The following is a 42,399-nucleotide window of genomic DNA, read 5'->3' as shown; positions in this document are numbered from 1 at the left end:
GTTCTAATTTTTCGAATCCTTCAATTGTATTTGAGAATGTAAGATGTCGCTTACTAAGTACGATACCGCGAAAATTAGTTGCTTGTGCTACATGAGTCTCTTTGGCGATATCTATACCCACAACAAGATGAGATGTAGAAATTCGTTCAATGCGTTGATTTTGTCCGTCTGTTTGTTTAAACTTCATAGTAAGAGCGCCTCCTTGATGTATTGGGTTAAAACCCTTCGACAAATCCATCATACCGAGGTGCTCCTTTTTTAACAAAGCCCAAATCTTAGGCCTTACAGGAATGTTTAGCTTAATAGAAACAAGGAGCAGTTATTGTGATATATATCTACTCTTTGTTTTTTTCAACTATCAATTACATTTTCCTTCTCTCTGATCGGATAGGTACGTACTATCTCCACAATCACTTTCCCGAATGTGATCAGAATAAACAAGCCGGTAAGCAGGAAGAAGGATGCGAAAAACTGCCGCTTCAACGCCTCGATGTCACCAAAGAGCAGATCCAAAGGAAACTGGCCGACCAAGAACAAGCCTACGGAAGGTATCGAACTTGTATTTAATATATGGGTCCGATTGCGATCGACATAGTAAGGCTGTTTGCCTTCGTCCAAGGAGTGGACGATCTTTAAAATGTCACTAGGCACATACGTATCCGAGCGGCTTTGAAAAACAACTGAACCCTGACTGTCAACAATGAAGTACTCTTGCTGAATCAGGAATTGACTGACGCTCGAGCGGAGCCATGACTGATAATCGAAATGTACCGCCACGATTCCTTCCGGCAGTCCCGTCTCGTCGGTCAACGTCATATAGAATGCCAGCTTTGGTTGCTTACGCGGGGCCGGCTGCGGCTGCACTCCATCTTTGTTCTCGGTCGCGGTTTCCCACACATAGGACGCCTCCCCATTCAAAAGAGACCGCACAATCACAGGATTCAGCGCGGTATCGGCAGATGCGCTATTCGTATCGACATATTTTCGCCCGGATAGATCAGACAACGTATAGTTCACAAAAGGACTTGCCAATCCAAAGTCGTTCTTTATTGATTGCAAGGTCAGCATGATCGGATCGATGGTTGGCGTTGCTGTCGTCGGGTTGGTTTGCAGCAAAGACGGATTGCGAAGCCGATCACGAATCGAGGGCTCCTTCTCCAACCGAAGCGAACTGTAGAACATCAACGATCGAATGCGTTCGAAATTGTCCTTCACCTGATCGAGCTGGTATTGATTCTGCTCACTAATTCTCTTAACGTATACGCTTTCAATCGTCGAGTAGCTGCGAAGCTGCAGAAGAGAGAAGGGAATTAGGATGAGAATGAGAAACGACAAAAACAATTTATTCTTTATCGTCTTGGGCAACAGCTTCCGCCATGTGAATCGCATATCTATCCTCCTATCCCGCCATTCCTAACCTTCAAAGTGTTTCAATGGCAATACGGTATTCCCAGCGTAAAAGGCCCCTTGAACAAAGGTATGCTCATAAGGCTTGGATGGATTGGCGAGGCGCCATAGCATCCGCTCGGCCGCACGGGCTCCAGCCTCGCGGACAACAAGAAACGGTCGGGTCAAGCCGGGCAGAAGTTCGTTGAGATCATCCTCCAAACTGATCAGCGAGCAGTCACCGGGAATGCTTCGTCCTGCTAAACTACAGGCGTAATAGATCCAGGCCAAGTCGTATTGAACGGCGCTTAAGATTGCCGTCGGCTTGGTCCGCTTCAGTTTTTCCCCCACTTCCGCAATCCATTGCTCTTTATCGCTGATCGCGCCAATGACATGATCTTCCGAATTTACGTTTTGCCCTGCCTCCTCCATCGCTTCCTTGAAAGCCCGCCAGCGGATGGAGAACCCACGGTGCCTTACCGTATCACCAATGTACAAAATTCGGGTATGCTTCATCGATGCCAAATAGCGAACGGACTGCCAGATAGCGGCTCCGACATCCCAGATGACGCTGTCCACCTTTTCGGCGGGCATTGGGAAATTAATCATGACACGGGGAATCTTCAAAGAAAGCAGCAGCCGCTCCAGCCCCGGCTTGATCGCTGGAGGAATGAAGACTCCATTCCAGTAAGCAACGTTCTGCTGTTCCAGCCACTCCTCGATGACGCCTGCTTCATCGCTCTCCGGAGCGATTAACGTTTGAACCGTATGTCCGAATTCCTGAAGCGTTTCCTGCAGTCCCTGCAATATCAATTGATGCAACTTGGAATGCAAAATGTTGCCGTTTATGATAAATTTGAACACCCGCGGACTCGCAGAGAAGATCGGGATATGTTCGACAGCCAAGCCACGTTCCTGCTCCTTGGTGCGGTAACCTAATCTTCTCGCCGCTTCCAATACAGCCCTTCTTGTTTCTTCGGACATGCCAGGAAGTCCCCGCAGCGATTTAGACACGGTATGGATCGTTAAATTTAACTCCGAGGCAATGTCTTGGAGCGTTACTTTCTTCTTGATCGGCATAATGACTCCCCTCCATCATCAATCATTTCAACTAAAATCGTAACTTAAAATGTAACAAAAATGAAACTATAAATTAATGCTTTTTTATAACTATACTGAAAGCAAGGCAATTCTACAACTACAAAGAGGTGATCGATATGTTGGATTTTAGCAAAATTAAGTACTACGAGCCTTTGGCGTCATCGTCCGATGCAGCCTACAAGACCGATCTATGCATCTACGGCGGTAGCTCAGCCGGAGTAGCAGCAGCCGTGCAAGCTATACGCATGGGGTTAAAAGTCGTGCTCGCAGAATTCGGACACAAGCTGGGAGGCTTGTCCTCTGGTGGTCTTGGCCAAACCGATATCGGCAACAAAGCCGCGATCGGAGGTATCTCACGTGAGTTTTACCAAGCAATGGGGCGTCACTACGGAAGTCTCGAAGGAGACGGCACGCAATGGAACTTCGAACCTCACGTAGCAGACCGTATTTTCCAGGAGTGGGTCGAACAAGATGGGATCACAGTGCTGTATGGCCAACGCTTGTCGACTGTTCGTAAGTCGCAAGGCAAGATCAAGAGCATCGTGATGGAGAGCGGCGTTCAGATTGAAGCCGACATGTTTATCGACGCCACTTACGAGGGGGATTTGTTGGCTGCAGCCGGAGTCTCGTATCATGTAGGCCGTGAAGCAAATTCGGTGTACAAGGAAACGTTGAACGGCGTTCATTTCGGCCATCCGAATCATAATTTCAAAGCATGGGTCGATCCCTTTGTTATTCCGGGCAAGCCGGACAGCGGCTTGCTGCACGGCGTATCCGATGCGGCTCCAGGCTATCAGGGCCAAGGAGATCACTGTGTTCAAGCCTACAACTTCCGCATCTGCCTGACGAATGATCCTAGCAACCGCATGCCGTTTCCGGAACCTCCGAACTACGATCCCGAGATATTTACCCTGCTGGCTCGTTATATCGATGCAGGTGTATGGGACTCCCTTCAGCTTCACTCATCGATGCCGAAGAGCAAAACAGATCTCAACAACTTCGGCGGGGTGTCAACCGACTATATCGGAATGAATTATGAATGGGCTGAAGGGAGCTACTCCAGACGCGAGCAAATATTCCAAGATCATTTGACTTATAATCTGGGCATGCTGTATTTCCTTTGCAACGACAACCGTGTGCCCGAGGCCATCCGCCAAGAAGCACGGAAATGGGGGTTGCCGGCTGACGAATATACAAATTTCGGAGGATGGTCTCCACAACTTTACATTCGCGAAGCGCGAAGAATGATTTCGGACTTAGTGATGACCGAGGACGACTGTCGTGGCTACCGCAAAGTATCCGATTCTGTAGGGCTCGCCGCCTATCAGATGGACTCTCACAACTGCCGACGCATCGTCATTGATGGCCGTTGTATCAATGAAGGCAACGTTGAGGTTCGGCCTTCCGGCCCCTATCCGATTTCGTACCGATCCATCATTCCTAAGGGTGAAGAGTGCCTCAACTTGCTGGTGCCTGTCTGCCTCTCCTCCTCCCATATCGCGTATGGCTCGATCCGGATGGAGCCGGTGTTCATGACCCTAGGACAATCGGCTGCCACCGCAGCGGCGTTAGCCATCCAGCACGGCACATCAGTTCAGGATGTCGATTATGCCGAATTGCGCAATCGCCTGTTAGAGGACCGACAAGTATTGGAAAGCTAGTTGCGGCTTGAACGAAAAGAAAAGAGGCTATTCCAGAAGCAATTTTCTGCTTTTGGGATAGCCTCTTTTTATGCTATTTAAAATTCTTTTTGTTGCTCAGGTAACCTCCGCCAATCTCAGAATCTTACGTCAAATGGATCTGGCTCCCGCCTTTTATTTCAACAATCTGATTGTCGACTTGAAGCCATACGGATAATGCGGAGGGATTATACACGAATTGACATGAAGCGGAGAATTTGAGATTTTGAAAGGCTTTCAGATAATCCACGATCTCGATGTTGGTCGCATACCAGATATCCAACCTGTTCCCGATAAACGCACAGAAGCCTTCTATCAATGGCCAATTCTGATCATGATCGAACTCATAGCTGTGCCCCCATACATACATCATGTACAGATATTGTTTTTTATTTAAGTTTACAAAGGTTTCCGCCACATTCATCAAGTCCCCATTGTGATGGCATGTGGGCTTCCACTCGAACAAATCGTCTGGCATCGCAAATTGCCCTGTACTCTGTGCAGTTCTTGCATACTCCACTCCCAGGTAAGGCAGCATCTCTTTTATTGCCTTGTTGTAAGAACCATTAGGATATGACATGCCTCTTACTGTATAGCCAACCAAATGCTCCAATCTCTTTCTGTCTTCGAAGATTTCTTCCACGATTTGCTCCTTCGGGCACCATGCAATCGTAGGATGCGTCAACGTATGTGCGGAAACCTCATGTCCACGATACAGCGCAGCAACCTCCTCTTCAGCTATACGGCCATCTGTGCCAAGCATCCCCGAGTTCAGATGGAACGTTCCTTTCATGCCATACTTATTGAAAATTCCCACTAACTTGATGTCCGCGGCTTGACCATCATCATAACTCACTGTCAGTACTTTATGCTTTCCCCCAGGAAAAGCCATCATGATTTTAGGCATATTTACATCCCCTTTCCCTTCATTAATTAAACTCTCCAATTGTTACTGGATTACTGGTCGCAACTGCAATACAACGAAATTCATATTGTCCTTCAAATATTTCCAGCTTTGTCAGGTCTCCTTGTTTATAATACCTGCAAGCGCAATAAAAATGATATAGAATTCCATCCCAATAGATGACATTAGACTTATGGGCATGGATTTCGTCAAGTTCCCCTTGTTCCCCGTACGGAATTAAAGGATGTTCCCCACAGCTCCAAACCGTTAAATCGTTGGATACCGCCAGAGCTCCCTGTGCATGATTGCCATCAAAACCAAACGCGAAATTCACCCACTGCTGACCATCATGCTTAATACACGGATCGCTGATGAATTGACTGTAAAAGCTCCCTTCCTTTACCTCAAGTACGGGGTTCTTCTCATAACGTTCCCAATGGATCAAATCGTTCGAGAAGGCAAGCCCCGTCTCTTCTTTCCACGGCCACTTCTCATCTCTCTTCGCATTGTAGAACATCCAGAACCTCTCTTCATGCTCGATGACACAACTTTTATATAACCCTGCCTTTTCCCAGTCTGCTCCATCTTTAGTTGTAAAGACAGGCTGATCCAGCCTATGCCATTCCAGTAAATTCTCATCCTCTGTCCATGCCAGTCCCATCACGGCTCCGCCTGCTTCATAACCCTTATCCGGATAGGAGTGGTAGATCATCCAATAGCGATTATCTAACTTTTTGAGTCGCGGCAGGTCGTGCAAACCATTTGATTCCAACAGCATCCAAGACCCCGCAGCACCGACATGATCCCATCTTTCATCCGTTTTCAATCGCGGGAGGATAATCGCCTTATGCTCCCATTCCAATAAATTGGAGCTGGTTGCTAGTGCGGTCTGATAGCCCATTCCGTCAAATCCGACATACATCATATAGAAGCAATCCTGATGGACAAAAACAAAGGGGCAATCGACGGCTTGCGAATCAAAATTGCCTTCCACTCCCGATCCACTCAGCACCTGCCGCTCGCGCTTAAAAGGTGTATGCAGCTGTGTAAACTTCTCAATTTGGGTTTTCGACATCATGAACCACCTGACTTTCTTATTTTGTAAAAACACCTGCTCCCATTGTGGGAGCAAGTGTTCAGGACATCTTGTTATCACTTCAAATCATTGATAAGCTTCAACAAGTAATTTGCCGCTTCTTCGGAAATTTTCTTGCCTTTCTGTGCATGAACTTCGTTGATGAAGGCGTCAAACTGTTCATGCCGGAGCTTAGTTTCAAGCGAGTTAACAATACCTTGGCTGCCATTGCCGGTGACCCAAGCTTCGATGAGCCGGATCAGGCTATCCAATGTTACCTTGACGGTAACGGTGGTTGCCGCCGTTCCGGAATTGCCGGCAGCATCGGTCGCATGTGCCGAAACGACATTGTCTCCCACGTTCAACAGATAGGCCGGGCTGCTCAATAAAGGAGCCGAGCATGAGCTGTAGACAACGCCGGATACGGTATCCGTAGCTGTGCAGGTAACGATTACCGTTTGATCGACGGTATACGTCCCCCCTCCGCTGATTTGAACAACCGGCGGGGTCTGATCGATTGTGAAGGATACCGTTTGTGACTGTTCCTTATTACCAAACTGATCGGTCGATCGGAACGAAATCGTATGGACTCCATCTTCTTTAAAAACAAGCGTGTTCTGATATTTCGTCCAAGTGGCGCCTCCATCCAGGCTGTATACGGTTTCCGTAACGCTGGACTTGTCATCCGTAGCGCTTAGATTTACTTGGACATCGGAGACGTACCAACCGTTCTGCTTCGTCCCTTCCAAAGCGGCGACGGTAACCGGAGGTGTATCATCCGTTATGATCCACTGAACAGTTCTGAATTTTTTGGGATCTTTCGTTTCACCAATCCCGGAGCCCCACTCGATATACCCTTTACGACCGGTGCCATCGTTATCATTAACAAGCAGCGAGAAGCTGATGGCTCCGTTCTTTTCCGGTTTGATCGGCGCAAGCTCAGACCAAGGAAGTGCAAGTTCATAAACCGTAACCTTCTGTGCCTCATCTCGCGATACCTGCAAGGAACCGTTCGTTACAAGCTCCCTGACGCTGGTATTAGGCGACAACCAACGAAAGATTTGCGGCCCCAGAGGCGTCTGGGAAATGCCAAACTCATAGGAAGCCAGATTTTCACCGGGGATACCCGCCATTGCAGCAAACTGGAGGCTGTCATTTTTCCAAATATCCGCTCCGCTTGCAGGCGTGTAATGAACATCGTCTTTAATTATCGCGGTCAGATTGAAATGATCCTGGTCCCAATTCACCCATACGCTGCCATCCAAATCCGATGGACCCGAATAGTTTTGCATTTTTACCGTCCCTTGCGACAATTGAGCGACCGGTGGCGACGCTATGATCGATGGGTCTGCCAAACCGTCAATCTGTACCGTTCCGGGAAGGATCGGATTGAAATCCAGCTTCCCTCCATAAACGAAAGGTTGTTTTCCGTCAAATTGGACAGTCACTTGCGCTTGGTTGCTGACACCGTAATTAAAGCCGCTGAGTGGAATATCAAACGTCTTGATGGTGTCCGGAGGAATCACATAGGTCAAATCTTGTGTGCCTGACTGGGTACCGAATTGCCAATCCGCTTTTCGGACGATTAGACCTAGCTGCTTGGAAAAGTTCTGAATTTGAATCTTCAATGCTTCAGCTTTCGTACTCACATCCGTAATAACAGGAATGATTCGCGCACGGTATGAAGGGAGGGTCTGAATCGCATGCTTCAGTCTTCCGATGCGGTTCCCACTCACGGTCAAATCACCTGTTACATAGCGAATGCCTTCCTGGCTCAATCCAGGCAGGGCAAATGGCTGCGACGTCTTCTGACCGGCTCCCGCGTACAAAGGATATGTCGAGCCTTCCACCATGAATGAAGCAGCGAGAGGCGATGCGGATGTATTATTTGCTTCTACCTTTAGCGCAACAGGCTCGCTGGTTACCGCCTCAGCCCCAGTCACAGCGAACGTCGAATCAACCGCAATGCCGTCAATGTCGCTTTGGATGTAGATGGGTTCCGCGGTTAGTGTCATATACACCTTGCCATGAAGCGGCGTGAAGGTTTCCGTGTTCCCCATAATATCCGTGACCTGAATCGGCGAATTCGTTTGAATGGCTGCCTGCACAGGGGTATTAGCCCAAACAACCCTTAGCTTCTGGCCGTTTTTATCAAATCTGTAGCTGGTAATGCCCGTGCCGACTGTTTCCTGTTCAACGAATGAAGCGCCTAGCAATTCTCGGGTCATCGCCCCGTAAGCCGCATAGGCGGGTTTCGGCGTGAACTGGCCTTTGGGGTCGTCCTGATGGCGAATGAGGCCGAAATTATTTTCGCCATAGTCGGCTTGCATGCCATCATTCATCAAATCGTACCAGAATACTTTCTCGACACCGGCACCCAGCGCTTGCACATAAGCACGCACCAAGTAATCTGCTTGCGTTTTTTCGACTACGCCCGTGGCGCCAATATGAGTCGGCCAGCCGACTTCCGTAATCCAAAGCGGTTTGTCTTGACCCTGGTTATAAGTCCGAATCAAGTTTTTCGCATCAAGGATGGCTTGCAGCATGCCATCCGACGTTCGATTGTACGGATGGATGGAAACAGTGTCCATGTATTGGAGTCCGCCAAGCTTAAACACTTCTTCCATCCAAGGTATATCTACAGCCGTTGCCATTCCGACAACCGTGACGTCCGGTCTGGCGGCTTTCACCGTCTCATAGGTCTTCTTCAGCAGCTTGAAATAATAGTCCGGACGTGAATCTGCTGGACCGTTCCCCCGATCGCCGAACCCACCGTTAAACTCATTGTAGACTTCCACCCATTCCATCTGATTGCCGTATAAGTCCAGCAACGCCTTACCATAATTGGCAAACCCCTGACGGCCATCATCTGAATAGGGCGTACTATCCTGATCGTAAAACGGATTGGTGAAGTCGAGGGTGATGAACGGCTTCAGTCCATCTTGCTGCGTTTTCCGCATAAAGGCATCGCGGCCCGTCGGCTTCTGGTATTTCCCTTTTTCGTATTCAACATCTACCCATGTGATTTCGTCACGGAAATTTTTGGATCCGGCACGTTTCAATAATGTACTTAACTCAGGTGTCCATCCGGCGCTTGTTCTTGCAAGATGAGTGGCTACCCCGAACGGAGAGTTGTTCACTAAGGTAGGATCATCAGCGGCTAAGCGGGCAAACGAAACATCCGCACTCTTAATCGTTTGACCGTCCTTCTTCGCAGCAAGCGATAGCTTATAATAACCAAGCTGCTGTATAGGAACCGTCAAATTCAACTGCCCATCCTGCACCCCCTCACTGCCTGCCAATACTTGATGATCCAAATGATCATATACACTCCAACTTACAGTGTCTCCCCTAGTTGCAAGAGGAAAGGCTGCAGACTCATTCGCCAAGAAGACATTCCCCATCCGGGACTGCTGGATGGACAAATCCGGGAAGGAACCGGTCGCAACGACATTGTCGAAGCGGATATCCCCGCTTGTTTTGCCGCCGACCAGACCGGACTTCTCCACCAAGAGCCCGATTGCCTGGGCGGGACCATGCCATACCCCGTCGTTTGCCCCGTTATAATGAAGATAGCTCGTGCCGCCGTTAAACTTGAACACTTCTATTTTCTGCCAATCCCCGGTAGGTGCCAAGGCAATTTTCTGCTGATGCACCTGCCCGGTCGAATCCTTCATCAGAAGCAGGACCACAGCATAATCGGCCGTTTTGACCCAAAACGCCAGTTTCTTCATATCCATAGGCGTAGAAAAGCTTCGTCCGAGCGAAACATTCAGCCCGCCGGCGCTGAAATTCCCGCTCATCTTGCCTGAGTAAGCCCCCGACTTGACCTCGGCCGTATCCCGTATATATTCGCCCTTGGCTCCGCCTTGCGAGGCCAGCGTCCATATGTCGAAGCCGTTCTCGAAGGTGCCGATGGTGTTCTCCCATACGGTCTCCTGAGGCGGCGCAGTTACCGACACATCGTCGATCCAAGCGTCTCCGCTCGTTTTGCCGCCGATCAAGTTGGACTTCTCCAGCAAAAAGGAGATGCCAATAGCGGGACCGTGCCATTTGCCGTCGTTGGCGCCGCCGAAATGGAGATAGTTCGTGCCAATGTTGAAGGTGCTGATCTCGATCTTCTGCCAATTGGCATTCGCCAGCGCGATCTTCCGCTGATGCACCTGTCCGGTCGAATCAGTCACCCGAAGCGTGACCGCGGAGGCGTCGGCCGACTTAAGCCAAAACTCCAGCTTCCGCATATCCAAGGGCAGAAAATTTTTACTGATGGCCACATATTTGCCGCCCGTACTGAAATCACCGTGTAGCTTCCCCGAAAAGGTCCCAGATCTCGGAGCCGACGCATCCCGTACATACTCACCTTTGGCTCCGGGAAACTCGGTGCCCAAGCTGAAATTCCAAAGTTCTTCATCGCTTTCAAATCCGCCAATCGTTGCATTTTGTAATGTGTCTGCCGCATAAACGGTCGTGTTGTCTAATGATCGTAGTCCAAACAAAGGTGAGGTAAACAATAACGAAATCAGCATAAGGCTTAACATCCATTTTTTTATCACCAAGTAAACTCACTCCCTCTCATTTTTGAAAGCGTTTTCACTAATATGCCAACACCGGCAGCCTAACTATGCTTGCTCATCTCCATCCCCACACCTGCATGATTCTCGATCATGCAGGCCTATCATTGTGCTTTAACGCAATCGCCACTCGCGAATACTCACCTAGCTACAATCGGTCGCTAATGTCCATAATCCCGACATGGAGCCGATCATGCTCATCCGAAAATGTGAAGGTAACCTTACGGCTGTCCGGACTAAACGATGGATGCGGGTGTCCAGGATGCATCCCACGGCAAGGCAGCTCGCATAACAGCTCGGACTGTTTCGTAGCCGTGTTGATGAGCACGATTTTGGAAATACCGGGCTCCTGCGTATCCGCCACCGCATATCGGCCGTCGGGACTGATGCCGACATGCCAATATCTGTAGTCTCCGTTAATGAACTCGTGCCGCTCGCCCTGACGATCTACGAAATATACGCCTGTCGGTTTATCCGGACTATGCGGATATTTTACGAAGTACAGTCCACTGCCGTCGAACGCCCAAATTTCATGCCCAACATACTCGACTGGCCGTCCGCTCTCCTCCCTTTTCTGCGAAAAGAGGTTGCGCATGTCTCCGGTTCGCGTATCGACTACCCAGAGCCGATCCGGAATTTGCTCCGTAGCACCTTCATGGGAAAAGAACACTTGCTCTGGATCAACCGGGTTGATCATAGCATGATTGGCTACCGGATGAGGCTCCTCAAACAAAGGACGGGCTGCTTCGCATACTTCCCCGCTCGACGTATGAACGGTGCCAATCACCCAATTAGCCTCCCGCGACGCATTATCCTCGGATCGAAGAAGCTGCTCCTTCCAGTAGACACCAAGCACCTTGCCATCGTTCGTAATTGATAACGGCCCAAAGAACGTGCAATGCTCTTCCAGCTTGCAAATCGTACGCCGTTCCCCGCTCCACGCATCAATTGCGTATAGCTCATTCTTGTCCAATAAATATAAGATATCATCGCACGAAACGACCCCGCTTCCCCAAGTCAGGCCTTCTTCCAGCACCTGCACATCACCCGTTTCCGTATCGAAACGCACGATGTTACCCGTCCACTTCTCCCGGTCCATGTCCGTGTGCACAATTAGATGTCGGCTGTTCGACAACCAGGACATCGCCGTAAAATAAAGATGACCTGTATCGCCTACTTCCGAGCCAAGTGCGAGGATCGGCAGCCCCGTGATTGTATCTGTAAACGATGTACACTTCAGCATCGTCCATACCTCCTGTTGCATTCTTATTCGGCATCATCGGTATCATTAGCACCGTCGGCTTCTCTTAGCGACGCTTGCTCCCGCTCCCGATATTCACCTGGGGTAAATCCGGTACTTTTCTTAAAAATTCGCACGAAGCTGTTGACGTTCGTGTAGCCGACCGCCCCCGATACATCGCGGATCAGCATATCGGAACCGGCGAGCAACTCCTTCGCTTTCCTCATGCGAATATCCATCAAATAATCAATGAAATTTCTTTCCGTTTGCTCCTTGAATATTCGGCTCACATGCGACACGCTCAGCTTGAACTCGCTTGCCAAATAATTCAATGATAAATCGCTGTGCATATAGTGGGCATCAATAAAAGCGGTAATCCGCTCGACAACGTCGTTTCGCTCTCGATTGCTTCGTCTCTCCTCAATTAGCCCTGCGTATCGGCCAAGCTGCTCGATGACGTAATCCGATAACTCATGGATGCTTTCATACTGGCTCAGCAGATCGAATAGTCGATGCGATGGCGCCTCTTCAAGCAGTGCCGGATCGATCTCGCCTACCGCTTTAGCTGCCTTCATCATAAAATGAACAACAAGCTGGCGAATCATATCAGGTGCAGCGCCGCTACCAGCCATTTCGCCGAACCAACGCTCCGTCTGCTTCGTCATCTTCTCGCCATCTGTCATCCGCAGCGAGTCAACAATCCCATCCGTCATGCCAAGCAAGCGCATAAACTCCCCGCTCGCAGGTTCCCGAATATCTTCGCTGGAGATAATTGTGTTGCCGCCGAGAATCATTTTGTACGACAGCGCCGACATCGCGTCGTGATACGAATGCTGAAGCGCGCCCAAATCTTGCGTCATGCGGCCTAGTCCAATCGAAATCGTCTGTTTGAACTGTTCTTCCACGTAGCTCTTGATCATCTCGGCAACCGCCAGCGCCCGCAGTAGATTCGCTTCCCCGTCTTCATCGTCAAAGCTGATTACAATAACCACCAGGCCGTCCCGCGCTTCAATGGCGATCCCTCGGTACTCGGTGTTGATCATCTCCTCCGCCACATTGCATAGCGCGTAGCTATATAAATGAAGATCCTGCGGAGTGGCAATCCCCGACTTTCCATCGAACTCGGCAGCCATCGCGATATACTGCATCGCATGCAGCGGAAATCCGATCGCTGCAAGGCTGGGCAACAGCTCGCCCGGATTTTTGCGAGCCCCGATCAGCGCATCCATCACAAGCCGCCATTTGATAACCGGCTGTGTTTCACGCATTTGCCTGTACATGCGACTGCTGTCCGCCAAAATGTACGACAAGGAAACTTCGATGCCGCTGAATTCGTCGTCTGCCGTATGCTCATCTTTTCTTTCATATCCGCCATACGCCTGCAGCTGTTTCGTCACATTCGAGAGAACCCGATTCACAGGCCGGAACATCCAGCTGTTTAACACCACTGACATACCGCCTGCAAGAAGCAGAAGAACGATCGAAATGCCAAACAATGTGTTTCGCACCTGTACCAGCGGCTTGCTGAGCTCAGAATCAGACACCACGCTAATGATTTCCCAACCCGTATACGGACTCTTCATGTAAAAGACGGTTCTGTTGATCCCGTTCATTTTCGTACGGAACATCCCTTCATCCCGCTCGTTCATTTCTTTGGACCAAAGCAGCTCTTCTGTTTGCGTGCCGATCAACGATTTATCAGAATGACTAAGAACCGTTCCCTGCGCATCAGCTAGAAACAAGTAGCCGAGAGAAGGATCAATCGCATTTTTGATCAGATTGTAAATGGATCGTTCATCGACATTGAAAGCAACCGCACCTTTCCGGTATCCTTCCCCGTGTGTAAGCGGATAGGAGCGAATGAGCGTCATGACGTTGTGCCGAATGTTACCCGAATCGTCGATGGACAGCTTGCGCGTGCCGACCCACTGATAAAAGCCTTTGTATCGCTCAAACGCACTAATCCATTGATAATCGGGGCCTGGTTCCGGCGTCTGAAACGGGTTCGTCTGCGACCAGCGCTTCTTCGCATAGGAATACAGATCGATTGAAAAAATGGTATCATTGCTCAGCAGCATATCGGCGATTCGCGTGTTGATATTGATCGTGTCCTGCTGATCAGCAGCATCGTCCTCCATAAAGGTCCTCATATCACGGCTGCGCAAAAATTGCATCGTTTCCGAGTCGATCGCCTTCAGCACCAACAGCAGTTTACCGTTTACCTCGTGGAGCAGCGACATGTTCGTTTGCTCAACTTCTGCCTGCAGATGATCGGTCGTGATGAAATAAGACAGGCTAGCCGTCGAAACAATGCATAGGCTTAAAAAAAGCAAAATAATCGACATTGCTCGCTTCGAACGGCTTCTCTTTTGTCGCCAAAACATGCCTCTGCCCCCTTGAATTATCGATAAACGAGGAAATAACGGGACCAATAAGACCCCATTTATTCCCACATTGAGTTATTTGAAATTCGCTTTATTCTTTTCGTACCATTCTTGCGCGATTTGATCTGCCTTGTCTCCGCCAGCGTTCTTGTACTCTTTACGCATCATATCAAGCGCTTGCTCTGGCGTGATGTCTCCTTTGATGATGGCTCTCGTGCGGATCTCGGTCAACTTCGGCGCAATGCTCGCAAGCACATTGCTGATTTCCGGCGAGTTTGGCGAAAACGGAATATCCCGACGGAACGGTACGCTAAGCGCCGTCTTCATCGCTTCAGCATTCAGCTTCGCCCAGCGCTGCGAAAGCGGATCCTGTGCGGCTTTGATCATCAAATCCTCCAGCTTAAACGTCTTGGCATCGTTTCTTAAGATTGCATATTCACCGGCATACGCAACTTCCTTCTTGACTTTGTCAGAATCCAGCACCTGTGGAACACCATTCACCAATTTGAAATGCGTATTCTCCGTGCCGTTTAACAGTGTATACCAGCCTTTATCGAGCATCCAGTCAAGATATTGGATCGCTGCCTTCGGATTTTTCATATTTTTATTGAACGCGACATAAATACTTGCTTGCGTTTCCTGATAGGCTCCAAACTTGCCATACTTCGTCGAGAAAGCAGCTAATGGCACCGGATTCGCATCTGGGTAATTCTTCATCAAATCCTTCATATAAGTGTCAATGCCATTGCCGACGGTGCCGATCAGGATGCCTGTTTTACCTTGCGCCCAGTCAGCCATCATCTTCTGGCTATTTTTATCTGTCAAATATTCCTTATCGATATACCCGTTCTCGTATAGCTTACGTTCAAAAGTAAGTGCACCAACGTTGCGGTCAACGAGGTTCGCATTCATCATTTTACCCCCATCGAGGTACCACTGCGTGCTATGTGTCGCATAAAGACCAGCGATCACGTTAGGCCAGACAAACATGGAAACAACAGGTGCGTTCGTATTCCCGGATAAACCCTTTTCCTTGAATGCTTTCGTCACTGCAAAAAATTCTTCCTCCGTCGTCGGCGCCTTCATGCCAACCTTGTCCAGCCAATCCTGCCGGATCCACATGCCACCATTGGCTAGGCCGTTTAATGGCCGTTTTGTTGTGATCCCATATATTTTACCGTCGAATGTCATCAGCGGCTTTAATTCCGGATTTTCGTTGATATAATTCTTAATTACCGTACTGTATTGGTTGATGTAGTCATCGATCGGTTGGACGACGCCCTGTGAGACGAGCGTACCGATATAATTGCGGTCATAATCCCAGATCAGATCCGGCGCTTCGCCAGAGGCAATCAGCGTATTCAGCTTATCCTGCGCCTGGTTGCGGGGAACCGGCACATACTTGACCTGAACGCCTGACTGTTCCTGAATCCACTTGGTCCAGCGATTCTGTTCGTAGGACCCTTCTTCTGCGGCGACTGCGCCTCGATCGTACATGGAAACGCTAACGCTCCTCGGCAGCTTATCGTACTTGTCCTCCGTCTTACTTGCTGCTGACGGGGCTGAACTGCTGCTGGCTCCTTGCTCCGTTTTACTGCAGCCAGTTAAGGCTGCTCCCAGCGTCATTGCCAAAATCGTTGAACCTAACACCCATCGTTTTGTTCTCTTCATACTCTTCATACTCTTCATACGATGACCTCCCACATGGAATAATTATATCACAAGGCGTTTAGCGCCATTATGAACGGAGCTAATAACTGACGTTAAATAAGCTAGCCTTTGACGGAGCCCATTAAAACGCCCTTCACGAAATATTTTTGCAGAAACGGATAAATAATCAGAATCGGCAGAGAAGCCAGCATAGCGGCTCCCGCACGCACACCTTCCGGCGGCAGCGTGTTGTTCGCGTTCGCAGAATCCCCGACCAGCAGTGCCGGATCGAGGTTATCGATCATCTGGTAAAGCTTCACCATCAGAGACATTTGGGTTGAGCTTTTAATAAAAATGAGCACGTTGTAATATGCGTTCCACCACCCCACCGCGTAGAAGAGCGTCAATGCTGCGATAACCGGAAGTGCCAGCGGAAGAACGATCCGCACAAGCACGACCCAGTCCTTCGCCCCATCGATGGATGCCGATTCCTCAAGCTCACTCGGCAGCCCTTCGAAGAACGTCTTCAGGACGAACAAATTGTACGTGCTGATAAGGCCAGACAACCAAAGCGACCAATACGTATTCATAAGTCCCAAGCTTTTAATGAGTAGAAACTGAGGGATCAGCCCTCCACTGAATAGCATCGTGAAAATAATCATACCAAGGACAGGACCCCGTCCACGCAAATCCATTTTCGACAGCGGGTAAGCCGCCATGATCGTAACCAGCATGTTTAGTGATGTGCCTACAACGGTCATCACAACCGTATTTTTCATCGCTACGAACAGCTGCCCGTCATCAATCAAGTTGCGATAGGCATCCCACGTCAAATGTCTTGGCCATATCGAAACGTTGCCGGCACGTATGGCTTCGCCTGAGCTAAGGGAAACCGCCAGCACATTCAGAAACGGGAATAACGTCGAGAACGTGCATATGGCTAAGAAGAGGTAGAGTAGTAAGCGGGGCACGCGCTCTTTCCAAATGTCCATCCGCAGCCCCTCCTTTCGGTGATTGAATTTGCCTCCAGCTGCATCCTTCGCTACCATAACGCCCGCTCTCCCATCGCCCGAATGATGCGATTCACCGAAAGCACGAGTATCAAGCCGACGAGGGATTGCACCAATCCAATCGCAGTTGTGTAGCTGTATTGCAGGTTGACGAGGCCAAGTCTGTAAATGTAAGTACTCATCACGTCAGAAACGCTGGTCACCATTGGATTAGTCAGCACCCAAACATGCTCGAAGCCAACGTCGAACATACGGCCCATTTGCAGAACAAGCATTAGCGCTATCGTACTTCGGATGCCAGGAAGCGTCACATGCCATATTTGTCGCATCTTGCCCCCACCGTCTATTCGGGCAGCTTCATACAGATGCGGATCAATGCTGGACATTGCCGCCAAATAAAGAATGGTGCTGAAGCCTGCATCCCGCCATATGCCGGAGAACACATAGACAAGAGGCCACCAAAAGGTGTTTCCCATAAAATAGATCGGCTCAAACCCGAACGCCTTCAAGACATAATTGATAAACCCACTGCCCGGGGAAAGTAGTCCGATGACGATCGTGCCGAGGATAATCCACGATAAAAAATGCGGCAAATACAGTAGGTTCTGCACAACTCGCTTGTACCATTCCACACGAACCTCGTTCAGCATGATGGCGAGCACGATCGGCACAGGAAAACCAATGCAAAGTCCATAAAGATTTAATAGGAGCGTGTTGCGAACGATCTTGAACAGATCACTGCTGTGCAGCAGCCGATTGAACTGCTCCAGCCCCACCCATTTACTGCCCCAAATACCGTCAGCCAGCCGAAACTCCTTAAATGCAATGATTTCCCCGTATAAGGGAAAGTACTTGAAAACAATGAAGTAGGCGATAACGGGGATAAGCAGCATATAAAGAAACGGCCGGCGCTTTAGATCCCTCCATAACGATCTTCGTGAAGCCTTCCCTTCAGCGCTTCCACGGATTCCAGCTTTGGCGATTGGTTGTGAAAGCATGCATGGCTCACCTTCCTTTCTGTTGTTAGCCTCTTGTGATTCGGCTTGAACCCACCATACCAACCGCCGTTTTATATGGATAGTCTCACTATTTGCTGTTCTCCGCTTCTTTTGCTTCGAGGACTACACATTTTTTGCACGGATATTCTTTTCATGATAAAACCCGGACGCTGGGCACCCGGGTTGGAAGTAAATCTCTATATATTTTTAAGGTGATAACCGCAGCGCGCTAATGCATAATAAATATGCCATCATTGATGGGCAAAAGGTAAGTAACCATTAACACATCAACCGGAAGCTTTCCAGTTGAAGTTTATTTTGCACCGGAAGATAATCCGATTCAACCGCTCATTGATGTTGAGAACAATGCCAAATACAACTTATACTTCGATTATTTTTCCTTTACAGATGATAACCTAAGAACGGCGATCATTAATGCTAAAACTCGTGGAGTTAATGTTGAGGGTATTTTCGATGCAAGTGCGAATGCCAACGACACGAACAGTGAAAATTTAATGATTATTCATGACAAAGCAACGGCGGACAAATATTATGCGGAATTCGTGCGTATTCGCGGCTCTTATGGCAGGGGTACAGCATCCATCGATAAAATTACGGTTCCAGCGGCAACTTATCTTTTTCCGGTAATTATCTGTATTTAAATAATGCTGGACTTAGCGGGAATCAGAGTGTGACTTTTACATTCACTAACTGGATGGCACCTACTATTGTTGGGATTTACACCTGGTATGTCGAAATGATTACTAGCAGCGCAACAGATCCTAATGATTATTTACCAGTAAATTTACAAGCGGCTACTCTAGTCGTTCAATAATAAATTCAAAAGGGGACTGTCCCAATAGGTTTCTGATTGTGGGATAGCCTTTTTATCCTTCTACGGCGAACTTCTTTTTCGAAAATTAAAATGATAAATCTTTTCTAATTGGGACAATCTAACTTTTAGAGGTGACGGAGATATGAATAAAACTCAATTAAAACTAACATCGACGGAAATCGGAGCTTTATGGGGGCAATACGTAAATGGCACGATGGTAAATTGTGTGAATAAATATATGCTTTCCACTATAGAAGATACGTCGATTAGAGAGGTTTTTGACGATGCAATAAAAATAACTGAGAATCAAATGCAGCAGGTTTCGACTTTTATTCTTAGCGATGGATTTCCATTACCCATAGGGTTTACGGATGAAGATTTCAACCCCAATATAAGCAGGTTATTTTCAGATATTTTTTGTTTAGATTATTTGTATCTCATGACAATACATGGTTTAAACGGTCACATATATTCGCTTACTACATCAGTTAGAAAAGATCTAAGGGATTTTTTTGATTCCTGTTTGTTGGATGGAAAAAATATGTACAATCGTACCGTTGATTTATTACTTGAAAAGGGGCATTTTCAAAGAGACCCGTATTTTTTCCCCCGAGCAAACCCAGAGTTTATTGATAGTAAAAAATATCTCGATGGTTTTTGGGGAGATAAACGTCCTCTTTCAGCCATAGAAATAGGTAATATTTCCCTTAATTTAAAGAAAAGCATTATGGCAAAAACACTTGGAATTGCATTTAGTCAAATTGCCGGAACTAAAGAAATAAGGGAATTTCTAACAGATGCAGTTCAAACGTCAAATGACCACATTCAATTGCTAAGTAAAAAACTAAAGGATGATAATTTACCTGTTCCGATGTCATGGGAAACGGAAATAACCGAATCTACTGATTCACCGTTTTCAGATAAACTTATCATGTATCATACTGGTTTTTTGTTTCTGACTTCTCAATCATACCATGGATTAGGACTAGCGGGTTCCATGAGGTCTGATCTAATTCTTGATTATGAGAGAATAATTCTCAAAGACCTAACCGTATCAAAAAATTGGTTTGATCTCATGATAAAAAATAAATGGTTAGAACAACCTCCAATTGCACCAAACAGAAAAGAAATTGCTAAAGACCAATAACTATCCAGCAAATTATACCGAAAAGCCCTCTTGTAGATGTTCATAAGAGGGCTTTTCGGTATAGTGGAAAATTAAAATCGTGTGGGTTTGCAGAATCATGAGCGAAACATGCATATTTTGAAAAACTTATTCTCTCTCAATTTGAGAGAGATAATACGCATATTCCAAAGGTCTACTATAAATTTTGCGTTTACAACACTTAAGGTTTTTGTATATATCTTTTTGGGGTTTTCCGTTAAGTTCAATAATCCATAACTTACTTTGTTCGTCTAATACAAAATCGACACTCAATTCTCCCAATGAACCCAAATGAGTTTCTGCTTCTTGTGCGCCTTTACACTTATCTCATGCAGAGATCGGAGGATTTCATTGATATTTTCCAGCGAAACTAATTGCGGAAGAATTTCAACCACATCATAAATGGTTTCACACATACTCGTGTTAAAGTAATTCTCATAAGCCACTCTACTTGTTATGGCGGAAACCGTCCATTCTCCAAGAATATCTTTTTGAACAAGTACCCGGATATCAACATACTGACGATCAAGTTGACTTATACGAATCCCTTGCTGAACCATATATTTCTTCGGTCCGAGAAGTTCATTCAGTTTTTCCTGAACGCTTTCATCTTTTCTACAAATATATCTTGGATTCAAGCTGTGCAAAGAGATGTGAATATCTCCATTATCCGTTAGTCAACCCGATACACAGACTTCCCCTCAGATCCGTAAGAAGGCTTAATGTATACTAGTTTATATTTCTCTAATAGTTCTGATATATTCACTTCATTATATAAAAATGTGTCTGGTACATAGGGTTTAAGAATGGACTGTTTTAATAGGTTATAGAGATCCCATTTATTAAAAAAATTGATATTGTTGAAACATTTGTTTCTACCAATCGCCTTCTCTAGGCGTTGAATGGTTACTAATTTTTTGTTAAAACACCGGTTATAAACGACATGAGGAAAAGGAAACGAGCTTTGTTTCCATATACCCTTTTTCAGGCTAAGTCCAATAATACGTTGTTCCTTCCAAAGAATATCTGCTGGAGTAAAGGCGTAAAGCTTCAGGTTTAGACTGTGATAACGTCTGTAAAGCTCCAAAATTCTTTTTCTACTGCTTCTTTTCGTTACCAAAGGGCGACTCTCCAATCTCATCACTCCCCTGCCTTCGATCCCTTTTACTATTTAATGCGAGCATAGACAAATTGGTATGGGACAATCACATAGGAGAATAGAAATTAGCGAATTTATTACTACTCTATTTGCCTATTTTTCAGTTGATAGGTATCTGCTGTGCTTATCTTCTTAAGCTTTTAATATGATACAGTACTTTGATAATAGGGAGATGAGACTATGGGAAGATGTAATTGTCCACCAGGACCTCCAGGACCAGAAGGACCGCGAGGGCCACAAGGACCTCCAGGACTAGTAGGACCGCAATTGCTTCAAGAGCTTGGAGGAGCAATTGCAGCAGTTGGACCCACTGGACTTGCAGGAGCACTTGGACCCACTGGTCTAACAGGACTTGTAGGAGCAATTGGCGAAGCTGGACCCGCTGGACTTGCAGGAGCACTTGGACCAGCTGGACTTGCAGGAATTGCAGGAGCAATTGGCGCAGCCGGACTGGCAGGAGCAACAGGACCCCAAGGTCTGCCTGGACCAATTGGAGCCACTGGTCCGGCAGGACCACCAGGAGGCGGATTAATTCCATTTTCAACGGGGATCATCATAAGTGGTGCTACAGTAGTATCAGCAGCTCCAATTTTAATGGGTTTTGGTAATCACACGGTTGAAGTTATTGACGGTACTGGAGAATCAACTATGCCACCCGAAGCAGGTGGTTTTGCTTTCCCAATTCCCTTTGCAGGTACCGTTCAAAATTTACAAATAAGTGTAGATTTATTGGTTGCTTCTGTGGTTTCTATAAATACTCTCGGTCTTCAATATGATTTTACAGTATTCCGAGCACCGTCAGTTCCTAATAATGGGATTGATCATAGTTCATCACCTTACGTAACCACTCCGCTGACTAGTTCGGTTAGATTCGGATTTCCGAATACGGTCATTACACCTGGTAACCCATCCGGCTTCCGAACCGCAACGAATATAAATGTTGGGGGGTCATTAGTAGTTGCTGCTGGTGATCGTATTGGTATTCGTGTAAGGACGCTTGCGTCGACAGATCCCTCAGCAGCTGATATTACCCAACTCTCATTTAGCGCCAGTTTATCTTATACTCCTTCTTAATAAGCCTCCAGCATTGTCATGATAGATTAGCCTGTTGATAAAGTTCAACAGGCTATATTTTTTTCTCATTTTTTGATAAATCACAGCATTAATTTGATATACACGCCCCTATCCATTTTTCATAGTTTCTCAATATTTCCATCTCTATATATTTTTTTAATATTTTTCGTCTACACCCTTAACAAACTCATCCTAATCTATAGAATGAGTCTTTCTCATAGGAAGGCAACAATATAGAAGAAGGTGAATTTCTTGTTTATTGTAAAACCATTTAAAAAAATGCTAATTCCTTTGTGGATGCAGTCATTCGTGCCAAAAACCGAGGTGTGAATATTCGTATCGTCACAGATTCCGACTACATCACAAACACATTTACTCAACAGCTGATAAATGCAGGTATTAGTGTAAAAGGCGATAACCGCACCGCGCTATTGATGTTGTGAATAATGCCAAATACAATTTATACTTCGATTATTTTTCCTTTACAGATGATAACCTAAGAACGGAGATCATTAATGCTAAAACTCGTGGAGTTAATGTTGCGGGTATTTTCGATTTGAGCCAATATGGTTCTAACGGGCCTTACGGGGAATTAGCTTATCTTGCTGATGCAGATATTCCGGTCAGTATTGCTGACAACCCATACGGCGGCAAGCTGCATGATAAGGTGCTTATTGCTGATAAAGGTTATACGACTGGTGTTGTCGCTACAGGTTCTTTTAATGCAAGTGCGAATGCCAACGACACGAACAGTGAAAATTTAATGATTATTCATGACAAAGCAACAGCGGACAAATATTATGCGGAATTCTTGCGTATTCGCGGCTCTTATGGCAGAGGTACAGCATCCATCGATAAAATTACGGTTCCAGCGTCACGGCTGTAAAAAGCGATGGAACCCTACTGAGCGGCAACTTATCTTTTTCCGGTAATTATCTGTATTTAACTAATGCTGGACTTAGCGGGAATCAGAGTGTGACTTTTACATTCACTAACTGGATGGCACCCACCATTGTTGGGGATTACACCTGGTATGTCGAAACGATCACTAGCAGCGCAACAGATCCTATTGATTATTTACCAGTAAATTTACAAGCGGCTACTCTAGTCGTTCAATAATAAAATTCAAAAGGGGACTGTCCCAATAGGGTTATAGACCTGCTGACCCTCTAATGTATTCATCAAATTTTGGAGACAGCCCCCTTCCTTTTTTTATTTACTAATTTCGATCTGTTCTCATTACTTCGCATCATGAAAAATAATACCCAAACTGTATCTTGTACCTGTTGTAACAGTACTTACACCGTGTCGAAGAGTCGTTCTATAGTAGCCGCGCGTTCCCAAAACCGGACGATGATTAGTTGGAAAAATCAAGCCTTCTCCTTGTTTCAACGTGATGACATGGCCTCTACTTTGCGCCCTCGGACGCTGCTCCACCAATAGTAACTCCCCGCCTGTGAAATCTACTTCTCTTTGATTAAGAGCGAATACGACTTGAAAGGGAAAGAATACTTCCCCATATAAATCCTGATGCAGACAATTGTATCCCCCAGCCTCATATTTCAGGATTAATGGAGTTGGACGGTTCTGCCCCTCTTGATGGCATTGATCGAGGAATTCCGCTAATGTTGCCGGATAAGAAGCATTATGACCCAATTGTTCTAGCCAGCGGTTTGCTGTTATGGCGAGTTCCGGATACAATCCTTCGCGCAGCTGTTGAAGCATAAATGGAAGAGGAGCATTGTAATATTTGTACTCCCCAATCCCAAAGCGGTAACGGGCCATGTCTATGGTCGCTCGAAAGTTACCTTCTTCCTCGTAAGTGCTTATGATCTCCTTACATTCCGTATGGCTTAACAGGCCAGGTAGTTTGGCATAACCGTGCTCGTCCAGCGATTGCTGGATGAAATTCCAATCCAGATCCGCTATTCTTTGTGATAGATTCTCAGGCATGCTGAAAGCCTCCTTCGTTTTCTTACAGTATAACCCCGAGAATCAGCTTTTGTACGCGTTCTCGAATGAAACAGCAAGATAACGAAATTGCTACATGTCGTTTTATGGTACAACTTCATTAGGGTGGTGAGTTGTCATTTACATGGGTGCAAACGGCATTGAGAAAAACGAGAGTCAATCTACTTACACCTTATTAGGGGCTGATCGCCGTCCTTATCATAGCGGAACTCCGGGAACTTTGGGAGGTTATCGACGCGGTAAAATATATGGTCGCCTAGATTGCCCGTCTGCACTTAGGGTCATAGCTCATGGGGGATATGTAAAATATCGCGTATTTTTTGAAAATGAAGAAATCGCTATAGCCGCTGGATACAGACCTTGTGCAGTATGTTTACCAGAACAATATGCAAGATGGAAAGCAAGTGAATAGCATTAATCAGTCTAATGCAAGGCTGCGGGCGAAATCATTTGAAATTCCTCCAAAAAAGCTTTTCTTTTTTATCGTTTTTCGTTAGTTGAAGTCCAGATCGTCTTTAGGCACCGAAAGCTTTCTTCCGCTTAAGAAGTTATAAGAATAAATCCTTTTTATCTGTTTGAGAATTGAGATACCGTCTTTAAGTATTTCTGCAATTCAAAAAAAACTTTAAATATTCCTTTACAGGAATATTCCCATTGTGGTATATTCAATACACAAAGATGAAAAACAATTTGGAGGATGATTATGAACAACGCTCAAGAAACGAACAACACGCTCACATCCATTGTAGGTCAAGATCTCCGTGTCACCCGATTCTTTCATGCGCCGCGGGAACTGGTTTTCAAGGCTTGGACAGATCCGGAGCATTTGCCGAAATGGTGGGGACCCAAAGGTTTTACGACAACGGTTCAAGAAATTGATGTTAGACCAGGCGGGGTATGGCGTTACATTATGCATGGTCCGGATGGCGTCGATTATGACAATAAAATTGTCTACCATGAGATCGTGACCCCCGAGCGACTCGTATACGCCCATGGCGGGGGCAATGATGAGGAACCATTTCATGTGACGGTCACGTTTGCGGAGCAAGCTAATACAACAACAGAGCTCACGATGACGGCGCGCTTCAAATCCGCCGCTGATCTAGAGAAAGCGGTCATGGAATATGGCGCTGTCGAAGGCGCCAAATCAACAATGGATCGTCTCGCAGAACAATTGGCCACTATGTAAGGACCAAAATCAAATCAAATTTATCATTTGAAGGGAGTACTAATTTTATGAAAAAAACGAAAGTTATGTATTGGATTTTTACAGGATTGTTGATCGCCTTGATGGGTTTTGGTGCTATCCCGGATATCCTCTATGCATCAGATGCGGTTACCTTATTTGCTCATTTAGGCTATCCCTCTTACCTTCTGCCCTTTCTGGGCGTGGCCAAATTATTAGGTCTTGCAGCGATACTGATTCCCGGTTTTCCTAGATTGAAGGAATGGGCTTACGCCGGTCTTGCATTTGACCTTGCGGGTGCGATGTATTCAAGTATCGCGGTGGGCGATCCTGCCGGCGGCTTGGCGTTTTTTATCCTCGGATTTGTTATCATCGGCGGGTCTTATGTGTGTTATCATAAGAAACAAAGAGCTGCATCATTAAGTCAGCCACCCCGCTTAGCGGCATAAACCGAACTTCACAATAACTCCCTTGATCGGTTTGTGTTGAAGGAAGGAGCACATGAACATGGGCTTGAACACAACACCCTGGAGCGCACTTGCAGAGCCCAACCGATTGTACATCGTCGAACTCCTACGAGGCGGTCCCCTCACCGTAGGGGAAATCGCCGAGCGCCTCAGCCTCCAGCAGCCACAAGTTTCCAAACATCTCCGCGTCCTAAGCGACGCGGGGTTTGTTGAAGTACAGCCCAGTGCCAATCGGCGCATTTATAAGCTTCGGGCCCAGCCCTTCAAAGAAATGAACAACTGGCTGGAATCTTACCGCCGCATGTGGGAAGAGCGCTTCGATCGTTTGGACGAATATTTGGACGAATTGCAGGGAAAGGGGAAGAAGTAGGGATTCTCCCCCTGTTCCCTCATTAAAAAGACAAAAACCGCGCACCATCAAGGCTTAGCGATTTTTGTCTTTTTTCGGTTTATAAGGAAATATCTTGCCTGCAGAAGTCTACTCACTCAGATTGAAAAATTTTTCATCAATGGCATGATAAAAGAAATGACACCCATGCCCATCTTAAAAAAACTGCCTATGTTACCAAAGAAACCTCCACCCCCAGCAGTACCTGCTGCAGCACCACCTTTACCAAGACCACCCAGTAATCCGCCAAGTCCACCTTTCCCCCCGCCACCAAGAAGGCCAAGCATGCTTCCTAATCCGCCTCCGCCAAGTAAGCCTCCCAGACCTCCTAAACTCGATATTTGTGCCTTGGCTTTGGCTTTATTTCGGGGGAGTTTCCGATTTGCCTTGAAGCCTTGAAGAATAACTTGGTCGCCATGTATTTTGTCTAGAACTCCGTAATACATAGAACCGTTCTTGAGCACTACACATACTGGTGTTCCTAAGTTCTCTTTTACTTGCGAAGAGATTGAGGGCAATGCTGCAGGGATGGCTTTTTGCCCGACTTTGACGCGTCCGTACCTTTTTTTACGCTGCTGTAAAGTTTTCATTCCCAGCTCACTCATCCTTTTAAATGAAATCATACTTCTTGTCATCTTATGTTGATTTGTTAGGTTTGGACTATGCTCTTTTAAAGATGAGTCATTTTTGATGCAATGTTCTCAAACTTTCAGGCAAATAAACAAAAAAAGACAGCTTACGCCATCCTTCGTCGTTTTGTATAGGTTGATGCAGCTCAAATTACGAGATATGTTTAAACATTTGTCCCCCCACAATCTCACTCAACTCAGTAAAGTCAATAGCTACCCATGCCAAATAGGCGGAAGCTTAAACCTCCCCCTAACCCAACGGGCATCCGTCATAACCAGTTCTTAGTTGATGTAAATTAGGCTTGTCGAAATCAGCAAAACCTGGTCTGTACTGAATTATGGGGTACCCAAAAACATAGCCGTAAGGAAAACCCAGATACATTGGTGTGATCATAGGATAGGGTGCATAAGAATGGCTGAAAATAGGGCCAAATAATTGCGTTCCTGGATAAAAGCTTTGGTTGTTTATATGGAGACCCGTTATTCCAGGTGGCCATATTGTTCCAATATTCCCAATTGCCTCTGGTCGCCCAAACTTCATTTCTTTTTCAATGTTTTCCATTAGCATTCAGTCGCTCACCCAACTTATATGACGGTCTGATGCTAGCATATGCTTGATTAGGTGATTCAGTTCCTATAAGCTCATTATCTCATCCTCACAGAATCGGTTTCCTTTCGTTAAACAATGTGAAAAAACGGACCTATCGCATCATCTGGCGAAAGGCCCGTTTTTGTTTTTCTCGATATTCTTGGTATTGGATTAAGGAATATATTAAATTACGAAAGCGGTTGTGATGATGACTAAAAGAATAAAAAGAACCAAGATAAATGCTACGTTACGTCCAAATCCATATTCTGCGCTCATGTATACTCATTCCTCTCGGTGATTTTTCTTCACTACGTTATATTTATACGTTCGGTACAACGTGCTTGATTGGACGTTTGTCACGGGTGGCAAATGAACTTGAGAGTGAAATGTCTGCCAAATTGGGCGGTATTGAAAAGGCTTGAAAAGGTCATATATCCAATCACCTAATACCTACAGACATATGATAAAACTAGATTTTATCTTAAAGGAGGTATGAGGGCAGGTGGAGAGAATATTTCCGATTTGCGAGGCAACTTGTAGGCCTTACCTAGGAAGTCCAATTTGTGCAGTTTTGCATGATGGAACGCATTATTACGGGACTATTGAGGGTATTGATGGTAATCAATTGATTATAAACGGCTATAGGGGAGTACCGGGTGAAGTTGGCATATACGGTTTGAACAAAAATCCGTCCGCCAAAAAACAGTCCGGCAAAAAAGCCAAGCAAGTAAAAACATCCGCTTTTTTTCCTAGTTTCGGTTTTGAAAGATTCTTCTTTCCATTTGCAGCACTGGCTTTTTTATTTGCCTTTCCGTTTTTTGGGTTCCCGTTTTTCTTTTAATTCAATAAGTAAGTAAATGTTAAGTTAACAAAAAAAGACGGCGGCCATTGTTGGCTTCCGTCTTTTCTTTTAAGGAATATTAAATTACAAATGCTGTTGTGATGATAACCAAAAGAATAAAAAGAACCAAAATAAATGCTACGTTGCGCCCAGTACCATAACCTTCACCATAACCTACGCTCATGTATACTCATTCCCTTCTGTAATATTTTACTACCGTATATTTATACGTACGTTACATAAGGTATGCTTGTACATATGCCACGGAGGCAACCGCCATTTGTTTGGTACGAAGAAAAGACCGACTACTCAAAGGAGCCTTCCCTCCTGCTACAGAAACTTATTGCGATATTCAGTCGGTGTCAAGCCGTACTGCTTCTTGAAGCTCTCCCGGAAATGATCCTGATCAGTATATCCAATCCTATCGCAGATTTCATATATTTTTATGGTGGGATCCTTCAGCAATCGGGCCGCCTCCTCCATACGGAGACGAATAATGGCATGGTTGATCGTCACCCCGGTTACTTCTTTAAACAGTAAATTCAAATATTTATCGCTTAATCCGACTGCAGCCGCTACATCTGACAGCGTCAGTTCCTTGCGCGTGTATCCTTCCTTCACAACCTGCATCGCCTGCTCAACCAGCTTCTTCTTTTTCAAGCTTCCGGTCCATTCTACATGAGGCAGCGCTTCCGTCAAATTCGGAAGTTTTTCCTTGACGGCTTGTTCCGCGATCGTCAATGCGTGACGCTCTTCCCGTTCTTTGGACAGTACTTCTACTGCATTCACAAGCACTTTTTCAATTGCCTCAGGGTCGATCGGTTTCAGTACATAATCCAGCACTTGAAGCTTAATCGCCTGCCGAGCATGCTCAAATTCATTCAGCCCTGATAAAATGATACAGCGGATATCCGGTTTACGAGATTTTACGGCTTCTATCAACTCTAATCCATTCATCTTTGGCATCCCAATATCGGTCAAGAGGAGGTCCGGCTCCTCGTGCTCTAGCCAGTCTAGTACCTCTTCCCCATTCTCAACGGCCCCAAGCAGAACGATACCTAATGCCTGCCAATTGATAGCGTTCACCAAAGTCTCACGAACAATTTTCACATCTTCCGCAATCAGCAGCTTAAACATTCGCAGCATCCTTTCTGACTGCCGGCCGCTCCGGGCGATAAGGCATAACGACTTCGACGCTGGTACCCGTACCCTCACCTACTTCCACATAACGCAAACCATACCCCTCCCCGTCATGCAGTTGTATTCTCCGGTGAACATTCAATGTGCCATAGCCGCTTCCTGCTTCATTCGATTCATTAGTATCTAGCACAGGAGGCTGCCTAAGCATACGATTCATCTTATCCGCATCACAGCCACGACCGTTGTCTTCGACCCGGAGTACAAGTCCCTCCCGCTCCAATCTAGCAGAAATAGCGATCCGGCAGCCGGACTTGCGATCAGCAAACCCGTGGATGATAGCGTTTTCCGCGAGCGGCTGCAAAATAAGATGCACGATCGTTGCCGACAATAGATCGCCCGGTATTTGTATATCCACGTGCAAATCATTCATCATCATCTTTTGAATATGGAGATAGGCCTCGACCTGCTTCATCTCTTCTTCCAGTGAAATCCAGGTTTGACCCCGATTAAGACCGTAACGAAATACGTTAGCAAGGGAACGAACGATCTGGCTCGTCTCCCGATCTCCTGTCATAATGGCTCGGCAGTTAATCAAATCCAAGGTGTTATATAAGAAATGGGGATTAATCTGAGCATGCAACAGCTCCAATTGAAGCTGGCGGCGTTCAATCTCTTCGGTAAAGGATTTCTCGATCAAACTATGAATGGTGACGAGCATAGACGCGAACTTCTGGTTCAGCTCATCGACTTCATAGATCCCCGTGTTTAGATAAGGAAGTGCTTCTTTAAACTCCACCACTTCCGGACGTTGGATCGCGGTAACCAGCTTGGTGATGGGAACAGTGACCCGCACGACAATTCTTCGGAGCCAGAAGCCTGCAATGAGTAAGGCCGCCGCTGCTGTCGCAGCGCCAAATGCCGATATGGCAAAGGTGTACCGGCTGAAATGGCTCTCTGGAACTACCGCAAGCAGCTTCCACCCGTTATCCAAGGTCTCAAACATAACCCGATGATTCTCACCATCGATCTTCGTAATGATCGAACCCTTGGCATCAGCAAGTGCACGAACATATTGAAGCTCACTCGCGTCATCGAGAAAATTATAGCGTTCACTGTAAATGACCCGGTCCGATTCGTCCAGCAGTAGATGAAACCCTTCATCAAGCCGCGCATTGTCGAAGATTCCTCTGATGCTGCCCGTATCTGCGCCGACGATGACCATACCTACGCTTCGACCGTCTTTGAGGCTCGTTTTTTTACGCGCTGAATAGATCATAGCCGAATCTGCATCTGACTTCTGGCTCCACCATACGATCTGTCGTTCCCCGCGGTTCAGGCTTTGAAACCACTTTTGATTCTGCAAATCATTATTCTTATAAATCCCCGTTATCGGGGAAAAATGTTCCGTAGCCATGGCGTAAAGTCCGCTGCCCGGTTCTAGCGCGACAGAAACGACATACGATTGCTGTACAACATTGCCTGATCCGAAGTCATTTAGAAGAGACAATAGAGAGAGATTTTGCAAATTTGCTTCCAACGTATAGAAATCACTAACAGCCTCGAAGGGCATCTGATACGTGCTCATGAGTAGATTTTCAATCGATTGATTACTCATCAGGAAAGCAGCTACATTGTTCATTGTGTTAAGCTGATATTCCATATTACGGTAAACAAATTTGGTCGATTGCTCTGCCATCTTCAGTGTATGGTCGTTCTGTACCCGGATGAGGATGTAACTGGCCGCCGTGGCAAAAAGGGCAATGAAGGTCACAATCAACAGGAAAATGGGAAGACTGAGCCGATACAATAACCCTGAATGACCGCTGCGTTTCTTGAAGCGAATCGCCATGAATGACCCCCTCCTTCTCCGGTATGATGGCAAAAGCCCCCTCATCAGCAGGTGCTGAACGAGGGGCTCTCCAAAACTTATTTACCTGATTTCTTTTTGAAGGAAGCTTCCAGCTCGGTAAGAATCTGAGTGCCGCCTTGTGATTTCCATTTCTCTGCGAATTCATCGAATTTCTTGATGTCTGCGCCCATAATAATTTGTGTAAAGACAGAATCGCGCAGGGTGTTCAGCTCCACGAGCTTGGTGATTTTCGTCGGAGAATCCAAGTAATTGGAAGCATCTGTAATTTGGAATTTATTGTTAATGGCAACATCCAAAGCCTGCGAATGGCGCAGTGGCAGTGATTCCAGATAACGTGGCCAGCCTTTCAAGCCAGGAGCAAACAGGTAGCTTTGAATACCCCGGAAGTTCCCATTCTTATCCTGCTGCGTCTTAGGATCGATCAGATCGGTAACTACCTTCATCTTACCATTGTCGATCTTGTAATCTTCCCCTTCAATACCCCATACAGTGAGCATTTGATTCTCAAGCGACAAGGAATTCTCAATGATGGCCAGCACCTTTTTCGGATCTTTCGTCTTCGCGCTGATCGCGTTCATTTGGCCGAATGGAGCGCCTGCTGGAGCTACCGCTTTGCCATCTGGACCGACAAGCGAGCCGTTCAAAGACAAGTATTTGAACGGTACATTGGACTGATCTGGTAACTTGCCGTCAGAAGCCAATTTGCCGCTTTTCTTAAGCTCGTTGGTTTCCACTTGCGTGTCATAATCATTCGGTGTGGACCACCAGCCCATCCACGAGAACAGTTTGCCGCTGTAAAGCTTCGCACGCAGCTGCTCTTCCTTGATCGTGGCGAACTCTTTATCGATAAGTCCTTCTGCGTACATTTTTTGCAAATACTGCAGGGCCTCTTTCATTTTCGGATCAATATCATAATTGCTGAATTTACCGTCTTTCTCCGTGAAATAACCCGGTGTTATGCCAAATGCGCCAAAAATATGATCAAATGAATTGTTCGCATATTTCTGCTGACCAATCTGTGCCGTATAGCCGCCGAGCGGGATGACATCCGGTTTCTCTGCTTTTACTTTTTTAAGCAAATTGTAGTACTCATCCAGTGTTTTTGGGACTTGAGCGCCCATGCCCTCCACGTAGTCCTTGCGCAGTACCACATTCCAGCGATAACCCGCGCCTGGTCCTCCTTGATAAGGAATACCATATATTTTACCGTTTACTTTCGCCTGTTCGAATACCTCCTTGGGCACTTCCTTGAGGATATTCGGTGTATCTTTCTCATTAATGAGACTCGTCAGATCGACGAAAGCGCCTTGCTGAGCATACTTTTGGAAATCGTCGGCGAAATCAATACGTACGACATCGGGAATATCCCCGCTGGACATTTTGAGATTAAGCTTCGTTTTATACTGCTGAACGTCCACCATCTCCGGCGTGATTTTGATATTCAGCTTTTTCTCTACGGCTTGCTTCACGGCATCCTTCGAAGGATCATAAGGCTTGGATATATCTTGGGCCTTCAGCCATTTTAGTTCATAAGGCTCCTCTACTTTCGGTGCCGCCGATGCCGAACTTGCGGAAGACGCTGGCGTAGTCGGTGACGGATCACCCGTTTTACTGCAGCCTGCGAGGGTTACGGTTCCGGCTAATAGGGCAGCAAGTGCGCTGTACGACCAAACTTTCAATTGATTTGACATGACAAATCGACCTCCTTGAATTATATTTTATTTTTGCCCCAATGGGAATGAAGCCGACAAACAAATTAACTAGCCTTTGACAGATCCGATCAACATCCCCTGCTCGAAATGCTTTTGAATAAAAGGGTAAATAATGAGCATCGGCAGGGCCACGATCACAATCGCTGCCATCTGGATGCCGATCGTCGGCGGAGGCGTAGAGCCTGCCGCTTCAAGCAGCTCAGGCGGAAGGCTGGAACTGGCAATGATGGTGCGGAGGATGAGCTGCACAGGCGCTTTGTGCCAATCCGTCACATAGAGCATGGCGTTGAAGAAATCATTCCAATAAACGACCAAGTACAAGAGTCCGATTGTTGCGATAACTGGTTTGGATAGCGGCAGCACAATCTGCCATAGGATTCTGAACTCCGAGGCACCGTCAATGGAAGCCGATTCACGCAGGCTCTCAGGAATGCTTTCGAAGAACGATTTCATAATAATCATGTTGAAAGCGCTGTAGGCCATGACCAGAATAAGCACATAGTTCGTGTTTAACAAACCTAACTGCTTAATGGTGATATAGGTAGGAATCATCCCGCCTTTGAACAGCATGGTGAATACGAAGATGAGCATGAAGATTCGCCGGCCGGGCAGTTTTTTCTCTGCAAGTGCGTAGGCGGCTGTTGTTGTCAGAAACAAGGCGAGCAGAACGCCCCCCGCTGTGTTGCGGATCGTATTGCCGTAGGCTGTGAATATCAGCGAGCCTTCTTTTAACAAATACGTATAGTACTCAAAACTGAGCGAGCTCGGAAACAAAATCAGGCCGTTCTTCTCGCTGAAAATATGATACGGTGTCACGGAAACCGAAATCACGTACCAAAAAGGAATTACAATAATAATCGTCATTACTGTCAGAACCAAATAGTTCGTAGTGACAAAGGCACTCTCGCCTTTCGTTAGCTTCATCGCATTCTTCCCCTTTGTCAGAAAATACCGGAATCATTGATCCGCTTGGCAATTTGATTGGCAACCAGCATCATCACTAGTCCAATAAAACCCTTGATCACGTCCGCTGCAGCAGCAAGGCTCAAATTAAATTGCTCGATGCCTACACGGTAAATGTACGTATCCAGAATATCCCCGACTTCAAAGACCATCGGATTGTACAAGTTGATGACCTGATCCAGCCCTGCGCTCATGATATATCCGACTCTCAGGATGAAGATGACGATAATGGTCCCGGTAATTCCCGGTAAAGTTACGTGCACAATTCGCTGAAAACGCGTTGCTCCATCCACAATGGCGGCTTCATATACCTCTGGGTTCAGCCCAGCGATCGCAGCCATATAGATGATGGCCGCCCATCCCATCTCCTTCATCGCATCCGTGACGACCAGAATGGTCCGGAAGTAAGCGGGTTCGACGAGCAGATAGGCCGGATCGCCGCCAAAAAACGCTATGATCTTGTTAATGACCCCAGTTTCCGGCGAAAGGAGCAGCGTGATGATCCCTCCATAGACGACCCAAGATACAAACCTCGGTAAGTAGACGGCTGTTTGGAGCGATTTTTTGAACCATACCACGCGTATTTCATTAAGTGCAAGCGCTAACAAAATGGGGCAAAGAAAACCGCTGATCATTTTATACAAGCTAATAAGCAGCGTATTCTTGAAGGCATTCAGGAACATCTCCGATTCGAACAGCATCCAGAAATATTTTAATCCGACCCACTGGCTCCCAGAGAAACCCTGGATAGCGTTGTAATCCATGAAGGCAATAGTTATCCCGTAAAGCGGGAGATAATCAAAAATGAAAACCCATGCTAATGCGGGAACCAGCAGAACATAGAGCAGCTTGTATTTCCAAATCCTCCTTATCTGCCTATGTAATGGCGTCTCTTTTGCATCGGTGATCTTGGCGGTCACCAGTTCCATCCCGCTTCCCTCCTGTCCGATCTCTATATCTAGCCTCTCTCGATAAAGAAAGTGTTTACATGTATTAGCTTATCGGAAATCGGTTGGCCGGAAAACAGGAGCGGAGGACAATAATACAGGGGAAAAGTCTTAAAAAGTCGGATTAAAACCCGGAAGCAAGGAGCGAATCTCTGTGATGGTAGAAAAAGCGAAACCTGCCGGCAGCTGAAAAGGCTGCCGATCCATTTACTGTCGGCAGCCTTTCCCTGATGCTTATTAAACTATTGTATCTTCGATATCAATCATCATTTTGTCATGGGCAGCCTGATCTCTATCAAGGTCCCTTCATTAACCCTGCTCTTATACGCAATATTGCCTCGGTGTTGTTTAATAATTCTATGACAGATCATGAGACCGAGTCCTGTTCCCTTTTCTTTCAAACTATAAAAAGGCTGACCCAATCTAGGCAACAGTTCCTCCGGGATCCCACAACCTTGATCTTTTATAGAAATCATACATACATCATCTGCTTCTTTTCTCAAACTGATGTCGATCTCCCCGCCACTTGGCATTGACTCTATGGCATTCTTTAAAATATTCAGAAACACTTGCTTTAATTGATTTTTTTCGCATGTAATGGGGAATGTGGATTCTTCATAATTACGTATAAATTCAATATTGTTCAGCAGGGTCTGAGGAGACAGAAATTCGAGCGTATATTCAATCAATTCCTGTATATCCGTACAGGCAAGCTGAACAGCTTGAGGCTTTGCCAAAGAAAGAAGTTCACTAGTAGTGGTTTCAATGCGTTCAAGTTCACTGAGGAGCAAATCACTAAACTTTATCAAATGATTCTCCCTCTTGTAAACCTGAAGAAATCCTTTTATGGTTGTGAGGGGATTTCGAATTTCATGTGCCACTCCTGCGGCCAGCTCCCCGACAACGGACAGCTTCTCAGATTGCAAAAGAATTTCTTCCGCTTTTTTGCGTTCGGAGATATCCCGGCTGATAATAACGATATGCTTGATCGTACCTTCCTCTCCCTTAACTGACCGAAGGCGGGACTCTAATTCGATCCAACTGCCTTCTTTATGTTTGAATCGGATCTCCATCGAGTGGGATTCCTTATCTTCGAACATCTTCTTTATCGTACTCTTAAAACTCCACACATCGTCTGGATGTATCAGCATACATAATTCAATACCTTCCAATTCAAAGCCTTTATATCCCAAAACGAGCTCGTGAGAAGGTGAAAAGTAACTAGCCGAATGATCCTTATCCATCACCATGATCAGGTCGGACGTATTCTCAGCGATTAGCCGGTATTTCGATTCACTTGCTTCTAGTGTCTTCTCCATAAGGTTTTTTTCTGTAATGATTCTACGAAGCCTCTCATTGGATTCAATGAGTAAGCCCCCAAAGATTACTCCTAACATTACAAACAATCAATACTGAATGTGAAAGAGTGGCCGGTTTACTAAAATATGAAATGAAAATACCGTAATTAAATAGAGAACAATATATGTTCCAAAAAAAGTCGCGATTTTTTTAAGAGGTGTGAATCGTGAACAATATACATGTAAGACAGAGAAAACACTCATGATTAATGTCCACCCAATGATGGCAGGAACCCAATTGCCGCTTGAAAATAGTCTAGTCATCAGGGAAAATAAACCTGTAATTAATCCAGGTACCGGTCCAAGATAGGCAAAAACCAGAATTACGGGGGCATATCTGATGTCGTAAGAATAGCCTTGTTGCTTAACCGACAAAATAACTAGGATTACGGAAACAAGCCCGGCATATACGCCTGCCCAGAGGTGCATTTGCTTAAGTGGCTGATGCTTAATGAAAGAACGGATAACTAAGGGCGTACTAACTAAGAGTGAAAATATGGAGAGATTAACAATGTAGTCATAAAGAATCAAAATACCCTCACCCGCATATTAGTTTTTATCATGAATATTCAAATCTATCATAAACCATGGTGGTGAGTATTTCTATAAAGGCCCAGAAAAAAAGAATGAATCAACCCGCTAACCATGGGGCACAATAATTCGGGCACCAAAAGCAAATAAGAAGAAGGATACAATTTGAATGAACCTTCGAATAAAATCTTTTATACAAGATACAGGATTGATATGGAAAACCCCACTAGCTGCTGCACTCTCATGGGAGTTAGCTAAATGGGCTGGATCGAGTCATCCATATCTGGCTCCGCTTACAGTGATACTATGCATTCAGATAACAGTTAGCAAATCCATTCAATTTGCTTGGCAGCGCATTTTGGGTACGATTCTCGGCGTTGCACTAACGTCCTCATTCGTATCTTTTTTAGGGTTAACTGGCTGGAGTATTGGACTTATGATCCTTTTGGGATCGGTTTTCGTCAAGTTATTAAAGTTGGATAATATCGTTATGAGTCAAGTTACTCTTAGCATTCTGTTAGTGATGTACTTTCAAAGTCAAATGCCCTCTTATCCTTTTGATCGCATTCGTGATACCGTCATCGGAGCTGCAGTTGCTTTACTCATCCACATACTATTATTTCCACCCGATTCCGTTAAGAAAGCTAAAAACCTTATGAGCAAATTTGCGGACCATTTAACTACGTATTTTTTCAAGACTGCTCAATGGGTTGAAGCCGGTTGCTCCTCGATGGAATCACGGGACATGGAAAAAGAAATTCAACAGTTATTCCAAGAACTGCATCAAGCCACGACTGAAATGGATAAGGCGAATCAAAGTCTAAGTTATCATCTTTTCGCTTCAGAAAAACGTGATACTTTTAAGCGACAAACTCAGCAATTGCAACAACTCCGGCTAGGCTTTGCCAATCTCTCAGATATGATCCGGATTTTTACTGAATGGTCCGAAAGTAAGCACTGGATGGCGGAGGATCAAAAGATTTGGGCAGATCATTTATACACGATTGCCTTACATGTGAAAGAATGGAATTCACATCTCGATAAACGAACCAATTCCAACCTCACTTTTAGTGCTCCTGTCCTTAATATCAAAACACCTTTCACTCTAGAGAAATATCAGTACCCTCTTGCTTTGTATAATAATGCTAACCAGATTATTCAAGATTTCCAAAAGTTAAGTTGAACGAAAAGCTCCCGTTAAAGGCCAGATATTCCTTGCACAAAGGAAAATCTGGCTTATTTAATTTTTTGATAAGGCCTTTTATTTATGGCTGGATTAATATGGACCATAGATCAGTAATATATATGGACTATAGGAGAAAATGTGAAATAATCATTAGTTGGAGGAGGGGACTATGGACGAAAGATCAATTGGAAAAAGCACGATGAGGAAGGAATCTTGGGAAAAGGTAACCGGAACAGCCCAATATACGGATGACTTTTCGAAAATTGGATTACTACACGTCAAACTAGCGGTCAGTCCTCACGCCCATGCAAAAATCATTTCCATTGATTCGTCGGAGGCCAGGAAAATTCCAGGTGTGAAAGCAGTCCTTATAGGTAAAGATCATCCAATTCTAACGGGTTCACCTTTAGAAGACCGCCCTCCTCTTGCAATTGATAAAGTCAGATATTATGGTGAACCAGTTGCAATCGTCGTTGCGGAACAAGAACACGCGGCTGAGATGGCAGCACTGCTAATCAAAGTGGATTATGAGCTATTACCTGTCCTCCTCTCCCCAATGGAAGCCTATCAACCAGATGCTCCTCTCCTTCATGAGCATCTTGCCACTTACAAACGCCACGAAGAGGTCTACCCGGAGCCTGGAACTAACATTGCAAATCGAACCAAAATACGCAAAGGGAATATGGAGGAAGGTTGGAACCATAGTGATCATATCATTGATGTTCACGTTACCTTACCTCAGTCAGACCATGCCGCTATAGAAACACGGTGCTGTACAGCGGAAATTTCGCCTGATGGAAAAGTGATTATCTCTTCCGCTTCACAATCCCCCTATGTCATTCGAAGATCAATCAGTCTTTCTTTTCACATTCCTCTTCAAAAAGTTATCGTTCATACACCTTTGGTCGGAGGATCGTTCGGTGGAAAAGCCGCCATTCAATTAGAATTTCTCGCCTATTTGGCTTCCAGTGCCGTTGGAGGAAAAACCGTTAAACTCGTTAATTCCAGAGAACAGGATATGATTTCTTCACCTGTACATATTGGACTAGACGCTAAAATTAGACTTGGTTGTACGAACGAAGGGAAACTCAAGGCGGCAGAAATTCTGTATTTGTATGACAGTGGAGCCTATTCGGATCGGGGAGCAGTGATGAGTCGAGCGGGAGCCACCGATTGTACGGGGCCTTATCGGATTGACAATGTTCAATGCGACTCTTTATGTATGTATACAAACCATCCATATGCTACCTCATTTCGTGGATTCGGTCATCCGGAGTTAACATTTGCGATGGAAAGAAGCATGGATGTATTGGCGGAACGATTGGATATGGATCCTTTGGAGCTTCGTTTCATAAACGCTATCGGAATAGGGGATACCACGCCGACACAAACCATTTTGAACAGAAGTAACTTGGGCAATTTGCCCATGTGCATTGCAAAATTGAAATCTTTAATTCATTGGGATAACTCGCCCAGAATAAAGCATGAAGGTCACTTCATCAAGGCGAAAGGAGTGAGCTGCTTCTGGAAAAATTCAAGTACACCGACAGATGCAGGTGCTGGGGCTATTATTATGTTTAATCCCGACGGAAGTGTCAATCTGCTTTGCGGAGCCGTGGAAATCGGTCAAGGTACGAGGACCGCGCTTACTCAAATTTTGTCCGAACGGTTAAGCATGGATGATCGGATGATACACATTTCCATGGATGTGAATACCGAAGTTGATCCCCAGCATTGGAAAACCGTGGCAAGCAGAAGCACATTTTTGGTTGGCAATGCTGTTCTTGCGGCAGCTGAGGATGCCATCATACAGCTAAAAGATATAGCATCTCAAGTACTAGAATGCTCTCCGGACGAGTTGGATGTTGGTAAGGGAAGAGTATTCTTCAAAAATGGTTCCGACATCGGGATAGAAGTTGAAAAAATCGCCAATGGATATAAATTCCCTGACGGCCACACGATAGGTGGACAGGTAATCGGACGCGGGAGTTACGCCATGCGAAATTTAACGTTACTGGATCCGGAAACTGGTAAAGGAAACCCCGGTCCCGAGTGGACGGTAGGCGCTCAAGCCGTTGAAGTAGACTTGGACACGAGAGAGTATACCTATAAAATCATGAATGCGGCAACTGTCATCGACGCCGGTAAGGTAATCAATCCAGAATTCGCCCAGAGCCAAATCACTGGCGGTATGAGTATAGGCCTGAGTCTAGCCAGTCGGGAAGTATTTCTTAGTAATGATAGCGGGGCCATATTAAATCCGCAACTACGGACATACAAGTTGATTCGCTATGGGGAGCAGCCGAAGTACTTCGTTGATTTTGTCGAGACTCCTCATTTAGAAGCGCCTTACGGATTGCGTGGAATAGGCGAACATGGTGTGATTGGAATGCCTGCCGCATTGGCGAACAGCTTGTCGACTGCCATCGGTATAGGACTTAATCAATTACCTCTTACGCCCGAAGTGATCTGGAGGACGATCCATGATTCCTTTTGACTTTGAGTATTATAAACCTACTTCAGTTCAAAAGGCCGTGGAATTATTTCAGTATCTGCAAACACAGGGGAAAAATCCTCTGTATTATTCCGGTGGAACAGAAATTATTACATTTGCCCGTAGAAATTTCATTCACCCAAGAGCAGTCGTCGATTTGAAGGCCATTCCAGAGAGCAACGTTACTGAATTACAAAAAGATGGTCTGGTTATCGGATCTTGCATCTCGTTATCGAGGTTATCCGCATCGAATCTGTTCCCGTTACTTAGCGAAGCCGCCCAAGGAGTCGCGGATCAAACGGCCCGGAATAAAATTACGCTCGGAGGGAACATCTGCGGCGAAATCTATTATCGGGAGGCTGTACTCCCGCTGTTGTTGGCAGATAGCCGTATGGTTATAGCAGGACCAGAAGGGATAAAAGTGATTCATATTCATCATGTTTTCTTACAACGGATGAGATTGGAGAAGAATGAATTTCTATTGCAAACGATTACAGATCGTGAATATTTAACTTTGCCATGTATTCATTTTAAAAAAAGGCAAATCGGCAACGTAGGCTATCCTCTCGTTTCCGTGGCTGCGTTAAAAAAGGAAAAACAGATTCGTATAGCATTTAGCGGCGTTTGCGCATTCCCTTTTCGATCTATTGAAATCGAACAAATAGTAAACAACTCAAGATTGTCCTTAGCAGAAAGAATTGATCAGATAATCTGGAACCTTCCGGCTCCCGTTTTAAATAATATGGAAGGCTCTGCCGATTATCGAACGTTTGTGCTCAAGAATACGTTATTCGAAACAGTAAAAAAGTTGGAAGGGAGGTAAAGTATGTCACTACAGGAATCAAGTATGTATCCAGTGAATTTTCAAATTAACGGAGAAAGAAAGACTATACGGGCACGAGGTGCAGATACTCTGCTGTATGTGCTTCGAGATGGTCTCGGTTTGACGGGAAGTAAATCCGGTTGTGACAATGGCGATTGTGGTGCTTGTACAATATTAGTTAACGATATCCCAATGAAAGCCTGCCTCATACTCGCAGTGGAAGCGGAAGGGCAGCATATAACAACGATTGAGGGATTGAAACATTCTCCTGTACAACAGGCCTTTGTTCAAAAGCAGGCGTTCCAATGCGGGTACTGCACTCCCGGGTTTATTATGAACTGTCATGGTTTGGCGAATTTACATCCAAATGCAAACGAGGAAATGGTTCAGTTATGGCTTGAGTCCAACATTTGCAGGTGCACGTCTTATATAGAAATTCATGGAGTGATGAAAACGATCTTTGCTTTTGATAGTCGTATAGAACCAAAATCGTTTGGGGATTGAAGAGAATACTTCATCATTTGTGTGGATACCTATGTCAAATTCCTTTAAACATTCATATCTTGCATCGGCATATGTTTTCAGGAATTACTTCATTAGACTATGGGCATGTACACGAATACGTTGGCCTTACTGATCCAGCTCCGACAGGCGTCCCTCACGTTCATCGTTATCATACTGTTACTTCCATGAATGACGGTCACACTCATATTATTGAAGGAGCAACAGGCCCAGCAATCAATCTTCCCAATGGAGGGCATGTTCATTATTTGGAAGGATTTACAACGATAAATGGCATGCATCCACATACTCATCATTATAATGGAACCACAGGAAATGAAGTTGACTAGACTGTCAGGAAGGTGGCAAAACTAGAATATTCATCTATAATCGATGAATGTTTTGAAAGAAAATGTATGTAAGAGAACTTTCCTATGTTTATTCCTACATGAAGGTAAAGTTCTCTTTGGGTTTTTTGGCTCAAAACAGAAATCAGTGCTTGACGGTATGAACTACGGTTGAAAATGGAAAAACATCTGCCAATCCAGTATTGTTGTAAGTCCTACCAAACA

General features: G+C 45.7%; 38 protein-coding genes and 2 pseudogenes. 16 read left to right on the top strand and 24 right to left on the bottom strand.

Annotation, left to right across the window (positions count from 1 at the left end; genetic code table 11):
* From G519_RS0127865 to G519_RS0127855, 3 genes and pseudogenes are all read right to left on the bottom strand, one after another.
* Positions 1–187 (bottom strand): annotated as a pseudogene (locus G519_RS0127865) (IS110 family transposase); the annotation flags it as partial.
* A gap of 164 nt (positions 188–351) precedes the next feature.
* Positions 352–1,389 (bottom strand): cache domain-containing protein, encoded by a 1,038-nt coding sequence (locus G519_RS0127860; RefSeq protein ID WP_029197489.1) that lies wholly within the window; start codon positions 1,387–1,389, stop codon positions 352–354.
* A gap of 24 nt (positions 1,390–1,413) precedes the next feature.
* Entirely contained in the window at positions 1,414–2,466 is a 1,053-nt protein-coding gene (locus G519_RS0127855; protein ID WP_029197488.1) for a LacI family DNA-binding transcriptional regulator, read from the bottom strand.
* 137 nt (positions 2,467–2,603) lie between these two features.
* Here G519_RS0127855 and G519_RS0127850 point away from each other — a divergent pair, with 137 nt between their 5' ends.
* Positions 2,604–4,148: an FAD-dependent oxidoreductase gene (locus G519_RS0127850; protein WP_029197487.1), complete on the top strand. Its 1,545-nt coding sequence runs from the start codon at positions 2,604–2,606 to the stop codon at positions 4,146–4,148.
* 124 nt (positions 4,149–4,272) lie between these two features.
* Here the strand turns inward: G519_RS0127850 and G519_RS0127845 are convergent, their stop codons facing one another.
* The 8 genes from G519_RS0127845 to G519_RS0127810 all read right to left on the bottom strand — a co-directional run bounded on the left by G519_RS0127845 (position 4,273) and on the right by G519_RS0127810 (position 17,998).
* Positions 4,273–5,073, bottom strand: coding sequence for a polysaccharide deacetylase family protein (locus G519_RS0127845; RefSeq protein WP_029197486.1), 801 nt, complete (start codon positions 5,071–5,073; stop codon positions 4,273–4,275).
* Positions 5,074–5,095: 22 nt separating this feature from the next.
* Entirely contained in the window at positions 5,096–6,148 is a 1,053-nt protein-coding gene (locus G519_RS0127840) for a glycoside hydrolase family protein (protein WP_244280247.1), read from the bottom strand.
* A 74-nt stretch (positions 6,149–6,222) separates the two neighbouring features.
* Positions 6,223–10,698 (bottom strand): OmpL47-type beta-barrel domain-containing protein, encoded by a 4,476-nt coding sequence (locus tag G519_RS0127835; protein WP_244280249.1) that lies wholly within the window; start codon positions 10,696–10,698, stop codon positions 6,223–6,225.
* Between the two features lie 166 nt (positions 10,699–10,864).
* Positions 10,865–11,959 (bottom strand): TolB family protein, encoded by a 1,095-nt coding sequence (locus G519_RS0127830; RefSeq protein ID WP_029197483.1) that lies wholly within the window; start codon positions 11,957–11,959, stop codon positions 10,865–10,867.
* 23 nt (positions 11,960–11,982) lie between these two features.
* Positions 11,983–14,340: a helix-turn-helix domain-containing protein gene (locus G519_RS0127825; protein WP_029197482.1), complete on the bottom strand. Its 2,358-nt coding sequence runs from the start codon at positions 14,338–14,340 to the stop codon at positions 11,983–11,985.
* 75 nt (positions 14,341–14,415) lie between these two features.
* Complete coding sequence (locus G519_RS0127820; RefSeq protein ID WP_051253745.1) at positions 14,416–16,029, bottom strand: extracellular solute-binding protein; 1,614 nt, start codon at positions 16,027–16,029, stop codon at positions 14,416–14,418.
* 83 nt (positions 16,030–16,112) lie between these two features.
* A complete protein-coding gene (locus G519_RS0127815) occupies positions 16,113–17,039 on the bottom strand; it encodes a carbohydrate ABC transporter permease (protein ID WP_244280246.1) in 927 nt (308 codons plus the stop codon).
* Entirely contained in the window at positions 17,033–17,998 is a 966-nt protein-coding gene (locus G519_RS0127810; protein ID WP_029197479.1) for an ABC transporter permease, read from the bottom strand. Before G519_RS0127810 ends, G519_RS0127815 begins: the two co-directional genes overlap by 7 nt.
* Positions 17,999–18,513: 515 nt before the next feature.
* On the opposite strand from G519_RS0127810, the gene G519_RS50545 reads away from it, so the two are divergent.
* Both G519_RS50545 and G519_RS0127800 read left to right on the top strand, forming a co-directional pair.
* Positions 18,514–18,660, top strand: a complete 147-nt coding sequence (locus G519_RS50545; protein ID WP_154669619.1) for a hypothetical protein — start codon at positions 18,514–18,516, stop codon at positions 18,658–18,660.
* Between the two features lie 315 nt (positions 18,661–18,975).
* The gene (locus G519_RS0127800; protein WP_029197478.1) at positions 18,976–19,980 is read left to right on the top strand and encodes a DUF3231 family protein; all 1,005 of its coding nucleotides are present in this window, start codon (positions 18,976–18,978) and stop codon (positions 19,978–19,980) included.
* Between the two features lie 126 nt (positions 19,981–20,106).
* On the opposite strand, the pseudogene G519_RS52490 reads toward G519_RS0127800, so the two are convergent.
* Both G519_RS52490 and G519_RS52485 read right to left on the bottom strand, forming a co-directional pair.
* Positions 20,107–20,636 (bottom strand): annotated as a pseudogene (locus G519_RS52490) (YheC/YheD family protein).
* Between the two features lie 35 nt (positions 20,637–20,671).
* Positions 20,672–21,118 (bottom strand): YheC/YheD family protein, encoded by a 447-nt coding sequence (locus G519_RS52485; RefSeq protein ID WP_244280244.1) that lies wholly within the window; start codon positions 21,116–21,118, stop codon positions 20,672–20,674.
* Positions 21,119–21,337: 219 nt separating this feature from the next.
* Here G519_RS52485 and G519_RS47895 point away from each other — a divergent pair, with 219 nt between their 5' ends.
* The 3 genes from G519_RS47895 to G519_RS50540 all read left to right on the top strand — a co-directional run bounded on the left by G519_RS47895 (position 21,338) and on the right by G519_RS50540 (position 23,350).
* On the top strand, positions 21,338–22,231 hold the full coding sequence (locus tag G519_RS47895) for a hypothetical protein (protein WP_051253744.1): 894 nt from the start codon (positions 21,338–21,340) through the stop codon (positions 22,229–22,231).
* Positions 22,232–22,670: 439 nt separating this feature from the next.
* Positions 22,671–23,117 carry a phospholipase D-like domain-containing protein gene (locus tag G519_RS0127780; RefSeq protein WP_029197476.1) on the top strand — a complete coding sequence of 149 codons (447 nt, stop codon included), beginning with the start codon at positions 22,671–22,673 and terminating at the stop codon, positions 23,115–23,117.
* Positions 23,118–23,206: 89 nt separating this feature from the next.
* A complete protein-coding gene (locus tag G519_RS50540) occupies positions 23,207–23,350 on the top strand; it encodes a hypothetical protein (protein ID WP_154669618.1) in 144 nt (47 codons plus the stop codon).
* A 120-nt stretch (positions 23,351–23,470) separates the two neighbouring features.
* On the opposite strand, the gene G519_RS0127775 is transcribed toward G519_RS50540, so the two are convergent.
* Positions 23,471–24,184: a 2OG-Fe(II) oxygenase gene (locus tag G519_RS0127775; RefSeq protein WP_029197475.1), complete on the bottom strand. Its 714-nt coding sequence runs from the start codon at positions 24,182–24,184 to the stop codon at positions 23,471–23,473.
* 142 nt (positions 24,185–24,326) lie between these two features.
* Here G519_RS0127775 and G519_RS49340 point away from each other — a divergent pair, with 142 nt between their 5' ends.
* From G519_RS49340 to G519_RS0127760, 4 genes are all read left to right on the top strand, one after another.
* A complete protein-coding gene (locus G519_RS49340) occupies positions 24,327–24,614 on the top strand; it encodes an Ada metal-binding domain-containing protein (protein WP_084160372.1) in 288 nt (95 codons plus the stop codon).
* A 291-nt stretch (positions 24,615–24,905) separates the two neighbouring features.
* Complete coding sequence (locus G519_RS0127770) at positions 24,906–25,391, top strand: SRPBCC family protein (protein ID WP_036633941.1); 486 nt, start codon at positions 24,906–24,908, stop codon at positions 25,389–25,391.
* Positions 25,392–25,438: 47 nt separating this feature from the next.
* Positions 25,439–25,837, top strand: coding sequence for a DoxX family protein (locus G519_RS0127765; RefSeq protein ID WP_029197473.1), 399 nt, complete (start codon positions 25,439–25,441; stop codon positions 25,835–25,837).
* A 58-nt stretch (positions 25,838–25,895) separates the two neighbouring features.
* The gene (locus tag G519_RS0127760) at positions 25,896–26,225 is read left to right on the top strand and encodes an ArsR/SmtB family transcription factor (protein WP_029197472.1); all 330 of its coding nucleotides are present in this window, start codon (positions 25,896–25,898) and stop codon (positions 26,223–26,225) included.
* A 116-nt stretch (positions 26,226–26,341) separates the two neighbouring features.
* Here the strand turns inward: G519_RS0127760 and G519_RS0127755 are convergent, their stop codons facing one another.
* From G519_RS0127755 to G519_RS49335, 3 genes are all read right to left on the bottom strand, one after another.
* Positions 26,342–26,833 carry a hypothetical protein gene (locus G519_RS0127755; protein ID WP_127528093.1) on the bottom strand — a complete coding sequence of 164 codons (492 nt, stop codon included), beginning with the start codon at positions 26,831–26,833 and terminating at the stop codon, positions 26,342–26,344.
* A 289-nt stretch (positions 26,834–27,122) separates the two neighbouring features.
* Positions 27,123–27,434 carry a hypothetical protein gene (locus G519_RS0127750; protein ID WP_127528095.1) on the bottom strand — a complete coding sequence of 104 codons (312 nt, stop codon included), beginning with the start codon at positions 27,432–27,434 and terminating at the stop codon, positions 27,123–27,125.
* 210 nt (positions 27,435–27,644) lie between these two features.
* Entirely contained in the window at positions 27,645–27,737 is a 93-nt protein-coding gene (locus G519_RS49335; protein WP_084160371.1) for a YjcZ family sporulation protein, read from the bottom strand.
* Between the two features lie 226 nt (positions 27,738–27,963).
* Here G519_RS49335 and G519_RS47890 point away from each other — a divergent pair, with 226 nt between their 5' ends.
* Positions 27,964–28,302, top strand: coding sequence for a hypothetical protein (locus tag G519_RS47890; protein ID WP_051253742.1), 339 nt, complete (start codon positions 27,964–27,966; stop codon positions 28,300–28,302).
* A 330-nt stretch (positions 28,303–28,632) separates the two neighbouring features.
* Here the strand turns inward: G519_RS47890 and G519_RS0127735 are convergent, their stop codons facing one another.
* The 7 genes from G519_RS0127735 to G519_RS52475 all read right to left on the bottom strand — a co-directional run bounded on the left by G519_RS0127735 (position 28,633) and on the right by G519_RS52475 (position 36,823).
* Positions 28,633–29,439 carry a response regulator transcription factor gene (locus tag G519_RS0127735; protein ID WP_029197469.1) on the bottom strand — a complete coding sequence of 269 codons (807 nt, stop codon included), beginning with the start codon at positions 29,437–29,439 and terminating at the stop codon, positions 28,633–28,635.
* Positions 29,432–31,291, bottom strand: a complete 1,860-nt coding sequence (locus G519_RS0127730) for a cache domain-containing sensor histidine kinase (RefSeq protein ID WP_029197468.1) — start codon at positions 31,289–31,291, stop codon at positions 29,432–29,434. Before G519_RS0127730 ends, G519_RS0127735 begins: the two co-directional genes overlap by 8 nt.
* 77 nt (positions 31,292–31,368) lie before the next feature.
* A complete protein-coding gene (locus G519_RS0127725; RefSeq protein WP_029197467.1) occupies positions 31,369–33,003 on the bottom strand; it encodes an extracellular solute-binding protein in 1,635 nt (544 codons plus the stop codon).
* 69 nt (positions 33,004–33,072) lie between these two features.
* Complete coding sequence (locus G519_RS0127720) at positions 33,073–33,948, bottom strand: carbohydrate ABC transporter permease (protein ID WP_029197466.1); 876 nt, start codon at positions 33,946–33,948, stop codon at positions 33,073–33,075.
* A gap of 17 nt (positions 33,949–33,965) precedes the next feature.
* Positions 33,966–34,916, bottom strand: coding sequence for an ABC transporter permease (locus G519_RS0127715; protein ID WP_029197465.1), 951 nt, complete (start codon positions 34,914–34,916; stop codon positions 33,966–33,968).
* 284 nt (positions 34,917–35,200) lie between these two features.
* On the bottom strand, positions 35,201–36,253 hold the full coding sequence (locus tag G519_RS52480) for an ATP-binding protein (RefSeq protein ID WP_244280243.1): 1,053 nt from the start codon (positions 36,251–36,253) through the stop codon (positions 35,201–35,203).
* Between the two features lie 87 nt (positions 36,254–36,340).
* Positions 36,341–36,823 carry a LytS/YhcK type 5TM receptor domain-containing protein gene (locus G519_RS52475; RefSeq protein WP_029197464.1) on the bottom strand — a complete coding sequence of 161 codons (483 nt, stop codon included), beginning with the start codon at positions 36,821–36,823 and terminating at the stop codon, positions 36,341–36,343.
* 169 nt (positions 36,824–36,992) lie between these two features.
* Here G519_RS52475 and G519_RS0127700 point away from each other — a divergent pair, with 169 nt between their 5' ends.
* The 5 genes from G519_RS0127700 (at position 36,993) to G519_RS44815 (ending at position 42,177) form a co-directional block, all read left to right on the top strand.
* Positions 36,993–38,006: an FUSC family protein gene (locus G519_RS0127700; protein WP_029197463.1), complete on the top strand. Its 1,014-nt coding sequence runs from the start codon at positions 36,993–36,995 to the stop codon at positions 38,004–38,006.
* Positions 38,007–38,178: 172 nt separating this feature from the next.
* Positions 38,179–40,506, top strand: a complete 2,328-nt coding sequence (locus tag G519_RS0127695) for a xanthine dehydrogenase family protein molybdopterin-binding subunit (RefSeq protein WP_029197462.1) — start codon at positions 38,179–38,181, stop codon at positions 40,504–40,506.
* On the top strand, positions 40,493–41,326 hold the full coding sequence (locus tag G519_RS0127690; protein ID WP_029197461.1) for an FAD binding domain-containing protein: 834 nt from the start codon (positions 40,493–40,495) through the stop codon (positions 41,324–41,326). Before G519_RS0127695 ends, G519_RS0127690 begins: the two co-directional genes overlap by 14 nt.
* 3 nt (positions 41,327–41,329) lie before the next feature.
* Positions 41,330–41,830, top strand: coding sequence for a (2Fe-2S)-binding protein (locus G519_RS0127685; RefSeq protein ID WP_029197460.1), 501 nt, complete (start codon positions 41,330–41,332; stop codon positions 41,828–41,830).
* Between the two features lie 71 nt (positions 41,831–41,901).
* Positions 41,902–42,177 carry a YmaF family protein gene (locus tag G519_RS44815; RefSeq protein WP_084160374.1) on the top strand — a complete coding sequence of 92 codons (276 nt, stop codon included), beginning with the start codon at positions 41,902–41,904 and terminating at the stop codon, positions 42,175–42,177.
* Positions 42,178–42,399 lie beyond the last annotated feature (222 nt).

It is taken from the genome of Paenibacillus alginolyticus DSM 5050 = NBRC 15375 (genome assembly GCF_000422905.1).
Lineage (GTDB): Bacteria > Bacillota > Bacilli > Paenibacillales > NBRC-103111 > Paenibacillus_E > Paenibacillus_E alginolyticus.
Note: the sequence above shows the minus strand (reverse complement) of the source record. Positions and strands in the feature narration are given on the sequence as shown.

What these genes read in the sequence shown, in the direction of transcription:
- G519_RS0127860 (WP_029197489.1), bottom strand. Translation starts at nt 1,389, where the DNA reads ATGCGATTCACATGGCGGAAGCTGTTGCCCAAGACGATAAAGAATAAA.
- G519_RS0127855 (WP_029197488.1), bottom strand. Translation starts at nt 2,466, where the DNA reads ATGCCGATCAAGAAGAAAGTAACGCTCCAAGACATTGCCTCGGAGTTA.
- G519_RS0127850 (WP_029197487.1), top strand. Translation starts at nt 2,604, where the DNA reads ATGTTGGATTTTAGCAAAATTAAGTACTACGAGCCTTTGGCGTCATCG.
- G519_RS0127845 (WP_029197486.1), bottom strand. Translation starts at nt 5,073, where the DNA reads ATGCCTAAAATCATGATGGCTTTTCCTGGGGGAAAGCATAAAGTACTG.
- G519_RS0127840 (WP_244280247.1), bottom strand. Translation starts at nt 6,148, where the DNA reads ATGATGTCGAAAACCCAAATTGAGAAGTTTACACAGCTGCATACACCT.
- G519_RS0127830 (WP_029197483.1), bottom strand. Translation starts at nt 11,959, where the DNA reads ATGCTGAAGTGTACATCGTTTACAGATACAATCACGGGGCTGCCGATC.
- G519_RS0127825 (WP_029197482.1), bottom strand. Translation starts at nt 14,340, where the DNA reads ATGTTTTGGCGACAAAAGAGAAGCCGTTCGAAGCGAGCAATGTCGATT.
- G519_RS0127820 (WP_051253745.1), bottom strand. Translation starts at nt 16,029, where the DNA reads ATGAAGAGTATGAAGAGTATGAAGAGAACAAAACGATGGGTGTTAGGT.
- G519_RS0127815 (WP_244280246.1), bottom strand. Translation starts at nt 17,039, where the DNA reads ATGGTAGCGAAGGATGCAGCTGGAGGCAAATTCAATCACCGAAAGGAG.
- G519_RS0127810 (WP_029197479.1), bottom strand. Translation starts at nt 17,998, where the DNA reads ATGCTTTCACAACCAATCGCCAAAGCTGGAATCCGTGGAAGCGCTGAA.
- G519_RS50545 (WP_154669619.1), top strand. Translation starts at nt 18,514, where the DNA reads ATGATTATTCATGACAAAGCAACGGCGGACAAATATTATGCGGAATTC.
- G519_RS0127800 (WP_029197478.1), top strand. Translation starts at nt 18,976, where the DNA reads ATGAATAAAACTCAATTAAAACTAACATCGACGGAAATCGGAGCTTTA.
- G519_RS47895 (WP_051253744.1), top strand. Translation starts at nt 21,338, where the DNA reads ATGGGAAGATGTAATTGTCCACCAGGACCTCCAGGACCAGAAGGACCG.
- G519_RS0127775 (WP_029197475.1), bottom strand. Translation starts at nt 24,184, where the DNA reads ATGCCTGAGAATCTATCACAAAGAATAGCGGATCTGGATTGGAATTTC.
- G519_RS49340 (WP_084160372.1), top strand. Translation starts at nt 24,327, where the DNA reads ATGGGTGCAAACGGCATTGAGAAAAACGAGAGTCAATCTACTTACACC.
- G519_RS0127770 (WP_036633941.1), top strand. Translation starts at nt 24,906, where the DNA reads ATGAACAACGCTCAAGAAACGAACAACACGCTCACATCCATTGTAGGT.
- G519_RS0127765 (WP_029197473.1), top strand. Translation starts at nt 25,439, where the DNA reads ATGAAAAAAACGAAAGTTATGTATTGGATTTTTACAGGATTGTTGATC.
- G519_RS0127760 (WP_029197472.1), top strand. Translation starts at nt 25,896, where the DNA reads ATGGGCTTGAACACAACACCCTGGAGCGCACTTGCAGAGCCCAACCGA.
- G519_RS0127755 (WP_127528093.1), bottom strand. Translation starts at nt 26,833, where the DNA reads ATGAAAACTTTACAGCAGCGTAAAAAAAGGTACGGACGCGTCAAAGTC.
- G519_RS0127750 (WP_127528095.1), bottom strand. Translation starts at nt 27,434, where the DNA reads ATGGAAAACATTGAAAAAGAAATGAAGTTTGGGCGACCAGAGGCAATT.
- G519_RS49335 (WP_084160371.1), bottom strand. Translation starts at nt 27,737, where the DNA reads ATGAGCGCAGAATATGGATTTGGACGTAACGTAGCATTTATCTTGGTT.
- G519_RS0127735 (WP_029197469.1), bottom strand. Translation starts at nt 29,439, where the DNA reads ATGTTTAAGCTGCTGATTGCGGAAGATGTGAAAATTGTTCGTGAGACT.
- G519_RS0127730 (WP_029197468.1), bottom strand. Translation starts at nt 31,291, where the DNA reads ATGGCGATTCGCTTCAAGAAACGCAGCGGTCATTCAGGGTTATTGTAT.
- G519_RS0127725 (WP_029197467.1), bottom strand. Translation starts at nt 33,003, where the DNA reads ATGTCAAATCAATTGAAAGTTTGGTCGTACAGCGCACTTGCTGCCCTA.
- G519_RS0127720 (WP_029197466.1), bottom strand. Translation starts at nt 33,948, where the DNA reads ATGAAGCTAACGAAAGGCGAGAGTGCCTTTGTCACTACGAACTATTTG.
- G519_RS0127715 (WP_029197465.1), bottom strand. Translation starts at nt 34,916, where the DNA reads ATGGAACTGGTGACCGCCAAGATCACCGATGCAAAAGAGACGCCATTA.
- G519_RS52480 (WP_244280243.1), bottom strand. Translation starts at nt 36,253, where the DNA reads ATGGAGAAGACACTAGAAGCAAGTGAATCGAAATACCGGCTAATCGCT.
- G519_RS0127700 (WP_029197463.1), top strand. Translation starts at nt 36,993, where the DNA reads ATGAACCTTCGAATAAAATCTTTTATACAAGATACAGGATTGATATGG.
- G519_RS0127695 (WP_029197462.1), top strand. Translation starts at nt 38,179, where the DNA reads ATGGACGAAAGATCAATTGGAAAAAGCACGATGAGGAAGGAATCTTGG.
- G519_RS0127690 (WP_029197461.1), top strand. Translation starts at nt 40,493, where the DNA reads ATGATTCCTTTTGACTTTGAGTATTATAAACCTACTTCAGTTCAAAAG.
- G519_RS0127685 (WP_029197460.1), top strand. Translation starts at nt 41,330, where the DNA reads ATGTCACTACAGGAATCAAGTATGTATCCAGTGAATTTTCAAATTAAC.
- G519_RS44815 (WP_084160374.1), top strand. Translation starts at nt 41,902, where the DNA reads ATGTTTTCAGGAATTACTTCATTAGACTATGGGCATGTACACGAATAC.